The sequence below is a fragment of the Bradyrhizobium hereditatis genome (assembly GCF_020329435.1).
Taxonomy (GTDB): Bacteria; Pseudomonadota; Alphaproteobacteria; order Rhizobiales; family Xanthobacteraceae; genus Bradyrhizobium; species Bradyrhizobium hereditatis.
In genome coordinates, this window is sequence record NZ_JAGKJK010000030.1 from 1 (window position 1) to 43,595 (window position 43,595).

Below are 43,595 nucleotides of genomic sequence, written 5' to 3' on the forward strand. Positions count from 1 at the left end.
CGGAACCAGGCGATCAGCGCCTCCGGCTCGCTCGCCACCTTGGCCTCGCGCAAAATCTTGCCGTTGGCATCAACAACACACACGCTCGAGCATTCCAATGACACGTCGATTCCGGCATAGTGGTTCATGGTCGTCTCTCCTCGATGCTTGGAGCGAGGTCCGTCCTCGACTCCGTTTACACCATCAGTGTGAGGGACGACCGCCTCCCAAGCCAGCCGCGCGACGCGCGCTACCACATTGCGCCGTAGCTAGCGCGGCTGGCTTGGGAGGCCTCGGGGCCCGTTACCCCATCTACGGGACTACACCCGTTCCGCCGGCGCCAGCCTGCACGTCTCCCCACCCACCTCGATCTGCAGCGTGGAATGGTGGATATTGAACCGGTACGAAAGCTCCTCGCACACGCGATGCAGGAAGGCGTCGTCGGTGCCGCCGGGCCGCACCAGATGCGCGGTCAAAGCGGTCTCGTTGGTGCTCATGGCCCAGACGTGGAGGTCATGTACTTCAGAGACTCCTTCAAGCCCGGCAAGATACTCCCTCACCTCCACCAGCTCGATGCCACGCGGCACACCGTCGAGCGCGAGATTGACGCTGTCGCGTGCCAGGCCCCATCCGCTCCAGAATACCACCGCCGCAATGACAAGGCTGATCGCGGGATCAAGCCACAGCCATCCCGTCACCATGATGATGAGTGCGGCCACGACCACGCCGAGCGAGACGCCGGCATCGGCCGCCATGTGCAGATAGGCGCCGCGAATGTTGAGATCGCCATGGCGACCGCGCATGAACAACAGCGCGGTAAAACCGTTGATGGCGACGCCGAGGGCTGCGACCACCACGATAGTCCAGCCCGCAACCGGCGCGGGGCTGTAGAGCCGATTGACCGCCTCGACGACAATGCCGCCGACCGCAACCAGCAGCAGGCCTGCATTGAACAGCGCCGCCAGGATCGAGGCGCGGCGATAGCCGTAAGTATGCCGGTGGGTCGGCTGCTTCTGCGCCAGCCATGCCGCACCCCATGCCAGTAGCAGCGCGATCACGTCGGAGAGATTGTGGACGGCGTCGGAAATCAGGGCCAGTGAGTTCGCGGCGTAGCCGAAGATCAGTTCGGCAATGACGAAGCCGGTATTGAGCGAGGCGCCGATGGCGAAGGCCCAGCCGTAATTGTCCGGCGCATGGCGGTGGCCGGCATGACCATGGGAATGATCATGGCCGTGGGAGTGAGTATGATGGTGGTGATCGTGCGCCATTCCGCCTCGATGCATTTCGACGGCGATTCATATAGCGCGGGGATTTTGGAATACTATTACAGGTGATCGTAGGGTGGGTTAGCGCAGCGTAACCCACCGACAGACGTTGCCGCGTATTGAGATCTTGGTGGGTTACGCTTCGCTAACCCACCCTACATTCTTGCCTACTCCACGCCGCGCAGGAACTTGTTCGATTTCGGCAAGCCATGCGCGAGGCGGCCGGCGTCGGCGCGATTGCCGCGCCAGTCGGCCAGTTCCTTTGCACTCATGCTCTGCTCGCGGCCGGCAGAATCCTTCCAGGTCAGGCCTTCCTTGAACTCGAACACTGCGACGTCTGAGAGTTTGGCGCTGGTGTATTTCTGCAAGCGCACGCCGCGGCCGCGCGCCATTTCCGGCACCTGCTCGAGCGGGAACAGCACCATCTTGTGGTTGGTGCCGATCGCGGCCACGGTGTCGCCCTGCACCGTCGCAATCGCGCAGGCTTCCGCCGGCATGGTGACGTTAAGCACCTGCTTGCCCTTGCGCGTATTGCTGACGCAATCCTCTTCCTTGACGATAAAGCCCTGCCCTTCGCTGCTCGCGATCAGGAATTTGCGCTCGCCCTTGTTGACGAACAGCGAGACGATGGCCGCGTCCTGCTCGAGATCGATGTACATGCGGATCGGCTCGCCATGGCCGCGGCCGCCCGGCAGCTTGGCGACGTCGAGCGAGTAGAACTTGCCGTTGGTCGCGAACAGCAGCAGCTTTGACGTGGTCTCGGCAAAGAAGGCGTGGTCGAGCTTGTCGTCGGTCTTGAAGGCCAGGCCCGAGATATCTTCGACGTGGCCCTTCAGCGTACGCACCCAGCCCTTTTCGGAGATCACGACCGTCACCGGCTCGCGCTCGACAAAGGCTTCCTCGATCGCAGCAAGATCATGCTCGGGCGCGTCGGCGAATTGCGTGCGGCGTTTGCCGAGCGGCGTCTTCGGCCCGAAGATGTCGCGCACCTTGCGGACCTGCTCGCCGACCTTGGACCATTGCTCGGCTTCCGAGGCGAGCAGCGACTTGATGCCCTTCAACTCGTTGCGGAGGTTCTTGTCCTCGGTGCGGATTTCGAACTCTTCCAGCTTGCGCAAGCTACGCAGCCGCATGTTGAGGATGGCGTCAGCCTGGACTTCCGTGAGCTTGAACGCCTTGATCAGCGCCGGCTTCGGCTCGTCCTCGGTACGGATGATCTTGATCACCTTGTCGATGTTCAGATAGGCGATCAGGTAGCCGCCGAGGATTTCGAGGCGGTTCTCGATCTGGGTCTTGCGGTAGTTCGAACGCCGCACCAGCACGTCGCGCAGATGGTCGAGCCATTCGCGCAAACATTCCGCTAGCCCCACCACCTTGGGGATCTTGCCCTTCACCAGCACGTTGAGGTTAAGCGAAATCTTGCTTTCGAGCTCGGTGAGCCGGAACAAGGATTCCATCATCAGCGCCGGATCGACCGTGCGGGATTTCGGCTCGATCACGAGGCGAATGTCTTCTGCCGACTCGTCCCTGACGTCGCCGACCAGCGGCAGCTTCTTCTCGTTCAGAAGCTCGGCGATCTTTTCGACCAGCCGCGACTTCTGCACCAGCCACGGAATCTCGGTGATGACGACGACCCAGGTGCCGCGGGCGCCCTCTTCCTGGACCCACTTGGCGCGGGTGCGGAACGAGCCGCGCCCGGTGGTGTAGGCTTCCGCGATGGCTTCCTTGGAATCGACGACGATGCCGCCGGTCGGGAAATCCGGACCCTTGACCCATCTCAGAAGCGACTTGGATTTCGCCTCGGGCTTGTCGATCAGGTGCAGCGCGGCGTCGCAGAGTTCGGCGGCGTTGTGCGGCGGGATCGAGGTTGCCATGCCGACCGCAATGCCCTGTGCGCCGTTGGCGAGCAGGTTCGGGAAGCCGCCGGGCAGAACCACCGGCTCCTTGCTCTGGCCATCGTAATTGGGGCGGAACTCGACGCCGTCCTCGTCGATGCCTTCAAGCAAGAGCCGCGCGACCTCGGTCATGCGGGCTTCGGTGTAGCGGTAGGCGGCCGGGTTATCGCCGTCGATATTGCCGAAATTGCCCTGGCCGTCGACCAGCGGGTAGCGCGAGGCAAAGTCCTGGGCGAGACGCACCATCGCGTCGTAGATCGCCTGGTCGCCATGCGGATGGAACGAGCCCATCACGTCGCCGACGATCTTGGCCGACTTCTTGAACGCCGAGCCGGGGTCGAGCCGGAGCAGGCGCATGCCGTAGAGAATGCGCCGGTGCACCGGCTTCAGCCCGTCGCGGGCGTCCGGCAGAGCGCGGTGCATGATGGTCGAGAGGGCGTAGGCGAGATAGCGCTCTTCCAGCGCATCGCGCAGCATCACCTCATGGATTTCGGCCGGCTCTTCCGGCGGTAGCTGTCGTTTTCCCATGGGGAGGCGTTAAACTTTTGTGGTGAATCGGGCAAGAAGCGAATGGGGCCGGTCCGCCCCTGCGAACGCAGGGGACCATAACCACAAGCCTTTGTGGCGAAAAATGGCTGGCGCCACAGCTTTGATCGATCGACCGCAGAGTATAGGTCCCTGCGTGCGCAGGGGCGACAGGCTTAGCCAGCAGAGCTGATTCGCGCCCGCTGCCGTGTCACCGCATTGATAAACCCGCCCCGCGCGTCGGAATGGCCCTGCCCGCGCGGTTCCAGCACATGGCGGAGCAGGAAGAGGCCGGTCAGCCGGAAACCGTCCTGCAGGTCCTGGTCCGACCAGCTGTTCGCCCCGCCCTCGCCTTCGCGCAGGAATTGCGGCAGCCGCAGCAGCCGGTCGCGGTAGGGCTCGCCGGCCCGCCGCGATACCGCGCCGCCGGATTTCGGCGAGACGTAGATCAGGTCCGTGGTCTCGCCGGTGGCGGCGCAGTTTTCCAGATCGAGACCGAAGCCAAGCTCGGCGAGCATCGCGAGCTCGAACCGGATGAGATGGGCCGCCGCGCCGCCGGGATCGTCAAAGTCGTCGAGCGTCCGCTCGAGCATTTCATAGATGTCCTCGTGCGGATCGCGCTCCGGCAACAGCCGCGCCAGCGAGGCCAGATGGGTGACGCCGTAGACGGCATGGGAGGACGCGAGCAGCGTCGCCGCACGCAGCCGCGTGCCTTCGATCTGGTAGGTGCCGAGGTGCTCGTCGAGCCGCGCCCGCCATACCGCGGTGACGTTGTTGCCGGGCTGCAGCAGCGGCCGCATCCGCGACGAGGCCCCGCCGCGCACCAGTCCGAGATGACGGCCGTGCTCGCGCGTGAGCAGCTCGACGATGGCAGAGGATTCGCCATGCCGCCGCACACCCAGCACGATACCTTCGTCGGTCCATTCCATGGGCGGAGTTTACAGGAATTCCGCTATCAGCCGTAGGGCGGATTAGCGGAAGCGTAATCCGCCAGTTCACGGCTCGGTTCACGCGGCGGGTTACGCTTCGCTAACCCGCCCTACGCAATCCTATTCCTTGAACCACCCTACCGCGTCGCCGGTGAAGGAGAGGTACAGCCCGATCGCAGTCAGCGCGCAGGAAATCACCTCGATGCCGCTGTCGAATGCCAGGCCCTTCTCGCCGATGATCTGCACGAGCGAGATCACTGACAGCACCAGCAGCGCCGCCAGCACCCAGCGCGGCCAGTTCTTGCGGCCCTCGGCGGCAAGCCGAACGAGGTAGACCAGCAGCAGGATCAGTCCGGCGGCCATCAAGGTTCCGGTATTGATCATCTGCTCCGTCATCTTCGCGGTGGGCGTGCGGTCCTGAAACGCCACCGACACCGCATCCAGCGTCAATGACAGATACAGCAGGACTTCAAACCACACCACATTGCGAGGTACGTTCAACGGGCGTGCTTGTTGTTGCGTCATCATGGGTGCGTTCCACCGTCATTGCCTGCGACCGCAGAGCGTTTGCGCAAGGAAGCGAAGCGATGAAGCAAACAATGTTTCGGCGTTTACTGGTCTAGGGATTGCTTCGCTTGGCTCGCAATAACTGTCTTCAATCATTCCTTGGGAAATTCCAGCCCCATTTCCCTGTAGCGGTCGGGGTCGTCGCCCCAGTTCTCGCGCACCTTGACGAACAAAAACAGATGCACGGGCACGCCCAAAATCTCCGCGATCTCCTTGCGCGATTCCGCGCCAATCGACTTGATGGTGGCGCCGCCCTTGCCGAGCACGATCTTGCGCTGGCTTTCGCGCTCGACAAAGATCGTTTGCTCGATCCGCACCGATTTGTCCTTGCGCTCGGTCCAGGTGTCGGTCTCAACGGTCGACTGGTACGGCAGTTCCTGGTGGAGCTGGCGATAGATCTTCTCCCGGGTGATTTCCGCCGCCAGATGCCGCAGCGGCGCATCCGACATCTGGTCCTCCGGATAATGAAACGGCCCCGGCGGCACGCTCTTCGCCAACGTCTTGCGCAGGTCGTCGACGCCGTCGCCCGACAGCGCCGAGATCATGAAGGTGTGCTCGAACTTCATCCGTTCGTTGGCGGCCTGTGCCAGCGCCAACAGCTTTTCGCGCGGGACCAGGTCGATCTTGTTCAGCACCAGCATTTTCGGGTGCGTGACCGTCGCAAGCTTGGAGAGAATCGCCTCGGCTTCTTCGTCGATCCCGGCCTTGGCGTCGAGCAGCACGCAGACAAGGTCGGCGTCATGGGCGCCGCTCCAGGCGGTGGACACCATGGCGCGGTCAAGCCGCCGCTTCGGTGAGAAGATGCCGGGCGTATCAACCAGAATGATCTGGGCGTTATCCTCGATCACGATACCGCGGATCAGCGCGCGGGTCGTCTGCACCTTGCGTGAGACGATAGTGACCTTGGAGCCGACCAGCGCGTTGACGAGCGTGGATTTGCCGACATTGGGCGCGCCGATCAGCGCGACGAAGCCGCAGCGGGTTTCGGCCGGCGCGGCAGCGGGTGAACCTTCAACTATCATTGCTGCCGCCGGCGACGCCTTCACGCTCGATCATCACGGAGGCGGCGACCTTCTCGGCGGCGCGCTTGGAGCCGCCGACGCCTTCGGCGGGCGCCAGCCCCGGCAACTCGACGGCAACGCGGAACTGCGGGTCGTGATGCGGCCCGGTGCGCTCGATCTCGCGATAGACCGGCGTCGGCAAGCCCTTGCTCTGGGCCCATTCCTGCAACACCGTCTTGGGATCGCGCAGTGGCCGGCGCGGCTTGCGCATCCGCTCCAGCCAGTTGCGCTCGACGAACTGGGAGGCCGCCGCGTAGCCGCCGTCGAGATAGATCGCCCCGATCACCGCCTCGCAGATATCGCCGAGCACGGATTTGCGCAGGCGCGCGCTCGCCCCTGCGCCGACCGCGCCGAGCTTGATGTCATCGAGCAGCCCGAGCGACTTGGCGACATCGGCGCAGCTTTCCTTGCGTACGAGATCGGCCAGCCGTTTCGACAACTCGCCCTCGTCGGCCCGCGGATAGGCGCGGTACAGCATGTCGGAGATGATCAGCCCGAGCACGTGGTCGCCGAGAAACTCGAGGCGCTGATAGCTGTCGGCGCGATGGCGGGTCGCGGGCTTCAATGCCGAGACGTGGGTAAAGGCGGTCGTCAGCAACGCGGGATCGGAAAAGGTGTAGCCGATGCGCCCCTCGATCGCAGCCGTGGCCGCCTTGGCTGCCGCCTTGCCGCGCTTCTTCTTTTTCGGGGCAGCCGCGGCCGCATCAGTCTGCTGGCCCGCCTCGTTTGGGGTCGCCGTATCAGGAATGATCGCGGTCTCGTCGGTCATCGCACGATAGAGAATAGGCGATTCCAGCGCACCGCCGTCGGCCAGCGCCAGAACATCCAGGCATGTTCGCCCTCGGCAATCGAGAAGAAGATCATCTGCGCCCGACCGACGATATTCTCGAACGGCACGTAGCCCACCGCCGACAGTACGCGGCTGTCCGTCGAATTGTCGCGGTTGTCGCCCATCATGAAAAAGTGGCCGGGGGGCACGGTATAGACGTTGGTGTTGTCGTAGAAACCGTTGTCGACGCAATCGAGCGTTTCATAGCTGACGCCGTTCGGCAGCGTCTCCTTCCAGCGCTTGACGCGCGCGGTGGCGTCCGAGCCGCAGGGGTCCTCGCCGATGAAGTCGGAAAGCCGCTCGCGCTTGACCGGCTTGTCGTTGATGTAGAGCAGGCCTTCCCGCATCTGGATGCGGTCGCCCGGCAAGCCGATCACGCGCTTGATGTAATCGGTGGAGTCGTCCTTCGGCAGGCGGAACACCACGATGTCGCCCCGGTTCGGCTCCGAGCCGAAGATACGGCCCGAGAACAAGGGCGGCGACAGCGGAATCGAATAGTGGCTGTAGCCGTAGGAATATTTCGAGACGAACAGGTAATCGCCGACCAGCAGCGTCGCCTTCATCGATCCCGAGGGGATGTTGAACGGCTGGAACAGGAAAGTGCGGATCACAAGCGCGATCAGGAGAGCGTGGATGACGACGCGGATGGTTTCACCCAATCCGCTTTCAGATTTTGTGCCGGATGTCACGCTCATCGCTTTCCCAATTCCCGCAAGCCCCGCCCGCACGGTGGCAGTACGCTTTCCACACGCGAATCGCCTTAAACGTTCGCGTTAGGAAAACGGTCTCGATACCTGATGTTGAGGGCCAATTCCGGCGCAAACCAGAATCGGCCCTGGCTCGAACATATCGCTCGCGGGCGTTTTAGACGGTTGTTCGTGGGCGCGCAATCAAGCGCCTTGTCAAAACTTCATAATCCATTGAAAAATCAATGATTTTTAGTTTTGCCCGCGTTTCCCGGCGCAAACGCCTGCGCAGCTCACGGTTTGCCGGGAGCGACCGCCGAAATTATGACGAAGGCCTGCGCCAGCGGCCAGTCGTCGGTGATCGACAGATCGATCCGCGCCTCGAACCCCTCCGGCGTCATCGCTTCCAGCCGGGCCAGCGCCCCGCCGGTGAGTTTCATGGTCGGACGGCCCCCCGGCAGGTTCACCACCCCCATGTCCCGCCACCACACCCCTCGCCGGATCCCGGTGCCGAGCGCCTTGGAACAGGCCTCCTTGGCGGCGAATCGCTTGGCATAGGTGGCCACCACCATCTTTTCGCTGTTGGCGCGGCGCGCGGCCTTGGCGCGCTCGGCGTCGGTGAAGATGCGGTCGAGAAAGCGGTCGCCGTGCCGTTCGATCACCTTGGCGACCCGGGTGATGTCGACCAGGTCGGAGCCGATGCCGATGATCATGGCTGGCTCGCGATTTTTTGGCGGCCGCGGTCCATCGCGGCGCGCATCTGCCGCACGGTCTCGGGCAGGCCGACGAACAGCGCCTCTCCCATCATGAAGTAGCCGATGTTGAGTTCGGCGATTTCCGGCAGCGCGGAAATCGTCTCGGCCGTCTGATAGTCGAGCCCGTGGCCGGCATGGACCTCCAGCCCGGCGGCGCGCCCCAAGGCGGCGCCCTTCACGATCCGCTGCCATTCCGCCTCGGCCTTCGCGGCATGTCCGTCGACCACGGCGTCGCACCAGCTTCCAGTGTGGATCTCGATGACGGGGGCGCGCAGCTTCGCCGCCATCTCGATCTGGCGGGGGTCGGCCGCGATGAACAGTGACACCCTGATGCCGGCATCGTTGAGCCGCGCGATGAACGGCGCCAGCGCGTTGTGCTGGCCGACGACGTCGAGCCCGCCTTCGGTAGTGAGTTCTTCGCGGCGCTCCGGCACGAGGCACACCGCATGGGGCTTGGTCGCCAGCGAGATCCGCAGCATGTCATCGGTTGCGGCCATCTCGAAATTCAGCGGCTTAGATATCTCGGCCTTCAGGCGGGCCATGTCGCTGTCGCGGATGTGGCGGCGGTCCTCACGCAGATGCGCAGTGATGCCGTCGGCGCCCGCCTCGATCGCGGCGAGCGCGGCGCGCACCGGATCCGGCCGCTCGCCGCCCCGCGCATTGCGCAAGGTGGCGACGTGGTCGACATTGACGCCGAGACGCAGCGGGGGAACGGGCATAATGGTCTCACAAACTGGCTTGCGGGCCGAGAATAGCACAGATGTCATGCGCGGGCGTGACCTGCGCATCCATGAGAAGGATGGATTGCCGGGTCGTTTGGTGCAAGGGACGCGCTTCGCGCTTTTGCCCGGCAATGACGATACCGGTTATCCATTGACGCGCTCGACCTTGGCGACGACGGCCTTGGCGCGCAACTGGGCGATAATTGCACTGAGATGCTTGAGGTCGTAGACCTCGAGGTCGATGGTCAGCTCGGTGAAATCGGGCGAGCGGCGCGACATACTGATATTGTCGATATTGCCGTCGTGCTCGGCGATCACGGTCGCGACCTGGGCAAGGCTGCCGGGCTCGTTGACGTTGTGGACGAGGATGCGCGCCGGGAAACGCTGCGGCATGGATTCGTCGATATCCCAGCGCACGTCGAGCCAGCGCTCCGGCTCCTCCTCGAAATCCTTCAAGGCCGGAGACTGGATCGGATAGATCGTGATCCCCTCGCCCGGCGTGACGATACCGACGATGCGGTCGCCCGGCACGGCGCCGCCGTTCGGCGCGAACTTCACCGGCAGATCGGAATTGATGCCGCGCACCGGAATGACGGAGGTAGAGCGCGCCGGATGCGGCTCCGACTTCAGCTTCAATTTCACCGCGAGGCTCTTCTTGGCAGCCCCATACTTCACGAGTCGCTCTTCCTTGTAGTCCGGATACATGGCGCGGGCGACGTCGGAGGCCTTCAGCTCACCACGCCCGACGGAAGCCATCACATCCTCGATCGAGGCGCGCGCCAGCCGCGGCAGCGCGCCCTTCAGCTTGTCGTCGGCATATTCGATCTTGGCGCGGGCAAACAGGCGGTCGACGATGCGGCGGCCGAGGCCCGCATATTGATCGCGCACCGCAGCGCGGGTCGCGCGCCGGATCGCCGCGCGAGCCTTGCCGGTGACCGCGAGCGATTCCCAGGCAGACGGCGGCGCAGATTGCGCCTTCGAGGTCAGGACCTCGACCTCGTCGCCATTCTGCAGCTCGGACGACAACGGCGCGAACTTGCCGTTGATCTTGCAGCCGACCGCCGAATTGCCGACGTCGGTATGCACGGCATAGGCGAAGTCGATCACATTGGCCTGGCGCGGCAGCGCAATCAGCTTGCCCTTCGGCGTGAAGCAGAACACCTGGTCGTGGAACAGTTCCAGCTTGGTGTGTTCCAGAAACTCCTCCGGATTGGCGCTCTCGGAGAGAATGTTGATGGTATGACGCAGCCAGGCAAAGGCGTTGGATTCGTGCTTGAGCCGCTCGGTCGGCGAACCCATGCCGTCCTTGTAGAAGGCGTGCGCGGCGATGCCGAACTCGGCGATCTGGTTCATCTCCTCGGTGCGGATCTGCAGCTCGACGCGCTGGTTGCCGGGGCCGATCACGGTGGTGTGCAGCGAGCGGTAGTCATTCTGCTTCGGCGTCGAGATGTAATCCTTGAAGCGTCCGGGCACCACCGGCCAAGTGGTGTGCACGACGCCGAGCGCGCGGTAACAGGCCTCGACATCGGTCAGGATGATGCGAAAGCCGTAGATGTCGGACAATTGCTCGAAGCCGACCGACTTCCGCTCCATCTTGGTCCAGATCGAGAACGGCTGCTTGCGGCGGCCATAGACGCGCGCGGTGATGCCGTTCTTCTGCAGGTTCTTGGAAAGCTGGCTTTCAATCTCGCCAATCAGGTTGCGGTTGCGGTCGGCAAGCGCGTCGAGCCGCTGCTTCACCACCGCGTAGGCTTCGGGATCGAGCACGCGGAAGGACAGATCGTCCAGTTCCTCGCGCATCTCGTGCATACCCATGCGACCGGCGAGCGGCGCATAGATGTCCAGGGTCTCCTCGGCGATGCGGCGGCGCGAGGCGTGCGGCACGAATTCCAGCGTGCGCATGTTGTGCAGACGGTCGGCGAGCTTGATCAGGAGCACCCTGACGTCATCGGCGATCGCCAGCAAGAGCTTGCGCAGGTTCTCGGCCTGCTTGGCCTCGCGCGAGACCAACTCGAGGCGCTTCAGCTTGGTGAGGCCCTCCACCAGCGCGCCGATCTCGTGGCCGAAAATGTTGTCGATCTCGGCCCGCGTCGCCTCGGTATCCTCGATCGTGTCGTGCAGCAGCGCGGCGACAATGGTGGCGTCGTCCAGCTTGAGGTTGGTCAGGATCGCCGCAACCTCGAGCGGGTGCGAGAAATAGGGATCACCGGAGGCGCGCGTCTGCGTTCCGTGCGCCTTCATGGCGTAGACATAGGCCCGGTTGAGCAGGTCTTCGTTGGTATCAGGGTTATACGAGCGGACGCGTTCGACCAGGTCGTATTGCCGCATCATGCGCGAGCGCGGCGATTTCGGCCTCTCGGCCACGGGCGAGGCCGGCGCGACCGCGACCCCGCCGGTTGCGGCCTGCATCTGCCGGGAGCTGCGGCGCCAGTACGCCATCACTTCACTGCCTTCTTCCACCAGACCCGGAGCCGGGTCCCGCCATCTACGTATCTAATGCGTTTTCGAACGGCGATGCACGCCGCCCGGGCCGCAAACGGTTCAATTTCGCTTGGGCCGGCGGCCGTCCAGCGTCCAATCGGCCCTGCGTGTCAGCCGATGTCGACCGCGCCGCACAAGGACGCATTGTAACCACCAAAATGTCAACAAAAGCAAAGGCCCGGACGGATGTCCGGGCCTCTGGCAAATCGGGAGTTTTGGGAAGTTCCGGAACGTTCCGGACTATTCGTCCTCTTCGGGCTGCTCTTCCGGCGGCGCCAGGCCTTCCAGGCCCTTGAGGAGCTCTTCCTCGGTCATGCGCTCGACCGCCACCTCGGTGTCGTCGGCATCGACGCTGGCGCCGGCCGAGCCGATCAGCGGCACGGTATCGGGCTCTGGCTCGTCGACCTCGACGAATTTCTGCAGGGAATGCACCAGCTCCTCGCGGAGGTCTTCCGGGGAAATCGTGGACTCGGCGATCTCCCGCAGCGAAACGACTGGATTCTTGTCGTTGTCGCGATCAACCGTGAGTTGTGACCCGGACGAGATCATGCGGGCGCGATGCGCCGCCAGCAGCACCAGGTCGAATCGGTTGTCGACCTTATCAATGCAATCTTCCACGGTGACGCGCGCCATAGACTGTCGCTCCGTTAATGGGGCCAAATATGTCTGATATGGGCGCTAGTTATAGCCCCGATGGGGGTTTCGCAAGCCCAAACTTGTGATTTGCGTTCCCAAGGGGCTCTGATACGCCAGTTCCGGGGGCCACGCGGGCCGGAGCGTCCAGACGCGGCAAGGTTGCTGTACAGGACAAGCAAATCTCTTCATTGCACTGTCAAAAGTATAGGTTTTTCGCCCTCGCCTCACCATAATTGCAGTGGTGACTGTCGTGGGGCACGATTCACCGAACTTTAGGCAACCGAACTGGAAAGTGCGCGCGGCGTTAGCCGCTGCGCTAGAAAAGCTAACCACAACGTGAGAACCGATTGATGTCACCAGCTTCCAACAAGATTGCGCTATTCATTGATGGCGCCAACCTATACGCAACGGCCAAGACGCTCGGCTTCGACATCGATTACAAGCGCCTTCTCAAGGAATTTCAGAGCCGAGGGACGCTGTTGCGTGCGTTCTACTACACGGCGATCATTGAGGATCAGGAATACTCGTCGATCCGCCCGCTGATCGACTGGCTCGACTACAACGGCTACACCGTCGTCACCAAGGCAACCAAGGAGTTCATCGACGCTTCCGGCCGCCGCAAGGTGAAGGGCAACATGGACATCGAACTCGCCGTCGATGCCATGGAACTCGCCGAGCATATCGACCAGATGGTGCTGTTCTCGGGCGACGGCGACTTCCGCTCGCTGGTTGAAGCAGTGCAACGCCGAGGCGTTCGCGTTACGGTCGTTTCGACCATTTCGAGTCAACCGCCGATGATCGCCGACGAGCTGCGCCGCCAGGCCGATGTCTTTACCGATCTCGTCGAACTGCAGTCAAAATTGGGCCGCGATCCCTCCGAGCGCCCGGCCCCGCGCGAGCCGCGCCATCATTCTCCGCAATTCCTGCAGCGCGCTACCACGGTGGCGCCGCGCGGCGGGGACGACGAATTCGACGATTGAGAATGGGCCAGTACGCTGCTAGAGCCTCGGTTCTGAAACCAGAACCGGGGCTTTTTGTTTTGGCGCGCATTGTTGACGAGGCCGGCATTTGCACCCGATCCGCGCCAGGCTGTCTTCCGGAAGTGTTTTCGACACATGACTAGCCTGCCCGCCCTCACTTCTGCCGAACCCGACCGCAACTGTCCGCTCTGCCCGAGGCTCGCCGAATTTCGCGCCGAGGCGCGCGCGAAGGAGCCTACTTGGCACAACTCGCCCGTTGCTTCATTTGGCGAAGCGACCGCGCAACTCTTGATCGTCGGCCTGGCGCCGGGCCTGCAGGGCGCCAACCGGACCGGACGCCCGTTCACCGGCGACTATGCCGGCGATCTCCTGTACGCGACCTTGCTCGAATATGGTTTCGCGAAGGGCGTCTATCAGGCGCGGCCGGATGATGGACTGAAACTCATCGATTGCCGGATCAGCAATGCGGTGCGCTGCGTGCCGCCGCAGAACAAGCCGCTACCCGCCGAGATCAGCACTTGCCGGCAATTCCTGGCGACGACAATTGCGACCATGCCAAAACTGCGCGCGATCGTGCTGCTCGGCCGGATCGCGCATGACTCGACCCTGAAGGCGCTCGGCCTCCGCGGTGCCACCGCCCCCTTTGCGCACGGGGCCGTGCACAAGACGGGCAAAATCAAGCTCTACGACAGCTACCACTGCTCGCGCTACAACACGAACACCGGCGTGCTAACGCCAAAGATGTTTCGTGATGTGTTTGCGGCCGTGCGCAAGGATCTGGATTCGTTGTAGCCCTAAACCCTCATGGTGAGGAGGCGCACAGCGCCGTCTCGAACCATGAGGCCCCGCAGGTGCCATTCATCCTTCGAGACGCCGCTGCGCGGCTCCTCAGGATGAGGTCTCTGAAAGGAGCTGTAGGGTGGGGCAAAGCGCCAGCGTGCCCACCATCAGAATCGCCGCAAACAACCGGTGGGCACGCTGCGCTTTGCCCACTTACACTTAAGCGCGATTCTCTCGCAGCCACGCCAGCACATCTGCGGCATTACGGTCGGGCGGGAATACTGGATAGAACACGTGGCGGATGCGGCCGTCATCGATGATCAGCGCCAGCCGCTTGATCAGCGTAAGCCCGGCGACTTCCATGGTCGGCAAATTCAGCGCGCGGGTCAGCTTGAGCTTCTCGTCTGACAGCACCGGGAACGGCAAATGCAACCGTGAGGCCATCTCGGTCTGATAGGCATTATCCTGCGTCGATAAGCCAAACACCTGCTTCGCGCCGGCGGCTTTCAGATCGGCAAAGAGATCGCGGAACGAGCAAGTTTGCGGCGTGCAGCCGCGTGCGCCGGGAATCATATCCCAATCGTCGACCAGGCTGATCTTGCCGGGCTCTCCCGTGCGCGGATAGGCGAAGACCACGGTACGGCCGGGAAGCTCTGATAGAGTCACCGAAGTATCGTCGGTGGCAAGCAGCGTGACCGGCGGGATCGCCATGCCGACCAGATGCACCGCTCCGCCATCGTCCGCCGGCGCGGGGATCTTGCTCCAGTCGACTTCGAGCAGATTTTTTTGGTTCATCTTCTGCCTCGTCAAACCCCGGTGCCGTAGGATGGGTGGAGCGAAGCGATACCCATCAGCAAGGCAACCACAAATTCCGCTTCGATGGGTTTCGCTGCGCGCGACCCATCCTACGATTTCTATCCTCTCGCCCGCATCAGGCGGCCTTTTTCGCGGCTCCAGTCGCGTTTCTTGGCGCTCTCGCGCTTGTCGTGCAGCTTCTTGCCCTTGGCGATCGCCAGCAAGAGCTTGGCGCGGCCGCGCTCGTTGAAATAGAGCTTTAGCGGGATCAACGTCATGCCTTCGCGATCGACGGCGCCCATCAGCCTGTTGATCTGCTTGCGGTGCAAGAGCAGCTTCCGCGGTCGCTTCGGCTCGTGGTTGAAGCGGTTGGCCTGGAGATATTCCGGAATATTGGCGTTGATCAGCCAGATCTCGCCGTTCTTGGAATCCGCGTAGGATTCCGCAATGTTGGTCTTGCCGTTGCGGATCGACTTCACTTCGGTGCCGGTCAGCGCAATGCCGGCCTCGATGGTGTCGTCGATCGCGTAATTGAACCGGGCCTTGCGGTTTTCGGCGACGACCTTGATGGGGCACTCGTTCTTGTCCGCCACGTTAGTTCTTCTTACTAGCTCTTCTTCAGGAGATCGCGGATCTCGGTCAGCAGTTCTTCCTGCTTGGTCAATTTCGGCGTCGCTGGCGCGGCCTCTTCCTTGCGCTTCAACTGGTTCATGATCCGGATCACGATGAACAACACAAAGGCGATGATGACAAAATTCAGCGTCAGCGTGAGAAAGCTGCCCCAAGCCAGTACCGCGCCTTGCTTCTTGGCGTCCGCTAAATTGTTGGCCGTCACCGCCTTGGACAGCGGTGTAAAGTAGTTGGAGAAATCCAGACCGCCAGTGATCGCGCCAATGATCGGCATGATCACGTCGCCGACCAGCGAATTCACGATGGCGCCGAAGGCCGCGCCGATGATGACGCCGACCGCGAGATCGACGACATTGCCCTTCATTGCGAATTCGCGGAATTCCTTCAGCATGTTGGCCTCTCCTCTTCGTTCTCCAGGCGAAGTGAGGTGCCGCCTTTAGTTGATCAGGCCGGCATGCACCATGGCGCTGCGCACCGCAGCCCGCGTCGGCTCGGACACCGGTACCATCGGCAGCCGTAGCTTCTCATCGATCTTGCCAAGCAGCGAGAGCGCATATTTCACCGGCGACGGACTGGTTTCCATGAACAAGTTCATATGGAGCGGCATCAGCTTGTCATGCACCTTCAAAGCGGTGGCGACATCGCCCTTCTGCCAGGCAGCGTGAAACTCCGAGCACAGCCTTGGCGCGACGTTTGATGTGACCGAGATACAGCCATGGCCGCCGTGGGCCATGTAGCCGATGACGGTGGCGTCCTCGCCGGAGAGCTGGTTGAACTCCTCGCCCATCGCCGCGCGCTGCTGTGAGACACGTACCATGCTGGCGGTGGCGTCCTTGACGCCGGCGATGTTCTTCAACTCCCACAGCCGCTTCATGGTATCGACGGACATGTCGATCACCGAGCGCGGCGGAATATTATAGATGATGATCGGGATGTTGATGGCGTCGTTGATCGCCTTGAAGTGCTGATACATGCCCTCTTGGGTGGGCTTGTTGTAATAGGGCGTGACCACCAGCACGGCGTCGGCGCCCGCCTTCTCGGCGTGTTGCGACAACTCGATCGCTTCCTTGGTGGAGTTCGAGCCTGCACCGGCGATCACGGGCACGCGGCCCTTGGCCTCCTCGATGCACCATTCGACCACGCGCTTGTGCTCGTCATGGCTCAAGGTCGGACTTTCGCCGGTAGTACCGACCGGCACCAGGCCATGGGTGCCTTCGGCGATCTGCCAGTTCACCAAGGCACGGAAAGCGCCCTCGTCGAGCGAGCCGTTTTTGAATGGCGTGACCAAAGCGGTGAACGATCCCCGGAACTTTGTCTTGGCTGCCATGGACTTCCTCCAAACGCTTAAGAAACGGCACGACCGAAACTGGATTTCAATTCATATAGGGTCTGATGAGCGGGCGAAAGGGCTGTACCGTATGGTGCTAGCGCTTTGTTTCGACGTGCTTTCTTGGCGTGGGCCGAGGGTCTGCCTTGCTCGCAGTGTCGATAGCCGCGATTTTGCCGCGGTGATGGCGCAAACAGGGTCGCCCACGACGTTCTTAGCACTTTGTCCACATATTCCGAGAAATAGATCAAAGCCCCCCGCGATTGAATGATTCGCCGCCGCAGAGGAAAGCCGTGACCCCTCCCGCCCGCGCCGCCGCATTGCGATCGACTGCACTGGCCACGAGCTTCGCGCTGGCGCTCGGACTGGCCGCATTCCCCTTGGAAGCTTGGGGCAAGACAAAAGTTCCGCTGCCGAAGCCTCGGCCGATCGCCCGCAACGTTATCCCGAAGTCCCCGGCACAAACTGCCGCGCCGGCTGCCCCTGCTTCGACGGCCGCCGTTCCCACACCGACGGCAGCACCGGCGCCGCCGGTGCTCGCGCCCGCCACACGCCAGCATGCCGCGCTGCCGCCGCCGCGCAAGCAAGTGGCGCCGGCTGCTGTGGCCGCGACGACTTCGACATCGCAGGCCGACAAGGACGCGCTGGAAAACGTCATTGAGCTCGTGCGCAAGCAGAAGGCTGGCGATGCAACGCAGGTGCAAGCATCGATCTCGGATCCGGTTGCCCGCAAGCTCGCGGAATGGCTGATCCTGCGCAGTGACAACAACAACGCCTCCGTTGAGCGTTACCGCGCGTTCATTTCAGGTAATCCGAGCTGGCCGTCACAGATTTTCATGCGTCGACGCATCGAGGCGGCCCTGTGGGACGACCGCCGCGACGACGCAACCGTGTGGTCGTGGTTCGAAAATCAATCCCCCATCTCGGCCAAGGGTAAGTTCGCGCTGGCCAAGGCGATGCTTGCGCGCGGCGATCGCGCCAATGCCGAGCGATTGGTCCGTGAGGCCTGGCGTCACGACGGCATGTCGGAAGATACCGAGAGCGCGGCGCTCGACATGTTCGGCGCGCTGCTGACGGCAGGCGACCATAAGGCGCGGATGGAATCGCTGCTTTACAGCACTGAGCAAGAAGCCGGCGGCATGCGCGCTGCGAAGCGGCTGGGCTCAGGCCATGTGGCGCTCGCCAAAGCGCGGATCGCGGCCAACAAGAAGGCCTCAAACCTCAGATCCCTGCTTGAGGCGGTGCCACACGAATTGCACGGCGAAACCGGCTATCTCTTCGCAAGGATTCAGCTGCTTCGCCGCGAAGAGAAGTTCAACGAGGCCGCACAGCTCATGCTGAGCGCGCCGAAAGATCCGAATCGCCTGCACAATCTCAACGAATGGTGGATCGAGCGGCGGCTCCTGGCGCGCAAGATGATTGATGTCGGCGAGTATCGCAACGCCTACCTCATCGCGCGGGATGCGGCGCTGCCGACGCGCGACATCTACAAGACCGAACAGGAATTTACCGCAGGCTGGATTGCGCTGCGCTTCCTGAAGGATCCGGCCCTCGCCGCCCAGCACTTCGCCCGCATCGGCGTCGGCAGCGCAAACCCGACCGCACTGGCACGCGCCGGCTATTGGCAAGGCCGCGCGGCGGAAGCTGCGGGCCGCGCGCAGGAAGCCCGTGCGGCTTACGGCCGGGCAGCCGAGCAATCGACCAGTTACTACGGCCAGCTCGCGCGCGCCAAGCTCGGCCTGCCGCAGCTCGAACTGAACGGCGTGCCGCGGGGCCGCGGAGCCGAACGGCTGGAGATCGTCCGCGCCGTGCAGTTGCTCTATGAGCTCGATGAGCGCGAGCTCGCGATCCCGATTTTCGCCGACATGGGCGAGAACGGCGATCCCGATGCGGTGGCCGGCCTCGGTGAACTCACGGCACGCTACAACGATGCCCGCGGGATGCTGTTGCTCGGCAAGGCTGCGCTCAACCGCGGCCTGCCGTTCGAGCACTACGCCTATCCCGTCATCGGCATTCCGTCGTTCAAGCAGCTCGGCCCTGAGGTCGAGCGGAGCGTTATCTATTCGATTGCGCGGCAGGAAAGCGCCTTCAATCCGGCCGTGGTCTCGCCGGCCCAGGCCTATGGGCTGATGCAGGTGACGCCGGAGGCCGGGCGCTACGTCTGCAAGCGCGCGGGCGTCAGCTTCGACCTTCAGCGGATGAAGACCGACTCCGTCTACAATGCCATGCTTGGCGCGGCCGAGCTCGGCGGGCTGCTCGAGGACTACCGCGGCTCCTACATCCTGACCTTCGCCGGCTACAATGCAGGCCGCGGCAGCGTGAAGAAGTGGATCGAGCGTTACGGCGATCCGCGCGATCCCAAGGTCGACGCTGTCGATTGGGTCGAACTCATCCCGTTCTCCGAAACGCGCAACTACGTGCAGCGGATCATGGAGAACATGCAGGTCTATCGCGCGCGATTCGGCGGCGGCACGAAGCTCCAGATCGAAGCCGACCTGCATCGTGGCTCGAGCATCGAATAGCGGCAGTACGGATCTACATAGCGCTGCCGCCGCGTCGCGGCCGGGCGACGCCACACCTCAACGGTTCCGCCGGCCCACCTCGGGATGCCCCTCGTCGCCTGATCACAATTATCGGGACTTATGCACAAGCAACAAAGCAACCGCTTCGAGGGCGTTAATTCACCCGGTTCCAAACGGTGTTGTACAAATAATCCGCGCTTGCGATCGGAACATTTTGCAAATCATTGTTTCTATTGATGATTTCTGACCACGCCATCACGCACACATTATAGAGACACTCGACGCAGCATAGAGACACTATAGAGACACTCGACGCAGCATAGAGACACTCGACGCAGCTAATCGGGCGTCGCGGACGGCCGGGAACGCAAGACGGAGGCAATTCGGAACAATTATTAAGGCTGAAGCGGGCGCCTCACCGCCCCGCCGAGGCCCAACAGGGACCAAACCGGCATTCCAGCCGGTCGGTGCCGACCACATGAGATCTCGGTACCACAAAAAGCCCGGAAGAAGCGCCCAAAAACGCGCGCCGCGGGACGCGGGCCGCGTAGGAAATATGCGCGAAACGGCAGCGCCCTCAAATGGCCTCGGCGTAATCTGAATCTGCCGCTTGCGGCTGGCCCTCGCGTCAGGCATATCCGCGCTTACGGAGCTGTGGCCGAGTGGCTGAAGGCGGCGGTTTGCTAAACCGTTATAGGCTTGTAAAGGCCTATCGAGGGTTCGAATCCCTCCGGCTCCGCCATCCCACATTACCCAGCCCCCAAAGACACCCAGCCCCAACACACCCAGCCCGAGACATCGGCAGCTCCCCGACGTCGACGATCTCGTCGGGGCTACCGTCATTGAAAGCCTGGCCGATATTGTCACTGGCGTGTTCGATGACGATGTCGACGCCCTATTCGATCGCCCTGCTGGGCCTGCGCGAGCTGCTGCCGCTTGTCGACAAGACAACCTCGGTTACGTCGAGGATGTACTCGTGCCGCTGGCTTGGACGCGCGGCGCCGAAGACGTCTTCGACGAGGACGGCGAGGAAGCCCCTTGGATCGATTTCATCCCGAAAGAGCCTGTCAGGCATCCCTGGCGCCGCGTCGGACGTAACGATCCGTGTCCCTGCGGGAGCGGTAAGAAGGCCAAGAATTGCTGACTTGCCAACGGAGAGCCGCCGGCCTGACGCCGGCTGCTTTCGGCCTTTAATGCGCGGTCATCCACGCACGCGCCTCGCGCTGGGCGGTGGCGATTTCGGCCTCCGACATCATCGCGGCGACCTCGCGGCGCATGGCGATCGCATCGGTGCGCCCCTTCAGCGCGGCGAGATTGAACCATTTGTGGGCCGCGACCAGGTTCACCACGCCGGAACGGCCGCTCGCCCAGTAAAGGCCGCGCTCGAACAGCACGTCCGGGATCGCCGTCGCCTCCACCGGAATGGCCGTGTCGAGATCAATCTGCCCCTGAAACATCTTAGCTCCCCTTATTCTTGCCGCCCTCCCCCGAGCGCGGCCCCTGTCCACTGTTGAAACGCTGTCTTCCCCAACGCCGTCTTTCGGTCTGTTGTTGAGGCGATCATGGCCGATCAAATTTGAAGGGCAGTTTAAGGTTCGCGATGAACGGGGTGTAAACGCGCGCGTCGCGCAGCTTTCGGCTAAATCGCAGAAGTGCCTGCGGCGCAGGCAGAAGTCGCGATCGTGAAGTTTGGTTTACCCTGCGATTTCGCGGTTCGATAACCATTGCGGCAATGTCGGCATCATCATCGTTCCTCTCCGCAGCGGCACGATGCGGGGCGCGATGACAGGTTCTGGCGGATGACCCGATGGCGGGCAGCCTCCCGCGAGTTCATGGCGTCCCGCATCCGACCGACAGGCGATGACAGGCGTGGCGTAGAGGCGGAACCGAAGCAATCGGAGCCTGCGAACAATCGGTCAGAATGTGTGTGGGAGAGATTTAGCGCCGGACGCCGGGTGCGTGGGCTATCGGAGCGCTCCGGCGAAGGCGGGCGTTCCGGGGACGAGTACGCCCCTGGGAACGAGGGCGTCGGCGAACACGTCAGGACCAGATTTCGTGCCGGGCCTTGGCCCGGTGAAATTGCGGATAGTTAAGGATATCCGCACCGAACGAAGAAAACCTGTTTCTTCTGCCGGACCGTTTTTGACGAAGCGAACTCCTTCGCAAAGTGGTCCAACCGTTGACCTGATGTCTCGCCGACACCCTCTTTCGTCGACAGAGCCTTCAGACGTTCATCCGGGGCTCGTGTGACGTGCCGGCATCAAGACGCCGGCAATTCTCAAAGAAGCGAACTTACTTCTTCTTCTTGGCGACCTTGCGGGTCTTCTTCGCAGTCTTCTTCACTGCGCTCTTCGCCTTCTTTGCCTTCTTAGCTTTCTTGGCCATGTTGCCCTCCAATGTAGTGAGATGGCTTTAGTCTGCTGCGTGCATTCGGGAATCGAGATGCACGACATCCCGAATACACCAACACATTCAAAAAAACAGCGTCCCGCTTAAGGAAGTGTTGACGCAGCAAGACGAGAGCGCGCGAAGCGACGACGTCGGCGACTTCACAACATGCTCGCGCCTTGACGCAAAAAGTGGCGCAACAAGACGCGTCGGCGTTCGTCAATATTGCAGGAATCGCCTTTACTGCAGCGCTTTTTTGAATTCACGACGATGATGATCGATGCACGATCAGTGTCGTAGCGACTCAGTAATGCCGCGAAAAAGCCGTGTGCACGGACTCTGAGTCGCGAAGTTTGGCAACAAAAAAATTTTCATGGTCACGGCGCTGGAGTCTCGCCGAGGCGCGTCAAAACGAACTTTCCGGACGAATCGCGACCGCCGATTCGGACGCACGCTTGCAGTCGCCATGGTGAAATTTTGGATCGCGATGGACGATCGATGTGCACACGCGCGCATCGATCTCGATGTCATCAGACGCTGCGAGCGTCCCGTTACGAGACGATTCAGATGCCGAGCTTCGCCTTCAAGAGCTCGTTCACGGCTTGTGGGTTGGCCTTGCCGCCGGACTGCTTCATCACCTGGCCGACAAACCAGCCGGCGAGCTGCGGCTTGGCCTTCGCCTGCGCGACCTTGTCCGGATTGGCGGCGATGATGTCGTCGACCACCTTCTCGATCGCGCCGAGATCGGTAACCTGCTTCATGCCGCGGCTTTCCACCAGCTCGCGCGGGTCGCCGCCTTCGGTCCAGACGATCTCGAACAGATCCTTGGCGATCTTGCCGGAGATCGTGCCCTCGCCGATCAGGCTGACGATCGCCGCAAGCTGCGCCGCCGACACCGGCGAGTCCGCAATTCCATGGCCCTCTTTGTTAAGGCGGCCGAACAGCTCGTTGATCACCCAGTTCGCCGCCATCTTGCCGTCGCGCTTCTTGTCGGAAAGCTTCGCCAGCACGGTTTCGTAGAAGTCGGCGCTCTCGCGCTCGGCGACCAGTACGCCGGCATCGTAAGGGGACAGGGCAAAGTCGGCGATGAAGCGCGCTTTCTTCTGGTCCGGCAGCTCCGGCAGATGCGCCCTGAGGTCGTCGACGTAGGCCTGGCTGAATTCCAGCGGCAGCAGGTCGGGATCGGGGAAATACCGGTAGTCGTGCGCCTCCTCCTTGAAGCGCATCGAGCGCGTCTCGCCCTTGTTGGGGTCGAACAGGCGCGTCTCCTGCTCGATCTGCCCGCCATCCTCGATGATCTCGATCTGGCGCCGTGCCTCGTACTCGATCGCCTGGCCGATGAAGTTGATCGAGTTCATGTTCTTGATTTCGCAGCGGGTGCCGAGCGGACCACCCGGCTTGCGCACGGACACGTTGATGTCGGCGCGCAGGTTGCCCTTCTCCATGTCGCCGTCGCAGGTGCCGAGATAGCGCAGGATCGAGCGCAGCTTGGTCACATAGGCCTTGGCCTGCTCGGAATCGCGGATGTCCGGTTTCGAGACAATCTCCATCAACGCCACGCCGCAGCGGTTGAGATCGACAAACGACATCGACGGCGACTGGTCGTGCAGCAACTTTGCCGCATCCTGCTCCAGATGCAGCCGCTCGATGCCGATCGCGGCGGTCTTGCCGCCCTCGAGCTCGACGATGACCTCGCCCTCGCCGACGATCGGCGACTTGTACTGGCTGATCTGATAGCCCTGCGGCGAGTCCGGATAGAAGTAGTTCTTGCGGTCGAACACCGAACGCAGATTGATCTTTGCGTTGAGGCCAAGACCGGTCCGGACAGCCTGCCTGACGCATTCTTCGTTGATCACGGGCAGCATGCCCGGCATCGCGGCATCAACCAGCGAGACATGAGTGTTGGGCTCGCCGCCGAACGCGGTGGAGGCACCGGAGAACAGCTTTGATTTCGAGGTGACTTGGGCGTGCACCTCCATCCCGATCACGACTTCCCAGTCGCCGGTCTGGCCCTTGATCAGTTTTCCCTGTCTGACTGACGCGTTCATGCTTTTCCACCCCCGAGCAGCGCGGACACGATCCGCTCCCATTCGGCTTCCAGAGAATCCTTCGCTACCGGCTGGCCTGCCTGCCTGTACCAGTAGCCGGCATTGCCGAGATCGCCCTCGACGCGATGCAGGTAGGCGTGCACCCAGGCGGCATCGGCACTGCTTTCATCCTGCACGATCTTGTGCGCCCGATCCCAGTCGCCCTTCGCCGCCCACCACAATGCAGCCAGCGGCGGCTCCAGGCCCGGTGCGGGCGCGGCATCCGTAAGGCTGGCGCGAAAATCTGCCATCGCTACCACCAGCGCGGCGGCGTGAAGCGGCCGGCCGCCTGCTCCAGGATCTCGCCGAGGGAGAACAGCGTCTCTTCGTCGAACGGGCGACCGATCAGTTGCAGACCAAGCGGCAGGCCCTGCGCGTCCTTGCCGGCAGGCACGGCGATGCCGGGCAGGCCCGCCATGTTCACCGTCACCGTGAAGATGTCGTTGAGATACATCTCGACCGGATCGGCGCCGCCCTTCTCGCCGACACCGAAGGCGGCCGACGGCGTCGCCGGCGTCAGGATCGCGTTGACACCTTTGGCGAAGCAGTCCTCAAAATCCTTCTTGATCAGCGTGCGGACTTTTTGCGCGCGCAGATAATAGGCGTCGTAATAGCCGGCTGACAGTACATAGGTGCCGATCATGACGCGGCGGCGCACTTCGTCGCCAAAGCCTTCGGCGCGGGTGTTCTCGTACAATTCGCCGATCGAGCGGCCGGGCACGCGCAGGCCGTAACGCACGCCGTCGTAGCGCGCGAGGTTGGACGAGGCTTCCGCCGGTGCCACGATGTAATAGGCCGGCAGCGCGTATTTGGTGTGCGGCAGCGACACCTCGACCAGCTCGGCGCCGGCGGCCTTCAGCCACGCCGCGCCTTCGGTCCAGAGCTTTTCGATCTCCGCCGGCATGCCGTCGAGGCGGTACTCCTTGGGGATGCCGATCTTCATGCCCTTCACGGACTTGCCGATCGCGGCTTCGTAGTCGGGCACGCCGATATCGACTGACGTTGTGTCCTTTGGATCGTGGCCGGCCATCGAGCGCATCAGGATCGCGGAATCGCGCACCGAGCGCGCAATCGGACCCGCCTGGTCGAGGGAGGACGCGAATGCGACGATACCCCAGCGCGAGCAGCGGCCGTAGGTCGGCTTGACGCCGACGGTCGCAGTGAAGGCGGCGGGTTGGCGGATCGAGCCGCCGGTATCGGTCGCGGTCGCGCCCATGCAGAGTAATGCCGCCACGGCGGACGCCGATCCGCCGGACGAGCCACCCGGCACCAGCGTGGTGTTGGAGCCTTCGCGCCGCCATGGATTGGCCACCGGGCCGAAGCACGAGGTCTCGTTCGACGAGCCCATCGCGAATTCATCGTTGTTGAGCTTGCCGAGCATCACCGCGCCGTCGCGCCAGAGCTGCGAGGTCACGGTGGATTCGTAAGGAGGAATGAAGTTGCCGAGGATCTTTGAGCACGCCGTGGTGCGCACATCCTTCGTCGCGAACAGATCCTTGATGCCGAGCGGGATGCCGGCGAGCGGTCCGCCTTCGCCCTTGGCAATCTTCGCATCCACCGCGCGCGCCATGGCCCGAGCCTTATCAGGCGTTTCCAGCACGAATGCATTGAGCGAGCGCGCCGCTTCCATCGCGGCGAGATGCGCATCCGTCAGTTCAAGCGAGGTGAAAGACTTGTTCGCGAGGCCAGCTCTAGCCTCCGCGATCGTCATCGATGTCAGGTCAGTCATTTATTGATCGGGCTGCAAAAGAACGGAGAAAGCGTCTTGTCGTTGGCGGGATCGTTGGCGCGCGCCTTGTCGGCGGCCTCGAGCTGATCGAGCACGGCATCGACAGCCTTGTCGGGATCGGCGGCCTTGCCCTGCCGCTCCATCGCGTCGAGATAGTTCATGTAGGCCTGATAGGCCTTTTCATCGTCGCAGAGCAGACACATCCCGCTTCTCGTTTGTTTGATGCGTTTTCTTCACGCGAAGGGTACTCGCTTCGCTCGAAAACGCTTCTCTTTTGTTTGACGCGTTTTCTTCACGCGAACCGGTTCCCACTTCGCTTGAAAACGCTACGTTATTCGACGACCTTCGGCACAAGAAAGAAGTGGTTTTGCGTTTCCGGCGCATTCCCTACGATATCGTCGGGGATCTCGCCGTCATTGACCACATCGGCGCGCTTCTTCATTTCCATCGGGGTCACCGAGGTCATCGGCTCGACGCCGTCGATATTCACCTCCGAAAGTTGCTCCACGAAAGCCAGCATGGCGTTCAGCTCGCCCTGCAGATGGGGAACCTCGGCATCGGTGACCGCAATCCGCGCCAGATGCGCGATGCGGCGAACGGTGGCGGCATCAACGGACATTAACATAGGCCTCGAACGGGGAATTCGCATCCGCCGTATAGCAGAGGCCGCTTTTGCGCCGCAACCGCGGGAACAGGTGGCTGCGACGTTTCGGAGCGACTTTCCCCGCGGACAAGTTTTCGTGTGTCGGGCACGGATTTCCTCGCAAAAGCGCCCCGACGAAACCACTTTTATCCCCGGGCGTAGTCGTCCTGAAACAGACGGGGAATGTAGTCGCGGCCAGAACATCGGGAGGCCGTGTCATGTCGACTATCGAAAATGACAGTGCCGGAACGGAGGGTTGGGATCCTGCCCTCTGGTCCATCGGGACCCTCCTTGGCATCGCAATCGTCTACCTCGCCTGCTCAACCTGACCGAACGGGAGGAGAGCCATGTCCCAGGCTAAGATCCTGCAGGAAAAGGCGGAAATGTTCGAACGCCGCGCCGAAAGCGCGACCGATCCGATCTCCAGACAATATTACAAGGAAATGGCCGCACATTACCGGTCGCTGGCCGCCGAGCATCTCGCCGTCCGCCGCGACGAACCGGCGCATTAGGGACGTAGCGCCGTCAATCAGCCGCCCAGTGCGCCAAACCGCGCCAGCGCAGCGCCCGCCAGCGAACGGGTCAGCTCGGCCGCCGGCATTTCGCGGCCCATCCGCACCGCCTGCCCGGCCCAGAGATTGGTGAAGTCGACCTTGCCGAGCTTCTCGGCCGCCGCCCTCAGCGGCCCGAGCGCGGTGGCGGCGTGCGGGAACGCCGGTGCATCAGGCGAGATCGGCCCGACCTCGCGCATGACGCGGTTGGCAACGCCGCGCGCGGGACGGCCGGTCATGACATTGGTAATGACGGTGGAATCGTCATGCGCCTGGGCGAGCGCAGCGCGCACAGGCCCGATCACCTTGGATTCGGGGCAACGCAGATAGGCGCTGCCGATCTGCACGCCGGATGCGCCGAGCGCGAACGCGGCCGCAATCCCGCGCCCGTCGGCGATGCCGCCGGCTGCGATCACCGGCACCTTCACCGCATCGACCACCTGCGGCACCAGCGCAAAGGTACCGGGCTGCTCGGCGATATTGTCGGTCAGGAACATGCCGCGGTGACCGCCGGCCTCTGCGCCCTGCGCGATGATAACATCGGCGCCGTTTTCCTCCAGCCAGATCGCTTCCTTCACGATCGTCGCCGACGACATCACGAGGGAGCCGGCCGCCTTGACGCGCTTGACCAGCGCGGGATCCGGCAAGCCGAAATGGAAGCTCACGACTTCCGGCTTCAATTCTTCCACCACCGCGCACATCGCCTCATCGAACGGCGCACGATTGGCGGCGCTGATAGGCGCAGCTGGATCGATGCCCAATTCCTTGTAGTAAGCGCCGAGCCGCGCCTTCCAGCCGGCCTCGCGCGCAGGATCGGCATCAACAGCCTTGTGGCAGAAGAAGTTCATGTTAAGCGGCGCCGTGACGCGCTGGCGGATGATGTTGACCTGCTCGCGCGCTTTCTCGGCCGTGAGCATGGCACACGGCAGCGAGCCCAGCGCCCCGCCCTGCGCCGCCGCGATTACCAGTTCTGCATCGACCGCGCCGGCCATCGGCGCCAGCACGATCGGAAATTCGGTCTTGAAGAGGTCGATGATCCGGCGGTCTGGCCACATGGTTGTGCTCCCTTGAATGGACTGGGGGTGTGAGAGCTCAGGCGGCGACGAAGTTACGCCGTCCGCTCAATATCTGGTCGGCTTCGGCGACGATCCTGTCAACGATTTCACCCGCCGGCGGAATATCATGAATCACTCCGACGGATTCACCGGCGATGACCGCGGCGATGTCGAAATTGCCAGCGGCCCTCGCCGCCGCATATTCGGCCGCGACCGCCTTGATGTTCTGCATCAGTTCGACTTCGCGTCCGATCCAGCGCCGCGCATGATCGTTAATCAGGCAGCGGCCAGTAAACGGCGCCGGCCAGACATTGTTGCGCGAGAGATCGAAGATGATGCCGCGGACGCTGCTACCGCTCGATGCAGCGCAGATGCGCTGCTTGGCTTCCTCTGCCCCGTCGCATTCGACGCTCGCGTAGAAGCGCGTTCCGAGCAGCACGCCTGATGCCCCCAGCATCATCATCGCCGCAAGCCCGCGGCCGTCGCCGATGCCGCCTGCAGCCGCGACCGGCACGCGACCCGCCGCGAGATCGACGATCGCAGGCACGATATCGAGGGTGGTGCGCGAGGCGCCATGGCCGCCGGCCTCTGTTCCCTGCGCGATCAGAATATCGGCGCCTGCATCGAGCGCCTGTCGCGCCATGTCTTCAGTTTGCACCTGACAGATCAGGAGCGCACCAGCTGCCTTGATGCGCGGCGCAAACTGCGAGGGATCACCGAACGACAACATAATCGCGCGCGGACGGACGCGGAGCGCGACGTCCAATAGCTCCGGCTGCTTCGCAAGGCTCCAGGTGATGAAGCCGATGCCGAACGGATCACCGACATCGGCGAGCTTTGCCGTCTCCTGCTCCAGCCACGCTCTGTCGCCGTAACCGCCGCCGAGGATGCCGAAGCCGCCGGCTGCGCTAACGGCCGCGGTGAGGCGCGCGCCGGCGATGACATCCATCGGCGCCGACAGGATCGGATGCTGAATGCCCAGACGGGCGGTGAGTGGCGTTGTTATCGGCATGTCCAATCTCTGCAAATCTGGACAGCGATCGTAAGCCGATCTATCATTCTGTAAAAATGAATACTTTAGAATGCTCCAATCTCCAGAATGAAACGGTATTCGCCATGGAATTGAGCGACCTCCAGACCTTTTCCGCCGTCGCGCGGCTTGGCGGCATCACTCGCGCGGCCGACGAACTCAACACTGTGCAGTCCAACGTCACGCAGCGGGTCAAGGCGCTGGAAGCGGAGATCGGCGCCGCTTTGTTCGAGCGACACAGCCGCGGCATGACGCTGACCGGCGCGGGCCGCCGCCTGCTGCCCTATGCCGACCGGATGGCGGCGCTGTCCCGTGAGGCGCTGCTCGCCGCGCGCGACGATGGCGAGCCGAAGGGACCACTCGCGATCGGCTCGATGGAGACGACGGCTGCTGTCCGCCTGCCCGCCCTACTCGCCGATTTCCATCGCCGCTTCCCGGCGGTGCAATTGAGCCTGCGTACCTCGACAACAGCCGAACTCGTAGCCGGCGTGCTCAACGGCACATTCGACGGTGCGTTCGTTGCCGGCCCGATCGAGCATGCCGAACTCGCTGCAACGGTCGCCTTCCGCGAAGAACTGGTGCTAGTTACAGCACGGCGCTGGCAAAGCCTCGGCGCGTTGCGCGCGGGCACGCCAGGGTCAGGCCCGACTGCACTGGTGTTCCGCACCGGCTGCACGTATCGCCAGCGGCTCGAGCAGGTGTTTTCGGAATTTGGCTGGCCGTCTTCCGCGCGGTTTGAACTCGGCACGCTGGACGGCATGATCGGCTGCGTTGCCGCCGACATGGGCGTGACGCTGCTGCCGCGCGCCGTGGTCGGGCGTAACGACACCGTCAACGTTCACACGCTGAGCCCGGCGCAGGCGCGCGTCGAGACGCTCTTCATCACCCGCCGCACGGCCCATCAGTACAGCGCCCTGCAGGGTTTTGCGTCCTGCCTGAACGGCAATGGCGAGGTCATCGCCGCCTGACATCCCAGCGCCGAAGCGCGACGCCCGCCCAGACCGCCTCGACGAGCCCGAACGGCCAGGCGCCCTGCAGGAATCCATAGACCGAGCCGAGCGCGCAGGCGGCGGCGAAGGCGAGGATGAACCAGTGGCTGCGATCTTCCAGCGCGTAGGCCACCAGCATCGCAGTCACCGCGAACAAGCCGAACAGGCTGAGCGCATCCATCGCCATCTTCTCATCCCGCATTCATTCCGCCACGCGAAACGGCCGCGCCATATTTTTGCACCAAAGCAGTTTGCACAGCGCGTCTTCCGCGCTGCAGTGTTCGATTGCAACGCGCGTGTCGATCTCAAAAACTTCTGGCCGCCCCGCACTACCACGTTAGTATGAGGCGCTAGCTACCAAAAACCACAACGTCAATCTGGGAGGGACTACGATGCGCACTGCATTCGTGTTGTGCTGTTCCGTTGCCTTGTTGAGTACGGCCGGAACGGCAAGCGCTCAAGACTGGACGAAATCGAAATGGGGACCGGACGATGAAATCGGCGCCGCCAATTACATGAAGCCCGAACTCGTCGTGAAGGCAGCAGGTCTGGTCAAGACCGGCAAGACTTACGCGCTCGGCATCCCCGTCGACTCCAAGACCCCCGCCTACCCACCGCGCGCCTTCAAGATCACCGTCGTTCAGCCCGGTCAGGCCGGCATTCCCGGCCTGGGTCCGACCAAGACCACCTACAACGACGATTTGCTCGACGGCTGGGTCGGCGTCGGCAGCCAGCTCGACGGGCTTGGCCATATCGGCGTCGAGCACGTCTACTACAACGGGAACAAGCTTGCTGATTTCGGCGATCCGACCGGTCTGAAGAAGCTTGGCGTCGAGAAGATCCCCCCGATAGTGGCCCGCGGTGTGTTGCTTGACATGGCGGCCCATTACAACACCGACATCGTCAAGGAAGGCACCGCCTTCAACGTAAAGGAGATCGAGGAGGTCGCAAAAAAGCAGGGCGTCGAGATTCGCCAGGGCGACGTCGTGATCTTCCACACCGGCTGGCTCAGCCTGATCGGCAAGGACGACAAGCGCTACGGCGCGGGTGAACCTGGCCTGGGCGTCGAAGGAGCCAAATATCTCACCGGCAAGGGCGTCGTCGCGGTCGGTGCCGATACCTGGGGCCTCGAAGTGGTGCCGTTCGAGACCAAGAACGTCTTCGAGGTGCACCAAATCTTGCTGCCGATGAACGGCACCTACATTCTCGAAAATATGGACACCGCCGAACTGGCGAAGGACAAGGCTTACGAGTTCCTGTTTGTGCTCGGCCACCCGCGCTTCAAAGGCGGTGTGCAGAGCATGATCAACCCGGTCGCGATCCGGTAGGGCGAGTTCGAACGACGGTGTGGCGTTCTCGCATGGACGCCACGCCGTGATCGGCTTTGCGTGCATGCCGCGCCGGTGTTATGCGAGGTCATGCCTGCCCCTATACTTCCCCTGATCGACGCCGTCACACACTGGCCTGAGCGCGGCGCCCTGATCGGCCTCGATCTCGGCACCAAGACGATCGGTGTCGCCGTGTCCGATCCCGACCGCAGGCTCGCGACCGGCGTCGAGACCATCCAGCGCAAGGCGTTCAAGGTCGACGCCGCACGGCTGTTGGCAATATCCGGCGAACGCAATGCGGTCGGCTTTGTGCTCGGCCTGCCCATCAACATGGACGGCAGCGAGGGTCCGCGTGCGCAGTCGACCCGCGCCTTCGCCCGAAATCTTTCCAACCTCACGGACCTCGCGATCGGACTGTGGGATGAGCGTCTCTCGACCGCGGCCGTCGAGCGCGAACTGATCGGCATGGACGTCTCCCGCGCCCGCCGCGCCGGGGTAATCGACGAGCATGCGGCGATCTTCATCCTGCAGGGTGCGCTCGACCGGCTGAAGAAGCTGCGCGGGGACGCTTAAGGCATGGCCGTCGTCATTGCGGCACTAATGCCGGTATTTTTGCTGATCGTGCTCGGCTTCGTCCTGAGGCGGACGCTGATGCGGCTGGAGACGCAGTGGCACGGGCTGGAGCGGCTGACCTATTACGTGTTGCTCCCGGTCTTTCTGGTGCAGACGCTGGTCAAGGCCGATCTGAGCATGGTGCCGGTTGGCGGCGTCGGAGGCGCCATGCTGTTGTCGGCGCTCGCGATGTCGCTGCTATGTCTTGCGCTGCGTCCCCTGCTCGCTCGCGCCAACGTGGACGGTCCCGCGTTTACGTCGATGTTCCAGGGCGCGACACGCTGGCAGACCTATGTCGCGCTCGCCGTCTCCAGCAGTCTGTTCGGCAATCTCGGACTGGCGCTCGCATCCGTCGCGATGATCGCCATCGTTCCGCTGGTCAACGTACTCAGTGTTTCGGTGCTTGCCCATTACGCCTCGCCGGAAAAGCGCTCGACCGGTTCAATTGTGCTGACGGTGGTGAGCAATCCCCTGATCTGGGCCTGCGTGATCGGGCTGGCGATCAACGTCACCCACATTCCGCTTCCCAGGCTCTGGCACGAGGTGGCGGACGCGCTCGGCCGTTCCTCCCTCGCCATCGGCCTCTTGGTGACCGGCGCAGGCCTGCATCTCAAAGGCCTGTTCAGGCCGAGCCTCGCCGCCAGCGTCACGGTGTTCCTCAAGCTGGTGCTTATGCCGGTGATCGCCGTCACACTGGCGTTGCAGTTTGGACTCGCCGATTCCAACCTCGCCGTCGTGACGATTTGTTCCGCGGTACCCACCGCATCAAGCGCCTATGTGCTGGCGCGGCAAATGGGCGGCGACGCACCGCTATTGGCGCAGATCATTACGTTGCAGACCATTTTGGCGGCGGTGACGATGCCGATCGCAATCGCGCTGGTGGCTTAGAACCGTCATTGCGAGCGAAGCGAAGCAATCCACCTCTCCACTTGCGGAGACATGGATTGCTTCGTCCAACTCGCAATGACGGGGAGCGAGCGTTAGCCGTGCCCCGCCAGCCAGAAGGTCTGGATCGTCGCCGCCAGATTGTTGATGCCGTGCAGGACGATCGTCAGCCAGGTCGAGCCCGTGCGATAGCGCAGGTAGCCGAGCAATACGCCGATCGTGAACACCTCGCCGAAGAAGAACCAGTCGTACTGCAGATGCAGCGACGTCCACGCCAGCGACGACAGGAAGATGGCCCCGGTCACGCAAAGCCTTGATTCCGACCATCCCCGATAGAGAAAGCCGCGCGCGAAAATCTCTTCCCACATCGGCGCGGCGACGGAAAACGCGATCACCAGGAGCCACAGCGCGCCGTCGGCCTGCGCGGATTTCAGCACCTCGCCCATGAAGCCCGGCGTCACCTCGCGCCCCAGCGCCCGCGACAGCAAGTCCCAGCCGCCGACCAGGATCGCAAACGCCGCGAGGCTGGTGAAGAAATTGCGCCATGAGGTCCAGCGCAGGGCGAGATAATCAGTAAAGGATATGCGGGTCGGACGGATCGCGATCCACGTCGCAAGCAGCACCGCGGGCAATCCGAGGATCACCGAGAGCGAGATGGTCAGGCCGCCGCCGACGACCCTGATGGCTTCGGCGACGTCGAACGATCCGCCCTGCCGCAGCACGAAGTAGATGATGACGCTGAGCTGCCCGAGGAACATCGCAGCGAAGATGAACAGACCCCACAGCGCGGTGCCCCAGAATTTCCAGGCGCGCGGCGGTCGCGGATCAGGGATCGCGGGCGGGACGGCAACTGGGCTTGCGGGGGTAAGGGAGTCCATCAAATAACTTTCTCAGTGTCGTCATGCCCGGGCTTGTCCCGGGCATCCACGTCTTGCTTGCGCGCGGAGACAAAAGTCATGGATGGCCGGGCCAAGCCCGGCCATGACGGATGACAAGCATTCAAGGCAGCGCACGCTCCAACAGGCCGCGAACATCTTGGGCGGCCAGATCGACCGCGCCGTACATGCCGGCGTGATTGCCGGCAAGGCGCGTAGCCGCGAACAATTCCGCGTGACGAGGCGACACCGCATTGAGCGCGGCAGAAGCAGCCAGCAACGCGAGCTTCTCGACGGCCAGGCGCGCCACGCGCTCGCTGTCGGGTCGATGGAAAGCCCTGCCGATGAACGCCGTTGCCTCACCGGCGCCGGGCAATCCCAGCGTCTCGCCGGTCAGTTCATGCACAATACTGGACGCCGCTTCCGGCTCGCGCGACAGCGCGCGCAGCACGTCAAGGCACATCACATTGCCCGAGCCCTCCCAGATCGCGTTAACAGGCGATTCCCGATAATGCCGCGCCAGAATGCCCTCCTCCACGTAGCCATTGCCGCCGAGGCACTCCATGGCTTCATAGAGAAAGCCCGGCGCACTCTTGCAGACCCAGTATTTGATGGCGGGCGTCAACAGCCGCATATAAGCGGCTTCCTTGGCGTCAACGGGCGCGCGGTCGAATGAACGGCACAGCCGCATCACCAGCGCAACGGTAGCTTCGACATGCAGCGCCATGTCCGACAACACCGCCTGCATCAGTGGCTGGTCGGCGAGATGCTTCTGGAACACGCTGCGATGCCGCGCGTGATGCAGCGCATGCGCCAGGCCCGAGCGCATCAGACCGGCGGAAGCAATCGCGCAATCCTGCCGCGTGAGCTGCACCATCTGGATGATGGTGCGGATACCCTTGCCTTCCTCCCCGACACGCTCGGCATAGGCGCCATGAAACTCGACCTCGGAAGACGCATTCGAGCGGTTGCCAAGCTTGTCCTTCAGCCGCTGGAACCGGATCGCATTGACCGCGCCGTCGGGCGTGAAGCGCGGCATGAAAAAGCAGCTCAAGCCATCCGCGGCCTGCGCCAGCACCAGGAAGGCGTCGCACATTGGCGCCGACATGAACCATTTATGCCCGGTAATGCGGTAGGCCTCTCCATCGCGCTCCGCCCGCGTCATGTTGGAACGCACGTCGGTGCCGCCCTGCTTCTCGGTCATGCCCATGCCGAGCGTCATGCCGCGCTTGGTCCACCAGGGCGCAAAGGCCGGGTCATAGGATCGCGAGCCAAGCACCGGCATCACCCTGGCCAACAGCTCGGGCTGTTCCGCCAGCGCGGCGACGGAGGCCCGCGTCATGGTGATCGGGCAAAGATGCCCGGTCTCGACCTGCGCGGCGATATAGAATCTTGCCGCCCGTATCACTTCCGATGCGCCGCCGGCCGGCTTGCCAGCGGAGGTCCAAGTCGAATTGTGCACGCCGGCATGCGCACTATGCGCCATCAACTCGTGATACGCCGGATGAAACTCGACCTCGTCGCGGCGATTCCCCTTGGAATCGAAGGTGCGAAGTTTTGGCGTATTCTCGTTGGCGACACGGCCGCGCTCCGCCATCGCCGCTGAGCCCCAATGCCTGCCGAACTCTGACAACTCCTGCTCTGCCGAAGCGCCGCCATTGGCGGCGACCGCCTCGACTAGCGGCCGGTCGGTTGCATAGAGGTCGATATCCTCGAACGGCGGCGACTGGTTGAGGACCTCGTGGGTCGCGAATGCTACCTGGCTCATGACTGATCCTGGAACCGTTGATCATTTCCGCGGCGTGATCGGGAAATCATAGGCCTGTCCGCCCGCGCCCGGCAGTGAAAAGTGCCACCACTCCTTCGAATAGTTCACAAATCCTCGCCGTGCCATCACCTGAACCAGCTTCTCGCGCCAGCGGCGCTGGGCGGCCGTGATGGATTTCGCAGTCGTGTGCGACTTGGCGTCCGCACAATCGTAGCCGGTGCCCATATCGACACTGCCTTCCGGCGCGCGCAGGTCCACGTTCGCCGTGCAGTCGCCGTATTCCTTGGTGGAATCGAAGGTGGCGGAATTATCGGCTTTCAGATTAACCAAAGTGAGGTCCAGCGCGGCGCCGGTGGAATGGCCGGAGCGTTCGGCGATGTATCCCAGACGAAACAGCTCGGCCTTGCTGAACGACGGATTGTAGCGCTTTTGCGCCGGCGTCTCCTTACCGTCGCGAGACCACGCCACCATGTCGGCCACTGCGCGTCGGGCGGTAGCAATCGAACATTTTCAGCGACAGGTTCTCCAGCGCGAGCTCTTCCTGAACGCTCTTCAGAAGCAGGCCGACCTCGCGCTTCACCACGCATTCGGCCGCCTGATAGCCCCGCAGCGGACGGCCGACAAAATTATTCGAGCCGGCGTAGCGGATATCCTGGATGATGGTCGGATCGATATCGCGCAGATAGACGAAACCGGCGGGCAGCTTCTGCGCCTGCGCAGTGGCGCTCGCCAAGAAGCTCGCCGCGAATACTGCTGCGAGCGCCATCCGCCTTCCCGCACCCCTGCCGGAGATCTCCAGTACCCGTAACGTGATCGGGACGGATTGAACGAAATGCTGCGCGTTCTTCATAGCGTGATGCATCGCGCGCACCCTAGCGGAAACCACCCGCGGGGAACACCGGCAGACTTCGTTTACCCTGCCGCGGAAGCGCTAGTGGATAAGTTCGAGGGGCGGATTTGAAGCTTGCCCTGCCCGGCATCTCCACCTATAGCTCTGGCTTTAATGACCCTCATATCGAAATCGACCTTCGTCCTCGGGCACCGGCATCTGCTGGGAATCGAGGGGCTTTCCGCTGCCGACATTACCGGCCTGCTCGACCTGTCCGAGGAATATGTCGAGCTCAATCGCCAGGTGGACAAAAAGCGCACTTCACTGCGCGGTCGCACCCAAGTGAACCTGTTTTTCGAGGCTTCCACCCGAACCCAATCCTCGTTCGAACTGGCCGGAAAGCGGCTCGGGGCCGACGTCATGAACATGTCGGTGTCGTCGTCCTCGATCCGCAAGGGCGAGACGCTGATGGACACCGCGGTCACGCTGAACGCCATGCACCCTGATATCCTGGTGGTGCGGCATCACGCCTCCGGCGCTGTGGAACTTCTGGCGCGCAAGGTTGACGGTTCCGTGATCAATGCCGGCGACGGCAGCCATGAACATCCGACGCAGGCGCTGCTGGACGCGCTGACCATCCGCCGCAACAAGGGCCGATTGGAAGGCCTCGTCATCGCGATCTGCGGCGACGTCATGCATTCGCGGGTGGCGCGCTCCAATATCCTTCTGCTCAACACCATGGGCGCGCGCGTCCGTGTGGTGGCTCCTTCTACGCTCCTGCCGCGCGGCATCGAGCGGATGGGCGTCGAAGTGGCGCGCGACATGCGCGAGGGCCTCAACGGCGCCGATATTGTGATGATGCTGCGGCTGCAGCGCGAGCGCATGAACGGCTCGTTCGTGCCATCATCGGGTGAGTATTTTCACTATTTCGGTCTTGATCAGAAGAAGCTTGCCTATGCCAAGCCGGACGCGCTGGTGATGCATCCGGGTCCGATGAATCGCGGTGTGGAGATCGACTCGATCGTGGCCGACGGCGCGCAATCGGTGATCCGTGAACAGGTGGAAATGGGAGTGGCGGTGCGGATGGCGGTGCTCGAAGCGCTCTCCCGCAACCTGCCAAACGCGTAAATCATGCTGACCGAACGCCGCCCGATCCTGCTCGCCAATGCCCGCGTCGTCGATCCTTCCCGGGATTACGACGGCCCAGGCGATGTGCTGATTGCCGACGGCACGATCCGCGACTCAAAGCGCGGCATCGGCGTTACCGGCGTTCCCGAAGGCACCGACATCATCAATTGCGCCGGCAGGATCGTCGCCCCCGGGCTGATCGATATGCGCGCCTTCGTCGGCGAGCCCGGCGCCAGCCACCGCGAGACCTTTGCTTCTGCCAGTCAGGCGGCTGCGGCCGGCGGCATTACCAGCATCATCTGCCAGCCGGATACTTCGCCCGTCATCGACAATTCGGCCACCGTCGACTTCGTGCTGCGCCGCGCCCGCGACACCGCGATCGTCAACATCCACCCGATGGCGGCCTTGACCAAGGGCCTGCGCGGCGAGGAAATGACCGAGATCGGGCTGTTGAGAGCCGCCGGCGCGGTCGCCTTTACCGATGGCGACAAGAGCGTGACCAATGCGCAGGTGATGCGCCGGGCGCTGACCTACGCGCGCGATTTCGACGCGCTGATTGTGCACCACACCGAGGACCCCGACCTCGTCGGCGAAGGCGTGATGAACGAGGGCGAGTTCGCCGCGCGGCTCGGGCTCGTCGGCATTCCCAACGCGGCTGAAGCCGTCATGCTCGAGCGCGACATGCGCCTCGTGGCATTGACCGGCGGGCGCTATCACGCCGCCTCGCTGTCATCGATGGAGTCGCTGGAAATCCTCAAGCGCGCGCGCGACGCCGGCCTCGACGTCAGCGCTTCGGTCTCGATCAACCACGCCACGCTGAACGAAAACGACATTGGCCCTTACCGCACCTTCCTGAAACTGTCGCCGCCGCTGCGCACCGAAGAGGATCGCGTCGCGCTGGTTGCCGCCGTCGCCTCCGGCCTGGTTGACGTCATCATGTCCGATCACAATCCGCAGGACGTCGAGGTCAAGCGGCTGCCGTTTGCGGAAGCGGCCTCCGGCGCGGTCGGGCTGCAGACCATGCTGCCGGCGGCGCTGCGGCTGGTTCATAGCGGCGAGATGGACTTCAAGACGCTGATCCGGGCGATGTCGACCCGCCCGGCCGAACTGCTCGGGCTACCCGGCGGCACGCTGCGGGCCGGTTCCCCGGCCGACGTCATCGTCATCGACCCCGATACGCCCTGGATCCTCGATCCGGCCGACCTCAAATCGCAATGCAAGAACACCCCGTTCGACGAAGCCCGCTTCTCGGGACGCGTGGTGCGTACTATCGTGGGCGGGCGCACCGTCTATGAGCATGTCTAGCGCTCGGCAAACGCTGCTGCGGTAGGAGCAACGTCGATGTCTGATGCATTCCTCATCGTCGCCTTCCTGATTGGCTATCTGCTCGGCTCGATTCCGTTCGGGATGGTGCTGACGAAGCTGGCCGGCACGCAGGATCTGCGCTCGATCGGGTCGGGCAATATCGGCGCCACCAACGTGCTGCGGACCGGCCGCAAGGGTCTCGCCGCGGCAACGCTGATCGGCGATGCGCTGAAGGGCACGGTTGCGGTCATCATCGCAGGCTATTTCGGCGGCGCCAATGCGGCGATGCTGGCAGCGCTTGGCGCGTTCCTCGGTCACCTCTTCCCGATCTGGCTGAAATTCCAGGGCGGCAAAGGCGTCGCCACCTATATCGGCGTTTTGATCGGCCTGTTCTGGCCGGCCGCGGTGATCTTCTGCCTGATCTGGCTGGCGACCGCCTTCACGTCGCGCTATTCATCGCTCTCGGCACTGGTCGCCGCTTTCGTCACGCCGCTGTTCCTGTGGTGGTTCGGCCACCCCGCGCTGGCATCTCTGTTCGTCGTGCTGACGCTGCTCCTGTTCTGGAAGCACAGCGAGAACATCAAGCGGCTGCAGGCCGGGACTGAAGGGCGGATCGGGGCGAAGTAGGATATCCGGCTGCAGATCCATCACCGCTTCAGCGCCTCCTCGACAAATCTCGCCGCCGCCAATGCGTGGATGGCCTGGTCAAACTTGGTCGGACGATCCGGTTTGAAACAGCTTGCTCGCAATCTCAGGTTGGGCAAAGCTGCGCCCGCATGCATGATCGTACCTCCCCCACGCTTCACCTCACCGATGCCGAACGGATCGACCGGCTGCGGCTGATCCGGTCCGACAATGTCGGCCCGCGCACCTTCAACTCGCTCATCAGCCATTTCGGCAATGCGCGTGCGGCGCTGGAGCGGCTGCCCGATCTGGCGCGCCGCGGTGGAGCTCAGCGTTCGGGGCGCATCTGCAGCGATGAGGAAGCGCGGGCTGAGATCGCCGCGAGCAAAAAGATCGGCGTCTCGCTCGTCGCGCCCGGCGAAGCCGCCTATCCGCCGCGGCTGGCGGCGCTGGACGACCCACCGCCCCTGCTCGGCGTACGCGGCAATCCCGATGCCCTGACGCGGCCGATAATCGCCATCGTCGGCTCACGCAATGCTTCCGGTGCGGGGCTGAAGTTCGCCGGGAAGCTCGCGCGCGATCTCGGCGACGCCGGCTTTGTCGTGATCTCAGGCCTGGCGCGCGGCATCGACCAGGCCGCGCATCGCGCAGCGATCGAGAGCGGCACGGTTGCGGTGCTGGCGGGTGGCCACGACCGGATCTATCCGCCGGAGCATGAGGATTTGCTCGCCGTCCTGCTCGAACGCGGCGGCGCGATTTCGGAAATGCCACTTGGGCATGTGCCGCGCGCCCGCGACTTTCCACGCCGCAATCGCCTGATCTCCGGCGCATCGCTCGGCGTCGTCGTGGTCGAAGCCGCGCATCGCTCGGGCTCGCTGATCACGGCACGTATGGCGGCCGAACAGGGCCGGGAAGTGTTTGCGGTGCCGGGCTCGCCGCTCGATCCGCGCGCCGCCGGCACCAATGATCTCATCAAACAGGGCGCGGCGCTGGTCACCGAAGCCAGCGATGTCATCAACGCCGTTCAGCCAATCATGGAACGGCCGCTGATATTCGAAGCACGTGAAGGCGGTGACGAGCCGCTCGATTTCGACACGGATCCCGACCAGCGTGATCGTATCGTCGCGCTGCTCGGACCGAGCCCGGTCAGCCTCGACGATCTGATCCGGATGTCGGGCCTCTCGCCCACGCTGGTACGCACGGTGCTGCTGGAGCTCGAGCTTGCCGGCCGGCTGGAGCGGCACGGCGGCGGACTGGTGTCGCTGCTTTAGCTCTTTCCGTTGCGCGCGTCGAAACTGGTTCGCGCGCCCTCGATCTCCGGCAGGTGCTCGAACGCCCATTTGCCGAGCGCCTGCACCGGCTCTGCAAGTCCCCGCCCGAGATCGGTGAGCTCGTAATCGACCCGTGGCGGAATGGTCGGAAAGATCGTGCGCGTCACCAGACCGTCGCGCTCAAGTCCGCGTAGCGTGAGCGTCAGCATCCGCTGTGAGATGCCATTGATCTTGCGCTTGAGTTCATTGAAGCGTTGCGGACCGTCGATCAGCATCATGATCACGAAGACGCTCCATTTGTCGCCGACGCGGGCCAGCACCGACGCCACGGCGCGGCAATTTTCCCCGCCATGCGGACTCGGCGGTAGGGCAGGCACATTGATGTGTTCGGGTCTCATGGGTGTGCTCGGGTGAAAAAAATGTGCGTTCTTGCGGGGTTATGCCACGGTCACTCATATAGCGCCAGTTACAAACCTATACCAAAGGTGATCCCTACCATGAAACTCCTGCACCTCGATTCCAGCGTTCTCGGCCCCCACTCCGTCAGCCGCCAGGTTTCCGCGGCCATCGTCGACCGCTTGCGGCAATCCACCCCCGGCCTCGATATCAGCTATCGCGATCTCACTCTGACGCCGCTGGGCCACCTCACCGGCTTACACCTCGCCGCCGGTCAGGGGGCGACGCCGGAGGCCTCGCTACGCGAGGATATCGCCGCCGGTCAGGCCGTGCTGGAAGAGTTTCTGGCCGCCGACATCATCGTGATCGGCGCGCCCATGTACAATTTCACCATCCCCAGCCAGCTCAAGGCCTGGATCGACCGCATCCTGGTTGCCGGCAAGACGTTCAAGTATAGCGCGCAAGGCGTCGAAGGACTGGCTGGCAACAAGCGCGTCATCGTCGCAATCTCGCGCGGCGGCTACTACGGGGCGGATACCCCGGCCGCGGCCGGCGAGCATCTCGAGACTTATTTGCGCTGGGTGTTCGGCTTCATCGGCATCAGGAATCCGGAAGTCATTGCCGCCGACGGCATCCAGGTCGGCCCCGAGCATCGCGAAAAAGCGGTGGCGGGCGCGCTGAAGGCCGCAGCCGATCTCCACGCGGCGTGAGCTGACACACGATTTCCGGCTGCCGTCGCCACACCCGACGGCGGCCAATTCGCACATGATCGAGAAAGCCAGATCAGAAAATGCCGTTCATGCGGCAGAGGACGATCACCAAGGAAATCAAGAGACCGACGCCGGAAAACAGCGCAACTGAAACAAATTGAGCGCTGTCCGAATCCTGCAAGGCGGACGAGGAGACGTCGACCCTTTTCGGCATGACTGCTCTCCAGTTCTCCGGTCAAAAGACTCCTTTTCTCAAGTGTCCAGTAACGGCCCCTGACGTTCAATGCGCCCTTCCGGCCCAGCGCCAATCCGTCGCAGGGCGCGCGGATTGGCTGAGCGTCAATTTGGCCGTCAGCCCTACCCCCGATAGATCGGCGCGCCGCTCGGAGAGGCCGTGGCGCCGCCGTCGACGAACAGCTCCTGCCCCTGCACATGGGCGGAATCGTCGGAGGCGAGGAACAGCACCGTCTTTGCGACATGGTCGGGTTCGCCGATGCGGCCGAGCGGCGTCGACAGCGCGATCCGCTTTTCAAAGGCCTTTTCGGCTTCCGGGGTGGCGATCGCCGGCCCCCAGATCGGGGTGCGGATCGCGCCGGGCGCCACGACATTGACGCGGATGCCGCGCGGCGACAGTTCCGAGGCCATGATCCGGGCCATTGCCCGCACGCCGGCCTTTGCCGCGCCATAGGCCGAGTAGCCGGGAATGCCGAGCACGGAGATCACAGAGCCGTTCAGAACGATCGACGCGTTGTCGTTGAGATGCGGCAGCGCAGACTGCACGGTGAAAAATACGCCGGTGAGATTGGTGCTGATGACCCTCTGAAACGTTTCGATCTCGGCGGCGCCGAGCGGCGTGCCGCCGGCGATGCCTGCGTTGGCGAACAGGACGTCGTATTTGCCGAACTTTTCGGCGCCCTTTCCGATTGCCGCTGCGGTAGCTCCGACGTCGGTGGCGTCAGCACTGAGAGCGAGCGCGTTCGGACCCAATTCTTTCGCAGCGGCGTCGAGCGTTGCCTGATTTCGTCCGGTGATGACGACCTTGGCGCCTTCGGCCACGAACAGTTTTGCGGTCGCAAGCCCGATGCCGCTGTTGCCCCCTGTGATCAACGCCGTCTTGTTTGCAAGCCTCACGGCCATCTCCAATGGTTGCATCATTAAACCAGATTGCCTAGGTAGAGCATCCGGTTTAATATTGCAACTACACAAGGGCGTGAGGAGCCGACCATGGTGAAACGGACCAGCTTCGAACACGACGATTGCCCGATCGCGCGCTCGCTGGATGCGCTCGGCGACTGGTGGTCGATGCTGATCATCCGCGAAGCGTTGTTCGGCGTGCGCCGCTTCGGTGAATTCCAGAAGAAGCTTGGGCTCGCCAAGAACATCCTCACCGTGCGGCTGCGCGCGCTGGTCGATCAAGGCATTCTGAAAACCGCGCCCGCCTCAGATGGCAGCGCCTATCAGGAATATCTGCTGACGCCGAAGGGGCGCGGCGTCTTCCCGATCCTGGTTGCCTTGCGGCAATGGAGCGAGGAATTCGACGAGCGCCCGGAAGAGATCGCCACGATCCTGGTCGACAAGGAAAAGGGGCGACCGGTCCGCAAGCTCGAACTCCATTCGCAGGATGGACGGCTATTGGGCGCGGAGGACATCGCGCTGAAGCCGCGGCCGGCGGGGAAGCAAGGTAAGCGGGCGACGGCGTAAGCAGGTTCTGCTCCCTCTCCCCGTTCTTACGCTAGCTGATTCACACGTCTTTGAGGGTTTCCCAGGCGGAAGCTACGCCCAAGAAGTATTGGAGGCCATGCCTCATGGTGATGGGGCCGGGTTTGGTGCGAGGGTATCCATCCCATCCGCCGAGGCGAGCAATGATCCATGAGGCCCAGGCCAAGGTTTGCGGGCGATGGGGATTGCTTTGGAGTTTGGTCCTGCCTTCGTATTTGGTGGCAAGCGCGGCGAGTAACTTGATCTGCTCTTGGTTGAACGCGTTGCTGGCAGGTTCAGCGCTGCGTCCGTCGCGAGCCTGAACAAGTT

44 protein-coding genes, 1 tRNA gene and 3 pseudogenes are annotated in these 43,595 nt (G+C 63.1%); 16 read left to right on the forward strand and 32 right to left on the reverse strand.

The annotated features are described in order from the left end of the window. The 12 genes and pseudogenes from J6524_RS35495 to rpoZ form a co-directional block, all read right to left on the reverse strand. Nucleotides 1–128, reverse strand: a pseudogene (locus J6524_RS35495) (IS110 family transposase); the annotation flags it as partial. A 171-nt stretch (nt 129–299) separates the two neighbouring features. Continuing rightward, the gene (locus tag J6524_RS35500; RefSeq protein WP_225678527.1) at nt 300–1,247 is read right to left on the reverse strand and encodes a cation diffusion facilitator family transporter; all 948 of its coding nucleotides are present in this window, start codon (nt 1,245–1,247) and stop codon (nt 300–302) included. Nucleotides 1,248–1,411: 164 nt separating this feature from the next. Further along, the gene (parC, locus tag J6524_RS35505; RefSeq protein WP_225678528.1) at nt 1,412–3,667 is read right to left on the reverse strand and encodes a DNA topoisomerase IV subunit A; all 2,256 of its coding nucleotides are present in this window, start codon (nt 3,665–3,667) and stop codon (nt 1,412–1,414) included. Nucleotides 3,668–3,840: 173 nt separating this feature from the next. Next, a complete protein-coding gene (gene recO, locus J6524_RS35510; protein ID WP_225678529.1) occupies nt 3,841–4,593 on the reverse strand; it encodes a DNA repair protein RecO in 753 nt (250 codons plus the stop codon). A gap of 120 nt (nt 4,594–4,713) precedes the next feature. Further along, on the reverse strand, nt 4,714–5,094 hold the full coding sequence (locus J6524_RS35515) for a hypothetical protein (protein WP_225678569.1): 381 nt from the start codon (nt 5,092–5,094) through the stop codon (nt 4,714–4,716). Between the two features lie 158 nt (nt 5,095–5,252). Beyond that, complete coding sequence (gene era / locus J6524_RS35520) at nt 5,253–6,182, reverse strand: GTPase Era (RefSeq protein ID WP_225678530.1); 930 nt, start codon at nt 6,180–6,182, stop codon at nt 5,253–5,255. Beyond that, entirely contained in the window at nt 6,172–6,990 is an 819-nt protein-coding gene (gene rnc / locus J6524_RS35525; protein ID WP_225678531.1) for a ribonuclease III, read from the reverse strand. The genes era and rnc overlap by 11 nt, the downstream gene beginning before the upstream one ends. Next, nucleotides 6,987–7,745 (reverse strand): signal peptidase I, encoded by a 759-nt coding sequence (lepB, locus tag J6524_RS35530; RefSeq protein ID WP_225678532.1) that lies wholly within the window; start codon nt 7,743–7,745, stop codon nt 6,987–6,989. Before lepB ends, rnc begins: the two co-directional genes overlap by 4 nt. Nucleotides 7,746–8,029: 284 nt before the next feature. Next, nucleotides 8,030–8,449 (reverse strand): holo-ACP synthase, encoded by a 420-nt coding sequence (gene acpS / locus J6524_RS35535; RefSeq protein WP_225678533.1) that lies wholly within the window; start codon nt 8,447–8,449, stop codon nt 8,030–8,032. Beyond that, the gene (locus J6524_RS35540) at nt 8,446–9,210 is read right to left on the reverse strand and encodes a pyridoxine 5'-phosphate synthase (RefSeq protein ID WP_225678534.1); all 765 of its coding nucleotides are present in this window, start codon (nt 9,208–9,210) and stop codon (nt 8,446–8,448) included. Before J6524_RS35540 ends, acpS begins: the two co-directional genes overlap by 4 nt. 147 nt (nt 9,211–9,357) lie before the next feature. Further along, on the reverse strand, nt 9,358–11,652 hold the full coding sequence (locus tag J6524_RS35545) for a RelA/SpoT family protein (protein ID WP_225678535.1): 2,295 nt from the start codon (nt 11,650–11,652) through the stop codon (nt 9,358–9,360). A 282-nt stretch (nt 11,653–11,934) separates the two neighbouring features. Beyond that, the gene (gene rpoZ, locus J6524_RS35550; protein WP_225678536.1) at nt 11,935–12,327 is read right to left on the reverse strand and encodes a DNA-directed RNA polymerase subunit omega; all 393 of its coding nucleotides are present in this window, start codon (nt 12,325–12,327) and stop codon (nt 11,935–11,937) included. Nucleotides 12,328–12,680: 353 nt separating this feature from the next. Between rpoZ and J6524_RS35555 the strand changes: the two genes are divergently transcribed. Together J6524_RS35555 and J6524_RS35560 are read left to right on the forward strand one after the other, a co-directional pair. After that, nucleotides 12,681–13,310: a LabA-like NYN domain-containing protein gene (locus tag J6524_RS35555; RefSeq protein ID WP_225678537.1), complete on the forward strand. Its 630-nt coding sequence runs from the start codon at nt 12,681–12,683 to the stop codon at nt 13,308–13,310. 135 nt (nt 13,311–13,445) lie between these two features. Beyond that, nucleotides 13,446–14,102, forward strand: a complete 657-nt coding sequence (locus J6524_RS35560; RefSeq protein ID WP_225678538.1) for a uracil-DNA glycosylase — start codon at nt 13,446–13,448, stop codon at nt 14,100–14,102. 207 nt (nt 14,103–14,309) lie between these two features. Here J6524_RS35560 and J6524_RS35565 read toward each other — a convergent pair whose 3' ends face one another. The 4 genes from J6524_RS35565 to dapA all read right to left on the reverse strand — a co-directional run bounded on the left by J6524_RS35565 (nt 14,310) and on the right by dapA (nt 16,842). Continuing rightward, complete coding sequence (locus J6524_RS35565; RefSeq protein ID WP_225678539.1) at nt 14,310–14,885, reverse strand: peroxiredoxin; 576 nt, start codon at nt 14,883–14,885, stop codon at nt 14,310–14,312. 119 nt (nt 14,886–15,004) lie between these two features. Next, complete coding sequence (smpB, locus tag J6524_RS35570) at nt 15,005–15,478, reverse strand: SsrA-binding protein SmpB (protein WP_225678540.1); 474 nt, start codon at nt 15,476–15,478, stop codon at nt 15,005–15,007. 14 nt (nt 15,479–15,492) lie between these two features. Further along, a complete protein-coding gene (mscL, locus tag J6524_RS35575; RefSeq protein WP_225678541.1) occupies nt 15,493–15,906 on the reverse strand; it encodes a large conductance mechanosensitive channel protein MscL in 414 nt (137 codons plus the stop codon). A 45-nt stretch (nt 15,907–15,951) separates the two neighbouring features. Continuing rightward, nucleotides 15,952–16,842: a 4-hydroxy-tetrahydrodipicolinate synthase gene (dapA, locus tag J6524_RS35580; protein ID WP_225678542.1), complete on the reverse strand. Its 891-nt coding sequence runs from the start codon at nt 16,840–16,842 to the stop codon at nt 15,952–15,954. A 293-nt stretch (nt 16,843–17,135) separates the two neighbouring features. Between dapA and J6524_RS35585 the strand changes: the two genes are divergently transcribed. From J6524_RS35585 to J6524_RS35595, 3 genes are all read left to right on the forward strand, one after another. Beyond that, nucleotides 17,136–19,364, forward strand: a complete 2,229-nt coding sequence (locus J6524_RS35585; RefSeq protein ID WP_225678543.1) for a lytic transglycosylase domain-containing protein — start codon at nt 17,136–17,138, stop codon at nt 19,362–19,364. A gap of 648 nt (nt 19,365–20,012) precedes the next feature. Further along, nucleotides 20,013–20,106, forward strand: a tRNA-Ser gene (locus tag J6524_RS35590). 234 nt (nt 20,107–20,340) lie between these two features. After that, entirely contained in the window at nt 20,341–20,508 is a 168-nt protein-coding gene (locus tag J6524_RS35595; protein WP_225678544.1) for an SEC-C metal-binding domain-containing protein, read from the forward strand. Between the two features lie 46 nt (nt 20,509–20,554). Here J6524_RS35595 and J6524_RS35600 read toward each other — a convergent pair whose 3' ends face one another. The 6 genes from J6524_RS35600 to gatC form a co-directional block, all read right to left on the reverse strand. Continuing rightward, nucleotides 20,555–20,821, reverse strand: a complete 267-nt coding sequence (locus J6524_RS35600; RefSeq protein WP_225678545.1) for a hypothetical protein — start codon at nt 20,819–20,821, stop codon at nt 20,555–20,557. 1,494 nt (nt 20,822–22,315) lie between these two features. After that, nucleotides 22,316–23,800, reverse strand: coding sequence for an Asp-tRNA(Asn)/Glu-tRNA(Gln) amidotransferase subunit GatB (gene gatB, locus J6524_RS35605; RefSeq protein WP_225678546.1), 1,485 nt, complete (start codon nt 23,798–23,800; stop codon nt 22,316–22,318). Then, a complete protein-coding gene (locus J6524_RS35610; protein ID WP_225678547.1) occupies nt 23,797–24,090 on the reverse strand; it encodes a hypothetical protein in 294 nt (97 codons plus the stop codon). The genes gatB and J6524_RS35610 overlap by 4 nt, the downstream gene beginning before the upstream one ends. A 2-nt stretch (nt 24,091–24,092) precedes the next feature. After that, nucleotides 24,093–25,568: an Asp-tRNA(Asn)/Glu-tRNA(Gln) amidotransferase subunit GatA gene (gene gatA, locus J6524_RS35615; RefSeq protein WP_225678548.1), complete on the reverse strand. Its 1,476-nt coding sequence runs from the start codon at nt 25,566–25,568 to the stop codon at nt 24,093–24,095. After that, nucleotides 25,565–25,771, reverse strand: a complete 207-nt coding sequence (locus tag J6524_RS35620; RefSeq protein WP_225678549.1) for a hypothetical protein — start codon at nt 25,769–25,771, stop codon at nt 25,565–25,567. Before J6524_RS35620 ends, gatA begins: the two co-directional genes overlap by 4 nt. A 128-nt stretch (nt 25,772–25,899) precedes the next feature. After that, the gene (gene gatC, locus J6524_RS35625) at nt 25,900–26,187 is read right to left on the reverse strand and encodes an Asp-tRNA(Asn)/Glu-tRNA(Gln) amidotransferase subunit GatC (protein WP_225678550.1); all 288 of its coding nucleotides are present in this window, start codon (nt 26,185–26,187) and stop codon (nt 25,900–25,902) included. 371 nt (nt 26,188–26,558) lie between these two features. Here gatC and J6524_RS35630 point away from each other — a divergent pair, with 371 nt between their 5' ends. Continuing rightward, complete coding sequence (locus J6524_RS35630; protein WP_225678551.1) at nt 26,559–26,723, forward strand: hypothetical protein; 165 nt, start codon at nt 26,559–26,561, stop codon at nt 26,721–26,723. 17 nt (nt 26,724–26,740) lie between these two features. Here J6524_RS35630 and J6524_RS35635 read toward each other — a convergent pair whose 3' ends face one another. Together J6524_RS35635 and J6524_RS35640 are read right to left on the reverse strand one after the other, a co-directional pair. Continuing rightward, complete coding sequence (locus J6524_RS35635; RefSeq protein WP_225678552.1) at nt 26,741–27,817, reverse strand: NAD(P)H-dependent flavin oxidoreductase; 1,077 nt, start codon at nt 27,815–27,817, stop codon at nt 26,741–26,743. Between the two features lie 37 nt (nt 27,818–27,854). After that, nucleotides 27,855–28,829 carry an NAD(P)H-dependent flavin oxidoreductase gene (locus tag J6524_RS35640; protein WP_225678553.1) on the reverse strand — a complete coding sequence of 325 codons (975 nt, stop codon included), beginning with the start codon at nt 28,827–28,829 and terminating at the stop codon, nt 27,855–27,857. Between the two features lie 104 nt (nt 28,830–28,933). On the opposite strand from J6524_RS35640, the gene J6524_RS35645 reads away from it, so the two are divergent. Further along, a complete protein-coding gene (locus J6524_RS35645) occupies nt 28,934–29,815 on the forward strand; it encodes a LysR family transcriptional regulator (RefSeq protein ID WP_225678554.1) in 882 nt (293 codons plus the stop codon). On the opposite strand, the gene J6524_RS35650 is transcribed toward J6524_RS35645, so the two are convergent. Further along, entirely contained in the window at nt 29,802–30,017 is a 216-nt protein-coding gene (locus tag J6524_RS35650; RefSeq protein ID WP_225678570.1) for a hypothetical protein, read from the reverse strand. The two genes, J6524_RS35645 and J6524_RS35650, sit on opposite strands and share 14 nt — an antisense overlap. A gap of 211 nt (nt 30,018–30,228) precedes the next feature. On the opposite strand from J6524_RS35650, the gene J6524_RS35655 reads away from it, so the two are divergent. The 3 genes from J6524_RS35655 (at nt 30,229) to J6524_RS35665 (ending at nt 32,664) form a co-directional block, all read left to right on the forward strand. Further along, on the forward strand, nt 30,229–31,164 hold the full coding sequence (locus tag J6524_RS35655) for a cyclase family protein (protein ID WP_225678555.1): 936 nt from the start codon (nt 30,229–30,231) through the stop codon (nt 31,162–31,164). A gap of 90 nt (nt 31,165–31,254) precedes the next feature. Then, a complete protein-coding gene (gene ruvX, locus J6524_RS35660; RefSeq protein ID WP_225678556.1) occupies nt 31,255–31,737 on the forward strand; it encodes a Holliday junction resolvase RuvX in 483 nt (160 codons plus the stop codon). A gap of 3 nt (nt 31,738–31,740) precedes the next feature. Further along, nucleotides 31,741–32,664, forward strand: a complete 924-nt coding sequence (locus tag J6524_RS35665) for an AEC family transporter (RefSeq protein ID WP_225678557.1) — start codon at nt 31,741–31,743, stop codon at nt 32,662–32,664. A 92-nt stretch (nt 32,665–32,756) separates the two neighbouring features. Here J6524_RS35665 and J6524_RS35670 read toward each other — a convergent pair whose 3' ends face one another. From J6524_RS35670 to J6524_RS35680, 3 genes and pseudogenes are all read right to left on the reverse strand, one after another. Then, a complete protein-coding gene (locus tag J6524_RS35670) occupies nt 32,757–33,539 on the reverse strand; it encodes a CPBP family intramembrane glutamic endopeptidase (RefSeq protein WP_225678558.1) in 783 nt (260 codons plus the stop codon). Between the two features lie 121 nt (nt 33,540–33,660). Further along, nucleotides 33,661–35,304: an acyl-CoA dehydrogenase family protein gene (locus J6524_RS35675; protein WP_225678559.1), complete on the reverse strand. Its 1,644-nt coding sequence runs from the start codon at nt 35,302–35,304 to the stop codon at nt 33,661–33,663. A gap of 21 nt (nt 35,305–35,325) precedes the next feature. After that, nucleotides 35,326–36,070, reverse strand: a pseudogene (locus J6524_RS35680) (M15 family metallopeptidase). Between the two features lie 237 nt (nt 36,071–36,307). On the opposite strand from J6524_RS35680, the gene J6524_RS35685 reads away from it, so the two are divergent. From J6524_RS35685 to dprA, 4 genes are all read left to right on the forward strand, one after another. Further along, nucleotides 36,308–37,261: an aspartate carbamoyltransferase catalytic subunit gene (locus J6524_RS35685; protein ID WP_225678560.1), complete on the forward strand. Its 954-nt coding sequence runs from the start codon at nt 36,308–36,310 to the stop codon at nt 37,259–37,261. 3 nt (nt 37,262–37,264) lie between these two features. Next, the gene (locus tag J6524_RS35690) at nt 37,265–38,566 is read left to right on the forward strand and encodes a dihydroorotase (RefSeq protein WP_225678561.1); all 1,302 of its coding nucleotides are present in this window, start codon (nt 37,265–37,267) and stop codon (nt 38,564–38,566) included. 36 nt (nt 38,567–38,602) lie between these two features. Continuing rightward, a complete protein-coding gene (gene plsY / locus J6524_RS35695; RefSeq protein ID WP_225678562.1) occupies nt 38,603–39,193 on the forward strand; it encodes a glycerol-3-phosphate 1-O-acyltransferase PlsY in 591 nt (196 codons plus the stop codon). Between the two features lie 149 nt (nt 39,194–39,342). Then, the gene (gene dprA, locus J6524_RS35700; RefSeq protein ID WP_225678563.1) at nt 39,343–40,461 is read left to right on the forward strand and encodes a DNA-processing protein DprA; all 1,119 of its coding nucleotides are present in this window, start codon (nt 39,343–39,345) and stop codon (nt 40,459–40,461) included. On the opposite strand, the gene J6524_RS35705 is transcribed toward dprA, so the two are convergent. Beyond that, complete coding sequence (locus J6524_RS35705; protein WP_225678564.1) at nt 40,458–40,859, reverse strand: winged helix-turn-helix transcriptional regulator; 402 nt, start codon at nt 40,857–40,859, stop codon at nt 40,458–40,460. The genes dprA and J6524_RS35705 overlap by 4 nt on opposite strands. A gap of 99 nt (nt 40,860–40,958) precedes the next feature. Here J6524_RS35705 and J6524_RS35710 point away from each other — a divergent pair, with 99 nt between their 5' ends. Beyond that, nucleotides 40,959–41,567 carry an FMN-dependent NADH-azoreductase gene (locus tag J6524_RS35710; protein ID WP_225678565.1) on the forward strand — a complete coding sequence of 203 codons (609 nt, stop codon included), beginning with the start codon at nt 40,959–40,961 and terminating at the stop codon, nt 41,565–41,567. A 73-nt stretch (nt 41,568–41,640) separates the two neighbouring features. Here the strand turns inward: J6524_RS35710 and J6524_RS35715 are convergent, their stop codons facing one another. Both J6524_RS35715 and J6524_RS35720 read right to left on the reverse strand, forming a co-directional pair. Then, nucleotides 41,641–41,781: a hypothetical protein gene (locus J6524_RS35715; protein WP_225678566.1), complete on the reverse strand. Its 141-nt coding sequence runs from the start codon at nt 41,779–41,781 to the stop codon at nt 41,641–41,643. Nucleotides 41,782–41,924: 143 nt separating this feature from the next. Beyond that, nucleotides 41,925–42,698: an SDR family oxidoreductase gene (locus J6524_RS35720; RefSeq protein ID WP_225678567.1), complete on the reverse strand. Its 774-nt coding sequence runs from the start codon at nt 42,696–42,698 to the stop codon at nt 41,925–41,927. 93 nt (nt 42,699–42,791) lie between these two features. Between J6524_RS35720 and J6524_RS35725 the strand changes: the two genes are divergently transcribed. Beyond that, on the forward strand, nt 42,792–43,268 hold the full coding sequence (locus J6524_RS35725; RefSeq protein ID WP_225678568.1) for a winged helix-turn-helix transcriptional regulator: 477 nt from the start codon (nt 42,792–42,794) through the stop codon (nt 43,266–43,268). 40 nt (nt 43,269–43,308) lie between these two features. On the opposite strand, the pseudogene J6524_RS35730 reads toward J6524_RS35725, so the two are convergent. Next, nucleotides 43,309–43,595, reverse strand: a pseudogene (locus J6524_RS35730) (IS4 family transposase); the annotation flags it as partial.

What these genes read in the sequence shown, in the direction of transcription:
- J6524_RS35500 (WP_225678527.1), bottom strand. Translation starts at nt 1,247, where the DNA reads ATGGCGCACGATCACCACCATCATACTCACTCCCACGGCCATGATCAT.
- parC (WP_225678528.1), bottom strand. Translation starts at nt 3,667, where the DNA reads ATGGGAAAACGACAGCTACCGCCGGAAGAGCCGGCCGAAATCCATGAG.
- recO (WP_225678529.1), bottom strand. Translation starts at nt 4,593, where the DNA reads ATGGAATGGACCGACGAAGGTATCGTGCTGGGTGTGCGGCGGCATGGC.
- era (WP_225678530.1), bottom strand. Translation starts at nt 6,182, where the DNA reads ATGATAGTTGAAGGTTCACCCGCTGCCGCGCCGGCCGAAACCCGCTGC.
- rnc (WP_225678531.1), bottom strand. Translation starts at nt 6,990, where the DNA reads ATGACCGACGAGACCGCGATCATTCCTGATACGGCGACCCCAAACGAG.
- lepB (WP_225678532.1), bottom strand. Translation starts at nt 7,745, where the DNA reads ATGAGCGTGACATCCGGCACAAAATCTGAAAGCGGATTGGGTGAAACC.
- acpS (WP_225678533.1), bottom strand. Translation starts at nt 8,449, where the DNA reads ATGATCATCGGCATCGGCTCCGACCTGGTCGACATCACCCGGGTCGCC.
- J6524_RS35540 (WP_225678534.1), bottom strand. Translation starts at nt 9,210, where the DNA reads ATGCCCGTTCCCCCGCTGCGTCTCGGCGTCAATGTCGACCACGTCGCC.
- J6524_RS35545 (WP_225678535.1), bottom strand. Translation starts at nt 11,652, where the DNA reads ATGGCGTACTGGCGCCGCAGCTCCCGGCAGATGCAGGCCGCAACCGGC.
- rpoZ (WP_225678536.1), bottom strand. Translation starts at nt 12,327, where the DNA reads ATGGCGCGCGTCACCGTGGAAGATTGCATTGATAAGGTCGACAACCGA.
- J6524_RS35555 (WP_225678537.1), top strand. Translation starts at nt 12,681, where the DNA reads ATGTCACCAGCTTCCAACAAGATTGCGCTATTCATTGATGGCGCCAAC.
- J6524_RS35560 (WP_225678538.1), top strand. Translation starts at nt 13,446, where the DNA reads ATGACTAGCCTGCCCGCCCTCACTTCTGCCGAACCCGACCGCAACTGT.
- J6524_RS35565 (WP_225678539.1), bottom strand. Translation starts at nt 14,885, where the DNA reads ATGAACCAAAAAAATCTGCTCGAAGTCGACTGGAGCAAGATCCCCGCG.
- mscL (WP_225678541.1), bottom strand. Translation starts at nt 15,906, where the DNA reads ATGCTGAAGGAATTCCGCGAATTCGCAATGAAGGGCAATGTCGTCGAT.
- dapA (WP_225678542.1), bottom strand. Translation starts at nt 16,842, where the DNA reads ATGGCAGCCAAGACAAAGTTCCGGGGATCGTTCACCGCTTTGGTCACG.
- J6524_RS35600 (WP_225678545.1), bottom strand. Translation starts at nt 20,821, where the DNA reads ATGTTTCAGGGGCAGATTGATCTCGACACGGCCATTCCGGTGGAGGCG.
- gatB (WP_225678546.1), bottom strand. Translation starts at nt 23,800, where the DNA reads ATGAACGCGTCAGTCAGACAGGGAAAACTGATCAAGGGCCAGACCGGC.
- J6524_RS35610 (WP_225678547.1), bottom strand. Translation starts at nt 24,090, where the DNA reads ATGGCAGATTTTCGCGCCAGCCTTACGGATGCCGCGCCCGCACCGGGC.
- gatA (WP_225678548.1), bottom strand. Translation starts at nt 25,568, where the DNA reads ATGACTGACCTGACATCGATGACGATCGCGGAGGCTAGAGCTGGCCTC.
- J6524_RS35620 (WP_225678549.1), bottom strand. Translation starts at nt 25,771, where the DNA reads ATGTGTCTGCTCTGCGACGATGAAAAGGCCTATCAGGCCTACATGAAC.
- gatC (WP_225678550.1), bottom strand. Translation starts at nt 26,187, where the DNA reads ATGTCCGTTGATGCCGCCACCGTTCGCCGCATCGCGCATCTGGCGCGG.
- J6524_RS35630 (WP_225678551.1), top strand. Translation starts at nt 26,559, where the DNA reads ATGTCCCAGGCTAAGATCCTGCAGGAAAAGGCGGAAATGTTCGAACGC.
- J6524_RS35635 (WP_225678552.1), bottom strand. Translation starts at nt 27,817, where the DNA reads ATGTGGCCAGACCGCCGGATCATCGACCTCTTCAAGACCGAATTTCCG.
- J6524_RS35640 (WP_225678553.1), bottom strand. Translation starts at nt 28,829, where the DNA reads ATGCCGATAACAACGCCACTCACCGCCCGTCTGGGCATTCAGCATCCG.
- J6524_RS35645 (WP_225678554.1), top strand. Translation starts at nt 28,934, where the DNA reads ATGGAATTGAGCGACCTCCAGACCTTTTCCGCCGTCGCGCGGCTTGGC.
- J6524_RS35650 (WP_225678570.1), bottom strand. Translation starts at nt 30,017, where the DNA reads ATGGATGCGCTCAGCCTGTTCGGCTTGTTCGCGGTGACTGCGATGCTG.
- J6524_RS35655 (WP_225678555.1), top strand. Translation starts at nt 30,229, where the DNA reads ATGCGCACTGCATTCGTGTTGTGCTGTTCCGTTGCCTTGTTGAGTACG.
- ruvX (WP_225678556.1), top strand. Translation starts at nt 31,255, where the DNA reads ATGCCTGCCCCTATACTTCCCCTGATCGACGCCGTCACACACTGGCCT.
- J6524_RS35665 (WP_225678557.1), top strand. Translation starts at nt 31,741, where the DNA reads ATGGCCGTCGTCATTGCGGCACTAATGCCGGTATTTTTGCTGATCGTG.
- J6524_RS35670 (WP_225678558.1), bottom strand. Translation starts at nt 33,539, where the DNA reads ATGGACTCCCTTACCCCCGCAAGCCCAGTTGCCGTCCCGCCCGCGATC.
- J6524_RS35675 (WP_225678559.1), bottom strand. Translation starts at nt 35,304, where the DNA reads ATGAGCCAGGTAGCATTCGCGACCCACGAGGTCCTCAACCAGTCGCCG.
- J6524_RS35685 (WP_225678560.1), top strand. Translation starts at nt 36,308, where the DNA reads ATGACCCTCATATCGAAATCGACCTTCGTCCTCGGGCACCGGCATCTG.
- J6524_RS35690 (WP_225678561.1), top strand. Translation starts at nt 37,265, where the DNA reads ATGCTGACCGAACGCCGCCCGATCCTGCTCGCCAATGCCCGCGTCGTC.
- plsY (WP_225678562.1), top strand. Translation starts at nt 38,603, where the DNA reads ATGTCTGATGCATTCCTCATCGTCGCCTTCCTGATTGGCTATCTGCTC.
- dprA (WP_225678563.1), top strand. Translation starts at nt 39,343, where the DNA reads ATGCATGATCGTACCTCCCCCACGCTTCACCTCACCGATGCCGAACGG.
- J6524_RS35705 (WP_225678564.1), bottom strand. Translation starts at nt 40,859, where the DNA reads ATGAGACCCGAACACATCAATGTGCCTGCCCTACCGCCGAGTCCGCAT.
- J6524_RS35710 (WP_225678565.1), top strand. Translation starts at nt 40,959, where the DNA reads ATGAAACTCCTGCACCTCGATTCCAGCGTTCTCGGCCCCCACTCCGTC.
- J6524_RS35715 (WP_225678566.1), bottom strand. Translation starts at nt 41,781, where the DNA reads ATGCCGAAAAGGGTCGACGTCTCCTCGTCCGCCTTGCAGGATTCGGAC.
- J6524_RS35725 (WP_225678568.1), top strand. Translation starts at nt 42,792, where the DNA reads ATGGTGAAACGGACCAGCTTCGAACACGACGATTGCCCGATCGCGCGC.